34 protein-coding genes and 2 pseudogenes (1 of these 36 running past the window's edge) are annotated in these 57,671 nt (G+C 69.9%); 23 read left to right on the top strand and 13 right to left on the bottom strand.

Translation table 11 applies throughout. The features are described 5' to 3' along the window. The 3 genes from ACLIYP_RS05225 to ACLIYP_RS05215 form a co-directional block, all read right to left on the bottom strand. Positions 1-1,098, bottom strand: the 5' portion of a protein-coding gene (locus ACLIYP_RS05225; protein ID WP_412711963.1) for a hypothetical protein. 414 nt of this gene lie to the left of the window's left edge; 1,098 of the gene's 1,512 nt are visible here — the first part of the coding sequence; its start codon is at positions 1,096-1,098; its stop codon lies off the left edge, out of view. Next, positions 1,095-2,213 (bottom strand): hypothetical protein, encoded by a 1,119-nt coding sequence (locus ACLIYP_RS05220; RefSeq protein ID WP_412711962.1) that lies wholly within the window; start codon positions 2,211-2,213, stop codon positions 1,095-1,097. Before ACLIYP_RS05220 ends, ACLIYP_RS05225 begins: the two co-directional genes overlap by 4 nt. Before the next feature lie 77 nt (positions 2,214-2,290). Next, positions 2,291-3,166: a hypothetical protein gene (locus ACLIYP_RS05215; protein WP_412711961.1), complete on the bottom strand. Its 876-nt coding sequence runs from the start codon at positions 3,164-3,166 to the stop codon at positions 2,291-2,293. Positions 3,167-3,301: 135 nt separating this feature from the next. Here ACLIYP_RS05215 and ACLIYP_RS05210 point away from each other — a divergent pair, with 135 nt between their 5' ends. From ACLIYP_RS05210 to ACLIYP_RS05190, 5 genes and pseudogenes are all read left to right on the top strand, one after another. Beyond that, the gene (locus ACLIYP_RS05210) at positions 3,302-4,942 is read left to right on the top strand and encodes a PD-(D/E)XK nuclease family protein (RefSeq protein ID WP_412711960.1); all 1,641 of its coding nucleotides are present in this window, start codon (positions 3,302-3,304) and stop codon (positions 4,940-4,942) included. Further along, positions 4,939-6,114 carry a pPIWI_RE_Y domain-containing protein gene (locus tag ACLIYP_RS05205; protein WP_412711959.1) on the top strand — a complete coding sequence of 392 codons (1,176 nt, stop codon included), beginning with the start codon at positions 4,939-4,941 and terminating at the stop codon, positions 6,112-6,114. The genes ACLIYP_RS05210 and ACLIYP_RS05205 overlap by 4 nt, the downstream gene beginning before the upstream one ends. Further along, positions 6,107-9,541 (top strand): pPIWI_RE_Z domain-containing protein, encoded by a 3,435-nt coding sequence (locus ACLIYP_RS05200; protein WP_412711958.1) that lies wholly within the window; start codon positions 6,107-6,109, stop codon positions 9,539-9,541. Before ACLIYP_RS05205 ends, ACLIYP_RS05200 begins: the two co-directional genes overlap by 8 nt. An 83-nt stretch (positions 9,542-9,624) precedes the next feature. Then, positions 9,625-12,444 carry a pPIWI_RE module domain-containing protein gene (locus ACLIYP_RS05195; protein ID WP_412711957.1) on the top strand — a complete coding sequence of 940 codons (2,820 nt, stop codon included), beginning with the start codon at positions 9,625-9,627 and terminating at the stop codon, positions 12,442-12,444. 54 nt (positions 12,445-12,498) lie between these two features. Continuing rightward, a pseudogene (locus ACLIYP_RS05190) lies at positions 12,499-14,024 on the top strand (ISL3 family transposase). Positions 14,025-14,175: 151 nt separating this feature from the next. On the opposite strand, the gene ACLIYP_RS05185 reads toward ACLIYP_RS05190, so the two are convergent. Next, positions 14,176-15,645, bottom strand: coding sequence for a hypothetical protein (locus ACLIYP_RS05185; RefSeq protein WP_412711956.1), 1,470 nt, complete (start codon positions 15,643-15,645; stop codon positions 14,176-14,178). Continuing rightward, positions 15,642-21,422, bottom strand: coding sequence for a hypothetical protein (locus tag ACLIYP_RS05180; RefSeq protein ID WP_412711955.1), 5,781 nt, complete (start codon positions 21,420-21,422; stop codon positions 15,642-15,644). Before ACLIYP_RS05180 ends, ACLIYP_RS05185 begins: the two co-directional genes overlap by 4 nt. 953 nt (positions 21,423-22,375) lie before the next feature. Between ACLIYP_RS05180 and ACLIYP_RS05175 the strand changes: the two genes are divergently transcribed. The 3 genes from ACLIYP_RS05175 (at position 22,376) to ACLIYP_RS05165 (ending at position 27,487) form a co-directional block, all read left to right on the top strand. Next, a complete protein-coding gene (locus tag ACLIYP_RS05175) occupies positions 22,376-22,837 on the top strand; it encodes a hypothetical protein (protein WP_412711954.1) in 462 nt (153 codons plus the stop codon). 505 nt (positions 22,838-23,342) lie between these two features. Further along, positions 23,343-24,803 (top strand): hypothetical protein, encoded by a 1,461-nt coding sequence (locus ACLIYP_RS05170; protein ID WP_412711953.1) that lies wholly within the window; start codon positions 23,343-23,345, stop codon positions 24,801-24,803. Beyond that, positions 24,800-27,487, top strand: a complete 2,688-nt coding sequence (locus tag ACLIYP_RS05165) for a phospholipase D-like domain-containing protein (protein ID WP_412711952.1) — start codon at positions 24,800-24,802, stop codon at positions 27,485-27,487. Before ACLIYP_RS05170 ends, ACLIYP_RS05165 begins: the two co-directional genes overlap by 4 nt. 131 nt (positions 27,488-27,618) lie before the next feature. Here ACLIYP_RS05165 and ACLIYP_RS05160 read toward each other — a convergent pair whose 3' ends face one another. Then, positions 27,619-27,831 carry a DUF397 domain-containing protein gene (locus tag ACLIYP_RS05160; RefSeq protein ID WP_412711973.1) on the bottom strand — a complete coding sequence of 71 codons (213 nt, stop codon included), beginning with the start codon at positions 27,829-27,831 and terminating at the stop codon, positions 27,619-27,621. A gap of 420 nt (positions 27,832-28,251) precedes the next feature. Between ACLIYP_RS05160 and ACLIYP_RS05155 the strand changes: the two are divergent. The 5 genes and pseudogenes from ACLIYP_RS05155 (at position 28,252) to ACLIYP_RS05135 (ending at position 30,882) form a co-directional block, all read left to right on the top strand. Then, a pseudogene (locus tag ACLIYP_RS05155) lies at positions 28,252-28,657 on the top strand (ATP-binding protein). A gap of 30 nt (positions 28,658-28,687) precedes the next feature. Further along, positions 28,688-28,969, top strand: a complete 282-nt coding sequence (locus ACLIYP_RS05150; RefSeq protein WP_412711951.1) for a type II toxin-antitoxin system Phd/YefM family antitoxin — start codon at positions 28,688-28,690, stop codon at positions 28,967-28,969. Between the two features lie 3 nt (positions 28,970-28,972). Then, positions 28,973-29,254, top strand: a complete 282-nt coding sequence (locus ACLIYP_RS05145) for a type II toxin-antitoxin system RelE family toxin (protein WP_412711950.1) — start codon at positions 28,973-28,975, stop codon at positions 29,252-29,254. 258 nt (positions 29,255-29,512) lie between these two features. Then, positions 29,513-29,842, top strand: coding sequence for a hypothetical protein (locus tag ACLIYP_RS05140; RefSeq protein WP_412711949.1), 330 nt, complete (start codon positions 29,513-29,515; stop codon positions 29,840-29,842). Between the two features lie 308 nt (positions 29,843-30,150). Then, complete coding sequence (locus tag ACLIYP_RS05135) at positions 30,151-30,882, top strand: DUF7873 family protein (protein WP_412711948.1); 732 nt, start codon at positions 30,151-30,153, stop codon at positions 30,880-30,882. A 598-nt stretch (positions 30,883-31,480) separates the two neighbouring features. On the opposite strand, the gene ACLIYP_RS05130 is transcribed toward ACLIYP_RS05135, so the two are convergent. From ACLIYP_RS05130 to ACLIYP_RS05120, 3 genes are all read right to left on the bottom strand, one after another. Next, a complete protein-coding gene (locus ACLIYP_RS05130) occupies positions 31,481-31,804 on the bottom strand; it encodes a hypothetical protein (RefSeq protein WP_412711947.1) in 324 nt (107 codons plus the stop codon). A 279-nt stretch (positions 31,805-32,083) separates the two neighbouring features. Further along, positions 32,084-35,422, bottom strand: a complete 3,339-nt coding sequence (locus tag ACLIYP_RS05125; RefSeq protein WP_412711946.1) for a glycosyl hydrolase — start codon at positions 35,420-35,422, stop codon at positions 32,084-32,086. 526 nt (positions 35,423-35,948) lie between these two features. Then, positions 35,949-36,587 (bottom strand): HD domain-containing protein, encoded by a 639-nt coding sequence (locus ACLIYP_RS05120; RefSeq protein WP_412711945.1) that lies wholly within the window; start codon positions 36,585-36,587, stop codon positions 35,949-35,951. Positions 36,588-36,904: 317 nt separating this feature from the next. Between ACLIYP_RS05120 and ACLIYP_RS05115 the strand changes: the two genes are divergently transcribed. Continuing rightward, positions 36,905-37,612, top strand: a complete 708-nt coding sequence (locus tag ACLIYP_RS05115) for a restriction endonuclease (protein ID WP_412711944.1) — start codon at positions 36,905-36,907, stop codon at positions 37,610-37,612. Between the two features lie 25 nt (positions 37,613-37,637). On the opposite strand, the gene ACLIYP_RS05110 is transcribed toward ACLIYP_RS05115, so the two are convergent. Beyond that, complete coding sequence (locus tag ACLIYP_RS05110; RefSeq protein WP_412711943.1) at positions 37,638-39,293, bottom strand: glycoside hydrolase family 27 protein; 1,656 nt, start codon at positions 39,291-39,293, stop codon at positions 37,638-37,640. Positions 39,294-39,777: 484 nt separating this feature from the next. Between ACLIYP_RS05110 and ACLIYP_RS05105 the strand changes: the two genes are divergently transcribed. Next, a complete protein-coding gene (locus tag ACLIYP_RS05105; RefSeq protein ID WP_412711942.1) occupies positions 39,778-40,338 on the top strand; it encodes a DinB family protein in 561 nt (186 codons plus the stop codon). Between the two features lie 59 nt (positions 40,339-40,397). On the opposite strand, the gene ACLIYP_RS05100 is transcribed toward ACLIYP_RS05105, so the two are convergent. Together ACLIYP_RS05100 and ACLIYP_RS05095 are read right to left on the bottom strand one after the other, a co-directional pair. Then, positions 40,398-40,598: a DUF397 domain-containing protein gene (locus ACLIYP_RS05100; protein ID WP_412711941.1), complete on the bottom strand. Its 201-nt coding sequence runs from the start codon at positions 40,596-40,598 to the stop codon at positions 40,398-40,400. Continuing rightward, complete coding sequence (locus ACLIYP_RS05095) at positions 40,595-41,422, bottom strand: helix-turn-helix domain-containing protein (RefSeq protein WP_412711940.1); 828 nt, start codon at positions 41,420-41,422, stop codon at positions 40,595-40,597. The genes ACLIYP_RS05100 and ACLIYP_RS05095 overlap by 4 nt, the downstream gene beginning before the upstream one ends. 125 nt (positions 41,423-41,547) lie before the next feature. On the opposite strand from ACLIYP_RS05095, the gene ACLIYP_RS05090 reads away from it, so the two are divergent. The 8 genes from ACLIYP_RS05090 (at position 41,548) to ACLIYP_RS05055 (ending at position 55,379) form a co-directional block, all read left to right on the top strand. Further along, a complete protein-coding gene (locus tag ACLIYP_RS05090; protein WP_093656222.1) occupies positions 41,548-41,751 on the top strand; it encodes a hypothetical protein in 204 nt (67 codons plus the stop codon). Further along, on the top strand, positions 41,748-41,942 hold the full coding sequence (locus ACLIYP_RS05085) for a hypothetical protein (protein ID WP_412711939.1): 195 nt from the start codon (positions 41,748-41,750) through the stop codon (positions 41,940-41,942). Before ACLIYP_RS05090 ends, ACLIYP_RS05085 begins: the two co-directional genes overlap by 4 nt. A gap of 57 nt (positions 41,943-41,999) precedes the next feature. Then, positions 42,000-42,161, top strand: coding sequence for a hypothetical protein (locus ACLIYP_RS05080; RefSeq protein ID WP_412711938.1), 162 nt, complete (start codon positions 42,000-42,002; stop codon positions 42,159-42,161). 89 nt (positions 42,162-42,250) lie between these two features. After that, entirely contained in the window at positions 42,251-43,369 is a 1,119-nt protein-coding gene (locus ACLIYP_RS05075; protein ID WP_412711972.1) for a methyltransferase domain-containing protein, read from the top strand. Between the two features lie 148 nt (positions 43,370-43,517). Then, entirely contained in the window at positions 43,518-45,473 is a 1,956-nt protein-coding gene (gene htpG, locus ACLIYP_RS05070) for a molecular chaperone HtpG (RefSeq protein WP_412711937.1), read from the top strand. A 306-nt stretch (positions 45,474-45,779) separates the two neighbouring features. Continuing rightward, positions 45,780-47,465 (top strand): golvesin C-terminal-like domain-containing protein, encoded by a 1,686-nt coding sequence (locus tag ACLIYP_RS05065; protein WP_412711936.1) that lies wholly within the window; start codon positions 45,780-45,782, stop codon positions 47,463-47,465. A gap of 183 nt (positions 47,466-47,648) precedes the next feature. Further along, entirely contained in the window at positions 47,649-54,866 is a 7,218-nt protein-coding gene (locus ACLIYP_RS05060; protein ID WP_412711935.1) for a golvesin C-terminal-like domain-containing protein, read from the top strand. Positions 54,867-54,956: 90 nt separating this feature from the next. Further along, the gene (locus ACLIYP_RS05055) at positions 54,957-55,379 is read left to right on the top strand and encodes a hypothetical protein (RefSeq protein WP_412711934.1); all 423 of its coding nucleotides are present in this window, start codon (positions 54,957-54,959) and stop codon (positions 55,377-55,379) included. A gap of 233 nt (positions 55,380-55,612) precedes the next feature. Here ACLIYP_RS05055 and ACLIYP_RS05050 read toward each other — a convergent pair. Beyond that, positions 55,613-57,671, bottom strand: a 2,059-nt coding sequence (locus ACLIYP_RS05050; RefSeq protein WP_412711933.1) for an AAA family ATPase, incomplete at its 5' end; no start/stop codon positions are given.

The following is a 57,671-nucleotide window of genomic DNA, read 5'->3' as shown; positions in this document are numbered from 1 at the left end:
CCCCGTGAACGCCTCGCCGGTCAGCTCGTACTCCGCCATCACCAGCGGGTCATCGTATGCGCGCTCCGCCTCGTAGCGGGCGACCGCGTCCTCCAGCTGGGCCAGGCGGCGGGCGGCTCGGACGGCCCGATCGCGTCGGGCCTGCGGGCGGCCGTCGGCGTCCAGGTACTCGGCGTACTCGGAGAACCAGCGTCGGTCGAGGGCCCAGCGGTCGGGGACGTGGGCGCCCTCCGGCAAAGTGCGGAGCAGCTCCACGCCGCGCCACATCAGCCGCCAGGTGGGCAGCACCTGGCCGTGCAGCTCACGGTCGATCTGGCGGCCGACCGCCTCGCGTCCGCGGTCTTCGGATGTCTCGTCGTAGCGCGTCATCAGTTCGTGCAGGGTCCGGTCGAAGACCGGGTCGGTGGACGGGCCGGCCGGCGGCCACACGGTGGGGTCCTCCGTCTCCCGCGCCGCCTGCGCACCGTCGCTGCCCTCCGGCGGATCGATCCAGGCCAGCAGGGAGGCGAGGTGGGAGTCCTCGGAGGGGCTCTGGCCCGTGGCCCAGTGCGCGGCGAGCAGCCGGGTCATCGCGAGCAGCACGCTGGAGTTCGGGAACTCGGCCAGTTCCGCGAACCAGGTCAGCCACTTGCCGAGGGCGGGCACGGACGGGTCGACCGCGTACGGTCCCTCGGTGGCGCGCAGTCGGGTCAGCCGGCCGAGCAGGCCCACGTACGCAATGCCCTCGCCGTTCGGTACGAGGAGCTGCGGGGCCCGCAGAAAGCGCAGGCGTTCCTCTTTCTCCTTGCCGCGGCCGACGGTGTAGGGCTCCGTCTCCGTCCGGCACTCGTTGATGTACGTGAGCAGCAGTGCGGCGAGGCGCTCGGCGAACCGGAAACGTTCGGCGCGATTGCGCGGCTGGCGGACGGTGAGGAGCACCGGGTGCTCGGGGTCCGTACCCGCCAGCGCGGCCAGGGGCGCGCATGCCTCGCCGGCGAGGGTGAGCGGCACCAGGACGAACGGTTTCTCGTCCAGGTGCTGGTGGCGGACGGTCGTCAGCGGTTCGGCGCGGCCGGTGTGGGACGCCGTGAGCGCCGCGACGGTGGACAGGACGCTCATGAGGCCCTCCGGCGGAGTCGGCGCAGCAGGTCGGCTGCGCGCAGCAGGTCGGCGGCTTCCGCCTCCGCCTCTCCCGGAGCGGCGACACCGTTCAGGTAGTCGAGCGCAGTGCGGGTGGAGTCGATGCCCGGCAGGTCGTTGCGCACGCCGCTGCCCAGGCGGCCCGGCGAGGCACACCCGTCCGCCTCGTCGCGGCAGTAGCGCGCCATCTCGCAGAAGGACAGACAGGAGGGCGTGTACGAGGCGTCCAACGCCTCTATGGACGAGGAGAGTTCGTCCGTGCTTCGGGTCGTGTCCAGGGTCGCCGTCTCGGGGAGCCGAGCCGCGAGGTCCTCGGCGCGCCGCAGCCGTGAGAGCTGGAACTGCAGGGCGTCGAGTTCCTGCCGGAGATCGATCAGGCGGCCGTAGGGGCGGTTGGAGAAGTCCTTGGGGCAGACGAGCAGGAACTCGTGGGAGATCTGTTCGGTGGGCAGGCCGGCGGTGTCGAAGGCACGGCGCAGGGCGAGGACGTACACTGCGGCCTGCTTGGCCGCCTCGGCTACAGCGGTCGGGTTGGCCTGGCCGTCGATTGCCGCGAACGAGCGGATCAGGACGACGTAGAACTTCCCTCCGATGCGGTGGGTGAGTGCATCCGGCTCCAAGTAGGCCGTCTGGCCAGCGACTTCGAGGGTGAGTACGGGACGGTCGAGGATGAGCCGTACGTCCTGGCCGGAGGTCACGTGCGTGATGAGGCGACGGGTCTCCCGCTCGCGCACGTGCAGGGCCGTGTTGCCCCCTACTTCGTTGAGGTCGGTGACATGGGCCTCTGCCACGGGGACGGAGAGCTGCTCGCGCAGCAGCCGGATGAGTTCGGCGTAGCCGCCCCACTTCACGAGGCCGTGGAACGCCTGTTCGCGGGCGAGGGCGAAGGGTGACTGGCCGAAGCGTGGTTCGTATCCGACCTGCTGGGCGAGTAGTGCCTTGTCCACCCCGGCGGCATCGAGGACGGCGCGACGGGCACAGGCAGGATTGGCGGTCAGGGCGGTGATCTTGCGGGCGGTGTACGGCTGAGGGGGCTGCGGTCCACGCAGCCGCGCGAGCCGGCCGTCGGGAGGTTTGGACTGCTGGGAGGGCATCGTCTCTACTTCGGGAACGTCTTCGGGAGCTCACCGGCGTGCGAGGCGTCTGACGTCATCGCCGTCGGGGAAGGGCGTCAGGACAGAGTCCCACCCGCGTCGCGCAGAGCGTCACGCATTGGCGCCGCACCGAACAGTTGCTGTACGTCCGCGAGTTGGGTACGGGCGCGCTGCGCGGCCGCTTGCCGCTGCTGCTCGTCCTCCTGCTGGTGGACGGCTGCTTCGGCGTGGGCGGCTGCGATCACGCGCGCGGGGTCGGGTTCCGGGGCCGCGGCGTCGTAGGCGCCCGGGATCGTGAGGGCGAAACGGCGCAGTAGCCGCCAGGCCGCGTCCGGGGCCGGGTGCCCCGCGGTGATGAGTCGTTGGATCTGCTCGGCGGTCCCTACCGCGTGGGTGAGGAAGTCGGCGCGTGGGCTGAGCGGGCCGATGATCCGCCGTTCCACGGGCCAGGTGGACAAGGCCAGGAGTCCGCGCGCGGGGACAAGGCGGTCGTGGGTCAGCGCCGCACAGATGTAGTACGGACGGGCGTAACCCTGTGCGGTGAAGGAGCGTTCTTCATCCCGGCGGAGCGACGCGAGTTTGGTGGCCACCAGCGGCTCGGTGAAGAACGCCTCGTACGTGGACGAGATGAGCTTCGGTGAGGCGGGGGCCCTCAGCAGGGTGAGCGCCTGATGAACTTGTTCGCGGATCGGGATGGAGCCGTGCTTCGGGCGCTCTTTGCGGCGTGGTGCGCCTGTGGTTGCCGACGCCTGCGGAGCCGAGGGCTCGGTCGGAAGTGCCGCACCGTCCGGTTCGGCCTCGGACTCGAGGGCGTGCTCCCAAGCGGCCTCGGCCTCACGCAGCGCGCGACGGATGCGCGCGGTTTCGGCCTTGTCCCGGGCGCGCACAGCGCCGCGCAGTTCGGTGCGCAGGTGGGACAGGCGCTGCTCGAGCTCCTCCAGTGATGCCGCCATGCGGGGCAGCTTAGCGCAGTAACCAATCTGTGCCAATAATTTCCAATGAGTTCCAAGATTCCTGCTACGGTCGAATGCAGCAGCGCATCCGGTCGGCCCGAAGGATGCCGCCTGTTTTGAAACAAAGGGGAGGAAATGAGTCACAACACGACGGCATGGCACAGGCCGCCCTGGCTGACCGGGGACGACGGCCTCGTTCGCGTGGGGCCCGGTACGGGCGGGAGCGAGGAGCACACCTGCCCCTCGCACGCCGCGGCCAAGGCCCGGCCCGGTCTCTGGCCTGCACGGCGTCTCCGGTTGCCGAAGCCGGAGCTCGAGACGTTCACCCTCGGGCCGGTCATGGACGCCGTCGACCGGGTCGAGTTCCACGGTGAGACACCCGACCAGGCCCTGGCGGGGCTGCGCTCCCGCACCCCCGCCCTCCACCCCGGTCACCTGACGTACGCCGAGCACGCCCTCCGTACGTACCTGGGAGCGTGCGCCGGCGACGGTGGACAACGGATCCAGCCGGTCCGTCCGTACTGGGTGGCCCAGCGGGAGAACGGCAAGTTCTGGGAGATGTACGCCTGGTGGCGCAGGTACGAGTCGGCCGACGGAAGGCTGCGCGAGTACCGGCGGCTGCGGCACGGCGAGGCCAAGAACTCCGAGCCCGGCGAGATCGCCATCGCCGTGTACGTCGCTGTTCACGGACGCCGGGCGGCCTGGCCCCGGAAGTGGGCACGCGCGTTCCAGCCGTACGGACCCGCCGTCCGGCCCGAGCGGGTGCGTGTCGTCGAAGTCGGGCTTACCGACGGACGGCCGCGCGTGCAGTTCGACGGGACAGCCGAGGAGGCCGAGGCGTACTACGCCGAGCACGGGCACGCGCACGTGGCCCGTGTCGTGGCGGGCGACAGGCCGATACCCGGCTCGTCCTGCGTCGACTGCAAGCAGTTCACGGGCTGCGAGGCCGTGCCGCGCAGGCCCGGCATCCTCGGACTTCCCTCACGGGCGGCACCGCTGAGGAAGGTGTCGGTCAGCGATCTGCGCTACCACGCGGCTTGCCCCGCACAGGGGTTCCTCCGCGCCCTGCACCTGCCCAAGTCCGACGAGTACGGCAGCGCGGCCAGGCTCGGCCAAGCGGTGCACGGCTGGGTCGAGAAACTGCACCGGCGCCCGGGACGGCCGCCGTGCACGGCCGGCGACATGCCCTCGGAGGGCGAGAACTGGACGGAGGGACGCTGGCGGGTCTCCAACGAGGACGCCGCGACCGGTCGGGACATGCTGCTCCACCACGTCGACGCCTGCCCCTTCCAGGACGCCGCCCTCATCCAGCGGGTCGAGCCCGAAGCCCTCCGAGTCGTCCACGACACCGCGGCGCAGGCCGTCGTCATCGCCAAACCCGACCTGCTCTACCAGGAGGACGGCTCGTGGGTGTGGCGGGAGCTCAAGACGACACGGAAGCGGCGCCGCCACCGTGAAGACCTTCTCGACACCTACCCCCAACTCGCCCTGGCAGTCACGCTCCTGGCGCAGGGCGCGCTGGGCGGCGATCCGGACGGTTCGCGCGTCGAGGTGGAGATCCTCCGGCCGGACAGTTCCGATCCGCACGTAATCGACCCGACGGACCCTGGCCGGCAACGGAAGGCGCTGTCGGTACTGCGGCGGTACGCCGACCCCTGGCGGGAGGACGAGACCTGGGACGCACGCCCCGGGCCGCAGTGCCGGTCCTGCCCGGTGTCCCGGTGGTGTCCGAGCGCCGCGCACAACGGCGCTGTCGCGGCAGAGGGGGAGGCGTGACCACAACCGACATGAGGGACGCACGGTCCGGGAACGCCGCCGGCACGGACGAGGCGCTGCTCCGCCAGATCGCCAGCGCCCTGGCGTGCCTGTCCCGGCAGAGGACCGTACCCAATCCGGTCTACCCGGCGAAGGTGCAGAACGCGTACAACCGACTCGTCCTGCACTGCCTGCGCCTGGGCGAGGAACCGCCGGGCAGTGTGCCGCAGATGGTCCGCTGGGCTTGCGAGCGGCCTCTGGCCGAGTGGCCACTGGAGCTGCCGCCCGAGAACTTTCCTGGAGCGGCCCTGCTCGTCGATCCGGAGACCCGGCTGCCGCACCAGCTGTGCCTGGAGTGGGAGGTGAGCGCGGCCGACCCGGCTGCCGAGCTCTTCGAGAACGAGCGCATCCGGGAAGCACTCGCCGTGTGCCGCGCGGCCAAGGCGCCGCAGGCATACACCGCGTTCCGGGCACTGCTCACCTCCAGGCCCTTGCTGACCGGTGCCGAGCTGGCGCTGCTTGGCGGCGATCCGAACTGCGGGATGCTGCTGCATGACGTGATCAAGCGCTGCTACGAACCCGTGCCCGCCTCCTATCTGCGGCGCGGCACGTACCGGCAGTGCGCTCGCTGCCGCTGCCTGATGGTGCCGCTGCTGAACGGCGGCCACCGGTGCGAACTGGACCGGTGCCGCCGCGACGGCACCTCGGACGAAGGCACGCCGCTTCGTGCCGACAACGGCGGAGTCTTCCAGCTCAGCCGCCCCCTGCGGATGTTCGTCACCAGCCCCGGGCTCGCGGAGACCGATCTGCAAGCCGCCCTGGAGGAGAAGTTCGGAATCACCGCCGAGATGTGGCCCAACTTCGACGCGTACGACCTGCGCGTTCCCCTGCCGGGGCGACGGCATTGGGCGGTGGACGTCAAGGACCGGGTGAACCCCGTTCTGCTGGCACGTTCCCTCACACCATTCAGGAACGAGCCGCCGTACGACCGGGCGTTCCTCGTCGTGCCCCGCTATCGCTTCCGCGACAACGAAGCGTATGGGCGGCAGTTTCGCCGCAATCTGCCGGAGGACCTAGCCGACCGGGTCACCCTCCTGGACGACCAGGCCTTCCTGCGGCTGGTCGCCGATGAGATCTCCACCCCGCATGGCAAGGCGGGGGAGCCGCGTACCGAAGGAGGACACCGTGCGTGACCGCAGAGGATGGCACCGGCGCTGTTCACCGCAACAGCTCAACGAAGTGTGGCCGGCGAACCTCGGCAGTTTCCGCTCCGGCGACCTTCTCGATGTCGAACTGGGCCTGTACCTCCTGCAGAACGTGACGCCCACCCGCACGGCCGCCGATGTCTGGCCGCTGCTGGGCGGTTACCCGTACAGCGAGGTGTTCGGGGACGTCCGCACCGACGAACAGCGGCTGCGCGTTCTGCGCGCCCGCCACTACCTGTGGGACATGCGGCGACGGCACGCCTGGTCGGAGGCGCTGGCCGACTACCTCAAGGCTCCTCAGCACCTACGCGGATACGACATCGACGGACCCGGCTCGGTCCCGCGCCGTCGCGAGACATCGCGTGCCACACGCCGTTTCGAGATCTTCGAAGAACTGCTCAGCACCCCTCCGCCGTTCGCGACACGGTCCATCCCGCTCGCCGAGGAGGGAGAGCACACCTTCCGGGTACAGGACCGTACCCATGCTGTGGTGTTCGACGAGGAACTGCTGACGGACACGCTGCCGCGTGCCCACGCGCTCGACGCACCACTGGCCGGCCTCGGGGAGCCCATCGATGTCACCTGGGAAGAGCTCGAAAAAGCCGCCGACGAGATGGACACCATCGAGACGGCGGTGCCGGAGGGGCCGCGCAATGGCTGGGCCGGGCGACTTCAGCGGGTGAAGCTGCTCGTGCGCGACGCCGAACTCGGCCGCTTCACCGAGCAGGGACGGCTGAGGATCGACCGGCTGCTGCACCTCGTGGGGATGGTGGGGGCCGGTAAATCCACCCTCCGGGACATCCTGACCTACCACCTGGTGACCCGGACACCCCGCCGGGTCACCATCGTCGTCGGCGACGTGGCCGAGACGCTCGCCGTGGTGGAACAGTTCGATCGGCTCGGTGTACGGGCGGCGCCGATCCTCGGGCACTCCACCCGGGAGCGCAACATCAACCGACTGCACCGCCGCACCGCCACGGCCGGCGCCGTCACCATGCTCGGGCACGACCACGCGGGCTTCGCCTACCTCAGCAGCGCCTGCCCCGTCGACGTACTGCGCGGCCTGGAAGCCCGCCGCCCACTCGGTGTCCGTGAAGCACCGTGCATCACGCTGTACACCGTCCCCGAGCAGGAGGCCACGGACGGCGATCCACTCCTCGACGAGGAGAGCGGCACGCAGCACGACGCACCAGGTCCGAAGCCGCAGCGGAGACTGTGTCCGTTGTGGAACCGCTGTCCGCGCCACCGCGGGGCTCGTGATCTGGTCGACGCACAGGTGTGGGTCGCCACCCCGGCTGGCCTGGTGCACAGCTCCGTCCCGCTGCACCAGCACCAGGAACAGCTCCGATACCTGGAACTCGCGTGTCGGCTTAGCGATCTGGTCATCGTTGACGAGGCGGACCGGGTCCAGATGCAACTCGACACGGCCTTCGCGCCAGCCAGCACTCTGGTGGGCAAGGCCCCGAACTCCTGGTTCGACGAGGTGGCCGTTCACAAGTTCCAGCAGATGGCCCGGGACGGGCGACTCCAGCTGTCCGCCCGTGACGTCGACGACTGGACCAATGCCGTCAACACGGTCAGCGCCGCCACCGACCGCCTCTTCGCCCTGCTCGTCAAGGACGACAAGCTCAGGCGGTGGATCAGCGTCGACTACTTCAGCGCCTTCACCCTCCACAACCTGTTGTTGGACAGTTGGTTCCCGGGGCGGAAGGAGGGTGAACGTCCGCCTGTGGCGGCCCGGACACTGGACGGTGCGCTTGGCCGGTTCCGTGACGACCCGCTGCACGAACAGCAGAGCATGGGCGACGATGAAGTGACACCCTTGGTGAACACCCTCGTCCACCTCACCCTGGAACTCCTGCACGCGCCCCAAGGAGCACGGACGCGCGAGAGGCTGCGCGACACACTCACCGACATCGTCGGAGGCGACAGCACGGTCCTCGCGGACGCCGATCTCCAGGCCCGGCGCTTTGAATTCACCCTGCTCCTTTCCGCCCTGCACAGCCGCCTCGACTTCATGACCACGCTGTGGCCGCGCGTCGAGGCCGCCCTCAATCTCGAGAGTGCCTCGAACGTGCTCTCCCGCAGGCCCCCCAAGGACTACGAGGCGGTCATCCCCGAGTCGCCCATGGGCAACGTGCTCGGCTTCCAGTTTCGCCACGACGACCGTGAGCGTGACGGTGACCGCAGCGGTGAACTCCGCTTCTTCCACTGCAACGGTGTGGGACGCGAACTGCTCATGCGGCTCGGCGACCTGTGCGCCGTGGACGGCCGCCCGGGCCCGCACGTCCTGCTCATGTCCGCAACGAGCTGGGCGGGCACGTCAAGCAGATACCACGTGCACGCCGAGGTCGGTGCCGTGCTGCGTCCTCACGACGAGGAAGTCGAAGCCGTCCTGGGCAGCGAGTTCCGCAAGGAGTTCCTGTACTGGCCCGGGAACGACCGGCCCAAGCCGCTGCGCCTGTCCGGCTGCGACCCCGAAGAGCGACCGCAGGCCCTTCTCCACATGCTGCACCAGCTCGCGGTACCCGACCGGAGCCTGCCCGACGCCGAGAGCATGCTGGACACCGAACTGAAGGAGATCGACGATCCCGACCGCCGCCGCATCCTATTGCTCGTCGGCAGCTACGACGAGGCACGCCGGGCCGCCGAGTACCTCAATCAGATCCCCGAGTGGAACGGCCGCGTCACCCGACTCGTGTCCGACGACGCGGACTCCGACACCGCCTGGACCCGGCTGCCGGAGGATTCCGCCGCACGGACCCTGCCCCGCGGTGACGTGAAGGCCTTCCCCTCGGTCGGCGGCGACATTCTCGTCGCGCCACTGCTCGCCGTGGAGCGGGGACACAACATCGTGTTGCACGGTGGCAAGGCGGCCATCGGCACGGTCTACTTCCTGGCACGCCCTCACCCTCGGCCCGACGACATTTCACTCGCCATCCAGTCCATCAACGACTGGGCCGTACGCCAACTCCGCGATGTGGACGGGTCCTTCCGGCAGAACGCGCTCGCTGCCGCCACACCCGACCAGGCGGCTGTGGCGTTCCGCAGCCGCGCACGCCGCCAGTGGAACCGCTTCCTCACCCGACGGCTGGCCTGGTCCAGCCTGCGGGACGAGGAGAAGGCAGCGTTCACCTGGGATCAGCTCGTCGTCATGTGGCAGGTCATCGGTCGCCTGGTGCGCGGCGGCGTGCCGGCCCGGGTGGTCTTCGTCGACGCGGCCTTCTCCCCCCGAGAAGCCGGGTTCCAGGACGCGGACACCTCCGACACCAGCCTGCTGGCGAGCATGCGTGAGGTGCTCGCCCCCTACTTCGAGGACGGGAGCGCGGTGGAACGGAGCCCTGCCCCGATCGACAAGTCCCTCGTCCGTGAGCTGTACGAACCGCTGTACAGCGCCTTGGTGGACATGGGCTGACGGCTTCGTCGCCGCACCACACCAGCGACGTGTCCGCGTCGTGTCCGAACCCTTCCCACCTTGTCCTGAGGAGAACCGGCACCATGGCCTACCAGTACAACCGCCCGGCGGCGTACCTGCCCGACCCGGCACAGGGACCCTTCGTCGTCCCGATGCACACGCTCTCTCTGCCCGCCCACTGGGAGGAACCGCTCCTGCGCCTCTACCACGGCGGAACGGCCGAGGGGCAGGCCGAGCGACGGCGCCGCGTGCCCACAGCGGCGGTCAACCAGCTGATGCGCGCCACCGCACCGGACATCGTCACGGTCGACTCCACGGCGCGATTCGGCTCGGACGATGCCTGGCTGTACTGCCAGAACGCGTACCCGACGGCCGTGACAAACCTCTACATCGCCACCTGGCTCAAGAACCTCCCGCGCGACGCCAATGATCCCGAGACCGCAGCCCTGCTGATGGACTGCTTCCGTGACCTCGACACCGCGGCACTCAGCTGGCGACCCGGCAGAGTCGACCTCCTCGAGCAGGAGATGTCGCCCGGGGGGACCGCTCTGCCCGCGCCCCACGTGTACCGGTTGCTTCCCGATGTCCTCGCCGAACGGATCGCGCGCCAGGGAGCGTACGAACACCACGGACAGCAGCTGGTGTTCCGGCAGGTCGCCGGCCGCGCGGGTGCCAGAGGGCAGGGAAGCGGGGGCGCCGAACTGATGTCGAACGTGATCGAATACGTACCCAGGCGGCGTGGTGGCGCCGACGGCAAGCCGGCCTACTACGCGGCGACCCTCCGCATCACCGTGCGCACCGTTCCCTTCTCACCCGTCCCGCGCGTCCACGTGGCCGCCGGCGTGCGCCGGTTCGTCACCGGCAAGATCTACATGCCGTACGGCAAGGGTGTGTCCGCGTACCTCCTACCGGACGACTCCCTCGTCCACGACGGACCACAGCCGCAGCGCTTCGCGGTCGCCATGCTGGAGTGGAAGAACGGCACCACCGATTGGCGTCAGGGCGGAGCAGAGGGCATGCTCACCCGGGTCAGCGCACTCGACGCACTGCCGTCTCCGGACCGGCTGGTGAAGGAGGCCGACCACTGGATCCACGGCCGGGACGGCATTCGGATCGCGATCGGGCACCAGGCCGCCATGGGCAGGCACACGATCGGCACCGGACTGATGCCCAGTGAACGCCGACGGTTGATCGAATGGGCGGAGCAGGCCATCGCTCCCGAGTTCGTGCCCGTTCCGAAGCTCGAGCGCAGTGCGTACGCGCGGCCGCCCAAGAAGCAACTCAAGACGCTGCCGCCCATTCCCAGGAACAAAGAGGAAAAGGATCCCGGAGACCTCGCGGCCATCCTGGACAAGCGTGAGACGAACACGGCCCACAACGCTCAGGTGCTGCGGGCCCGCCTGGCCGAAGCCCTCGACGGAGAAGACCTCATCGCAGTCGTGCTCCACCAGAACGACATCATCCGCGATCAGATGATCGCCGCGGCGGAGACGGGGTTGGGACTGGCCGGGTACCGGCGTACGCAGGGCCCCGATACCTGGGTGTGGGAGGCGGAGGAGCTGACCGTCCGGCTGCATGTGCAGCCTCTCGGGGCTTTGGGCGCACCGCTGGGTAGTGACGGAGCTCCGCGCCGGGGGCAGGAACACGACAAGGCCATCGAGGAACGCCGTACCGGTGCCGCGCGGGCCATGGCCGCCCTGCGGGAAGCCATCCCCGGGGCGCAGCTGGCCTTCGTGGAGCTCGACGGGCAGGACGCCTTCCGCCATGCCAAGCGACGGAGCGACCCCAAGCACGCGATCCGTCTCGGCTGCGCGGACGCAGGCCTGGTGACCCAGTTCATCCGCCCGCCGGACCCGGATACGGAAAAGGAGAAGGTTCTCGCCGATGCAGAGCTGCGTGCAGCCTCGGCCTGGTCGGACGGCCTGCGCCAAACTGGTATGCGGCTGGTGCCCCAGCACACGCTCGGCGACACGCTCATCCCCGCGAACCTGAACCAGGTGGCCTTCCATCTGGTGGAACGCCGCCTTGACGGGCCCACGGGCAAGCAGCAGTTCACGCCGATCGCGGTGCTCATCCGGCCGGGCGCGAAATGCGTGCTGGGAAAGTCGGCCGACATGCACGCATGGGTGCCGTACCCCGAGCTTCTCAAGTCATTGACGGGAAGGGTCGAAAGCCGGAAGAGCAGCACGGAGCAGTCAGCCCTCACAGCGGCCTTCGTCAAGAAGACACTGGCGCAGTTGCGCAGCACCCCGACGCTCGTCCTGGTCCACGCTCAGGACCTCCGGAAGCGCTGGCCGTGGTTGAGGAACGACGGTCTGGAACGGGACAGGCTCAGCCTCGACGGAGGTCCTGTTCAGCGGATCGGTCTGTACGGCAAGCAGCTTCGTGTCGTCCGGATCGCCGATGGCAGCCGGGATGAGACGGCACAGTGCTGGGCCGAGGCGGAGGAAGTGTCTCCCAAGTTGGAGGGAAAGCAGCGCGGGGGCATTGCGATGGGGCTGTGGCGGCCCGGAGTGCGGGGTGACTCCGATCGCGTCTTCTACAGCACGATCGGCAAGTCCGGCACACAGACGAAGCTCACCAACGACGACGCCAAACTGACTCCGGACACCAACACCGCCGGTAAAAACGTTTACCGGCCGACGGCGAACGCCTGGAACCCGGATCTCCTCGAGCTGACTGTTGCGTGCCTTCAGCCCGGCGATGACGCGGAGGCATGGGCTGCGTTCGTCCACCAGCAGCGTTTCAGCGAGGACTACCGGGCAGGTCGCGAGGGGCTGGCTCTGCCGCTGATCTTGCATCTTGCACAACTCGCGGACGACTACGCTCTGCCTCACGAGATCGAAGACGCACTGGACCCGACTGTTCCTTGGACCGCTGCCACGACGGGTGTGTCAATCTAACGGCCCTGTCTCACTTCCAGTGGTGACGGAGAGTAACGAGGGGCGTTGACACTGATGCGGATGTCAACGAATCTTGCGTGGATGGTGTTCTCGGGTTTGTTCCCCCTGGTCATCGAGGACGTGGTCGATGAGGGTGAGTGGATAGTGGTATGGGCACGGACGCCGCTGGACACTGCGGTCTGCCCAGTATGCGGAGCCTTGCCGGGACGCGTGCACGGGTATCACTGGCGGACTGTGGCCGACATGCCGGTCGATGGGCGCCGGGTGGTGGTCCGTGTGCGGGTGCGGCGTCTGGTGCGTCTAACGTTCGGTTGCTGCCAGACCTTCCGGGGGCAGGTGCCCGGAGTGCTGGAGCGGTATCAGCGATGTACGGCCCGCCTGACCAGGCACGTCAAGGCCGTGGGCAAGGAGTTAGCAGGCCGGGCCGGGGCGCGGTTGCTGACGATACTCGCAGTGGACCTTTCACATCACACAACCCTGCGCACTTTGTTGTGGATCGCTCTTCCCCCCAGTCGGGTACCCCGCGTAATCGGCGTCGACGACTTCGCTCTGCGTCGGCGCCACCGCTATGCCACCGTGGTGATCCACACCGAGACCCATGAGCGGATCGACGTGCTGCCCGATCGCACCGCCTACACCCTGAAGGTGTGGCTGCGCGAGCATCCGGGCGTCGAGGTCGTGTGCCGCGACGGCTTCGCGACCTACGCCGAGGCTATCCGCCGGGCCTTGCCCGACGCGGTGCAGGTCGCTGACCGGTGGTATCTGTGGAACCACCTGTGCGAAGCCGCCCTGAGCGAGGTCAAGGCCCACAGCAGCAGCTGGGCCACCGTGCTGGACGCGCCCATCTACGACGGGCCCCGTGCCCAGACGACCCTGGAACGCCGACACCAGGTCCACAGCCTGCTCGACCAGGACGTGGGCCTGCTCGAATGCGCCCGCCGACTACAACCGGCCCTGAACACCGTCAAACGCTACGCCCGCGCCGACCGGCCCGAGCGCATGCTCCGCGTCCCCAAATACCGCGCTGGCCTCGTTGATCCCTACCGCGAGCACCTGCGCAAACGCCGGGCCGAAGACCCGGCTGTCCCTACTGCGCACCTCTTCGAAGAGATCAAAGCCCTCGGCTTACCGGCTGTCTGAACCTCCTGCAGAAGTACATCAACCAAGGCTGCGCGGACGCCGACCGCAGCCACATCTCCCCGCGCAGGCTCGCCCGGATGCTCCTGACCAGACCCGACAACCTCAAGACCGAGCAACATGAGGTTCTGGCCAAGCTCACCGCCGCCTGCCCCGAAGTGACCCACCTGGCCGCAGCTATCAGAGACCTCGCCCCGCTCTTGAAGCCTCAGCCGGGAAACGCCGACGCACTCACGCGCTGGGCCGCCCAAGTCCGAGCAGCCGACCTGCCTCATCTGCACGCCTTCACCCGCGGTCTAGAACGAGACCGCAATACCGTGATCGCCGCGCTCACACTGCCGTACAGCAACGGCCCCGCCAAGGGTGTCAACGCCAGGACCAAGCGGATCGCGCGCCAGATGCACGGACGAGCAGGCTTCACCCTCCTGCGCCACCGGAAGTGAAACAGGGCCGTTGACTGTACAGTCCCTTCGCCGTCGATGACGCCGAGCAGGTCGTGCGGCACCGGGCCCTCAGGAGCGACACCCGGAACCGGAACCACTCGTCAGGAGCGAGGAGGCGATGTCGGCGACCTGAGGCCGCTCAGAGTCTGGATCACCGGCACAGCTCCATGATCAACCGGTGCAGTTGGTCGCCGTCGAGCGGGGTACGGTGGGCGAGCAGGTTGCGGGCCTCGCGCAGGGTGCGCAGGTGGCGGCGCTCCCTGAAGGTGAGGGCGATGGCGCCGTCGCGGTGGGCACCCCACATGGCGCCGAGCTCCATGGTCTCGATGAGAGCGCCGGGAGACTCGGTGATGGCATCGGGGCCGCGTCTGGGGCAGTATTCCTCGGCGAGCCTCTGCAACGAGATGCGAGCCCTCGACCGCACGGTGGCGGCGAAGCGCTCCCTGGCGTCGTCGAGCAGCGGGAGGAGCACCTGGTTCTGGGCCAGCCAGATCCGGGATGCCACCGCATGCTCACGCTGGAGGTCGTGGCCGGGGTGGTGGCGGAGCCGACCCTCCCAACTGTCCACGATGGCCGCGTTCCAGGCGGGGAGCAGACTCTCGTCGGGATGCCTCGCGGGTTTGCGGGTTCCTTCCGCCGCCCCGAGCAGGTCGCCGTCCGGAACAGGGCTGTCCGCGAGCACGTCACGGAGCGCGTCCGGCAGTGTCTCGGGGCGGCCGTCCTGCCAGCGGGTGGCCAGGGCCGCCGCCACGTCGAGGAAGGGGCCGCAGACCTCTGTGATGGTGGCCTGGGTGACGGACTCGTAGAGGTGATGGCGGTCCAGCGCCGACTTCAGGGGAGGGCGCGCCAGGGCTACGACGGTGGCGGCGTCCAGGCGTCCGGTCGCTCCCCACCACCAGTGGACTGCGATGTCCTCCCGCGCCAGCTGACCTGGCAGGCCGGGAGGCAAATCCTCGGTGGAGGCGACCATCAGAGCCCGCGGCCCTCGGGCGGGCGGGATACCGGCCTCCTTGCCCGTCGCCACTAGGCGGCGCAGCAGATGGCCGACTGCGGAGGGCACGGCTTCACGCCAAGCCCGCACGATCACAGGTCTGGTCTCGGCCGGTCCGTTTCGGCCGCCCGTGAGACAGGCGAGCACATCACCGGCCATGTCGTCGTCGGTTTCCTCCGTCCCGTCGGCCTGGAGGCCCAGCTCCTTCGCCAGCCGTTCCAGCAGATCCGCCAACGCCCCCGCCTCGGTGGGAAGGGAGGTCGCCGTCTCCGGTTCGGCAGGTCCGGACACCGGGGCGGCGGAAAAGAGGTCCGCCAGCCCGTCGTCGTAGTCGAGGACCGGAGCTAGCCCGGACCACAGCCCGGAGTGCGGTGCCGTGGCCTGCGCGGGCACCCGGGGCCGGACGGGTGACGGGCCGCCGAGGTCGTCCGACGGCAGCAGCACGAAGTCGTAGAGCTCGTTCAACAGCTCGCCGAACAGATGCTCCGCCGGGGAGTCGGGCCCCTCCAGCATCTTTCTCGGCAACAGCCACAGGCAGCTGCGCCCGCTGTTCAGGTCCGTCAGCAGGCGGCCCAGCCAGATCCTGACCCCCGGCAGCGATACCGTTCCGAGGACCGCCGAGGCGGTCATCCTTCCTGCCTGACGGTGTTGAGTGCCTGGAAGGTAACCAGGTCCAGCGCGTAGCCCTCCTCGCTGTCGTCCAGCACGCCGTAGTCGGCGAGCCGGTCGGTGAAGTGACGGACCTCCTCCAAGGTAAGCCCCGTGACCGCGGCGATGTCACCGTGGTTGCAGCACTCCCCTGGCGCGACGTACTCAACCCACGTGGTCAGCAGCTCCCGTGTGCGCGGGTCGAGCTTGACCCGCTCCAGGTGGTCGTGGGCGACTTCCTTCCGGCCATGCTGGGCCTTGACGGTCTCGAGAGCCGCCTCCAGGGTGGAGCCCCCACGGGTCGCGAGATCGACGGTGCGCTCGACCAGTCCGGGCCAGCCGCCGGTCGCCGCGATCAGACGCCGCCGCTTGTCCGGTGTGTCGAACGGGCACTCTGGCCAAGCCCTCAGACTGTCGGCGTTCCACCGTTCGGGGCGCAGCACCCGGGTGACCCGCTCGTCCTGGAGTACCTCCTGCGCCCGCGGGTCGACCAGAGCGATCGCCGAGTGGCTCTGCGTCCCCTTGGCGCCCGCGACGTGCTGGTACAGCCGCTCCAGTGCCTGGCTGAGCGTGTCTAGGCCGCTGTAGCGCAGGTCGGCGACGACTACGCTGGACTCCCGGTTCCGGGTGGCCTTGGTCAGCACGCTGACCAGGGTGTCTGGGGTGGCGGTGTGCACAGTCAGGCCGCGCGCGTCACCGTAGAGCCGGACGGCATGCTCGGCCAGTTTCGGCGCGTGCGCCTTCGTGAGGCAGACCAGGCTCAGGCCAGGGCTGGTCGCTTCGTGCAGTTGCTGCTCGGTGAGTGGGCTGTACCGGTTTATGCCCTCACGGTCCGTACCCACCAGCCGACGTGAGAACCGTGGGTTGTAGTCGTAGGGCAGGCTGAACTCGGTCTGCCTGAGTTCCAGTTCGAGGTCCTCGCGGGTACCTAGCATGTGTACGACGTTGGGGCTCCGTACCGCGTAGCTACGACGGTCGGCCTGCTGGATCAGGAGGCCAAGGCCCACCATCTCCTCCAGGTAGATTTTCACGTCGCTGGCGGTCAGGCGGCGGAACCCCTCCGGCCAGTTCTGCTTGGCCTCGTGGAGGAGTTCGTCGGCGTCGTAGCCGCGCTGGAAGCCGTCGGCCTGGCTGCGGAGGGCGATCACCAGTGTGAGAACCCGATAGCGGTCCTCCAAGTTGATGGTCAGCCGCAGCCGCTCGGCGATGTGCCGATGCACGTCGGCCGAGCTCGTGACGGCTCGGATGTCCTCCTCCATGACGATGATCGGCCAGTGCGCGGATCCCGCCGGCTTCTCCCGCAACGCGGTGACCAGACGCTCGCAGAAGATCTGCACGAGGCACGCCTGGTAGTTGGTAGCCGCCAGCACCCGCCACACCAGCTCCGGACGCTCGAACCGGTAACCGAACGCCGCCATCGGCTCCACGACCAGACGCTGTGCCTCGGCCGGCTTCAGCGGACCGATCAGCACCTCTCCGCCGTGTGCCAGCGGGACGTTCGACAGCTTGCTGAACCGCTGCACCTGGTGCAGACCGGCGAAGACCACCTTGAAATGGCGGTCGGTGCTGTCCATCAGCCCTTTCAGTTTCGCCACGTTGGCGAAGGTGCCCTCCCCGCCGGTGCCGCGCACGGCCTTGGAATCGGCGGTCAGGAAGGCGTCGGCCTCGTCAGCGAGGACCAGGACCCGCCGTTCACGGTCATCCTCCAGCCAGCGCCGGACCTGCTCCAGGAGTACGTCTGGCGACACCGCCGTCGACACCTTCGGCCCCAGCACGCCGACCCGCTTCAGCTCGGCGGCGAGCACCGGCCAGATGCGGTCGGCGGGCTCGGCCTCACCCACACCGCGCGCCTTGAGGTCCAGGTAGACGGCCTTGCGGTCCGGGGTGGACGGAAAGTCCGCCTCGACCTTCCGCAGCAGGGCGGACTTGCCCAGCTGGCGCCCGCCGTACAGAAAGAGGGCTCCCAACGGGTCGGTGACCTCGGCCATCTCGCGGATCCGGCCATAGAAGACTTCCGGCGGCACCAGCCCGGCCACGAACGGCGTGTAGGGGTTAAACCCCGTCCAGGGCAGTGTCACCCGCTGCAGAGCACGGAACGAACGCGGTGAGCGCGCCGCGACCCAGCCGAACACGGCGGGGTCTACCACCAGCGCCTGCTGCGCGGATGTTCGTGCGTGCATGACCATCTTGCGGCGGCCCGCCAGCCCCAGCGGGTACAGGTAGAGGATGATGCACGCCCCGGTGTCGCTCCGGTCGAGCAGCTCCAGGGGACTGCGTCCGCGCTGCTCGTCGGAGACCACCAGGACCGTGTAGGTGGTGGCTGCGGAACCGAGCTCCGCGACATAGCCGGGAACACTCTCACTGGCACGGAGCCTGGCGCTCAGCCGAAGGGTGCCACGGACCTGGCGGTTGTCGTCACGGGCTGGCGGCCGGCCCTCCAGTCCCAGCAGGCGCAGCACGGTCGGCACGTGTTTCTGCCACTCCGCGCCGCGGGTGGTCGGCCTGCTGAGCGCGTCCCAGGACTCCAAGCCCGCCAGCGCGCCCTCGGTCAGCGGCTGACCGTCGGCGTAGGACTCCGCCCACGGAAGCGCCGAGAAGCCCTGCGGACCCGCCTTGGCCGGGGTGACACTCTTCAGTCCGGCGACGAAGCGCTCCAGGTCCTCGCCCGGGTCCTCGCCGCTCCATTCTGGCAGCGCGTCCCCCTTGCGCAGCAGCGCTAGGCACTCCTCCGCCGTGACGGTGTCCCCGGTCTCCAGCAAGCCCGTGATCCGTTTGCGATCCTCCTCGGAGAGCGTCAGAGACTCCAGCTGGTCGCGCAGACGCTGTACGTACGCTTGGACGCGGCCCCGCAGGTCGTCCTGGAGGCGGCGGATTTCCTCCACGGTGCTGCGAAACGCCCCCTCCGGGACGGGCTGCTCCAGCCGCTCGAGGTGCCCGACCAGGTCACGCTCCGTCAGCTCGTCCAGGCTCTGCTGGGTACGGAGCTCGGCGAGCAGGGCGGAGGCAGTCCGATGCGTCTCGGATCTGATGTTGGACCAGCGCGCCCACTGGGCGTCCCGCCGTGTCCGCCAGTCGGAGGGCAGCGCCTCTGTACCGGCGGCGGCCGCCGGGACCAGTCCCTGCTCCAGTGCCTCGACTAGAGCGTCGACCAGATGCAGGTCGCCTCGCTCGGCATAGGCCGTCACCACGGCTGGAATGTCCACCGGCTCGAGCAGTGACGCCACCTCCTGCGCAAAACCGGGAACGGCAGGGTCGGGAGCACCGCTCGGGGTGCGCGGCAGGCCCGGAGCGGCCAGCAGCGCCTCGGCGCCGGGCAGGAAACCGGAGACGCTGAGCGGAACGGAGTTGGTGCCAGCATCGCTGTCACCGGTGCCGACGGCGCCACGCTCAGGTGTGGAGACGGGCGTACGGTCCTCGCCTTCCAGCCAGCGTCGCAGACAGAGCAGGGCCGCGCCCTCCACACCGGGCAGGGCATCCCTCCCTCGTGTCTGGACCAGGGCGTGGCTCAGCGCGATCACCGTGTCGCTGCGCTCCTCCGTCTCGGGCGCGGCCAGCGCCCGGGCCTGGGAGAGCAGAGTGACCACCTGCTCGATCCGGTTGAGCAGCGAACGTCGGGCCTTGGCCTCGATGGGCTCCTTGGCCTGTTTGGGGGTACGGATCGCCGCGTCGGCCTCTTCGATGATCCGCTCCGCCGAGTCACGCTTACGGAAGACCTTCCACGCCTCGTCCAGCACGGTGGCCTCTACCGTCCCGGAGGCCCAGTCCTGCACGGCCTCCAAAGCACGTCCTAGCGGCTGATCGGGACGTATCAGGAGGTTCTGCACCTGGGTGGCCCGCGCGTAGCCGATCCTGAGCTTCGGCAGGTCGGCCTTGAGCCGTGCGGCCTCCTCGGCGACGCGGTCCCGGGTGAGGGTCGGACCCGTTTCATCGGAAGCCTGCACGGCGGCCGGGTCCACCCGCTGGTAGTGCCTCAGAACGTCGATTGCGCACTCCAGCAGCCGGCGCCAGGGGCCGGAGAGGGAGGCGCAGGGGTCGGTCTGCAGCAGCAGGTCGTTGGGCCAACCCACCACCAGCCCGGCGCGGACGGAGGCCACTGCGGCTAGGACCAGCGCTGGCCGGTCGCTCTGCACGCGCTCCAGGTCCGGGGCGAAACGGGTCATCACCGGGGTGGCATCCTCGGGCATGACACAGGAAAAGGCCGCGTCGGCAAACGCCAGACACTCTGCGCGGTGGTCCGGCTCGCCGGACCCGACGGTCAACCAGTACGCCTCCTGGAAGCGGCTCTCACCCACCAGGCGCTCCACAGGGGAAGCCTCGGTGCCGGACGGGTCGTCCTCGGAGACGGAGGACTGCCAGGGGAGAAACTTTCCTTCGGCAGGGTGGTTCTCCGCGGTTCCCTCCGCCTTCACGACGGGAGCCACCGCCGTTCCGGGCTCTGCTGGAGTCGTGGCTTCTGTGGTTTCCACGGACGCCTCGGCCTTGGATGGTCCGGCCCCGGATGACTCGGCGGGCAACTCGCTCACCTGGGCCTCACTGGGCGGGACTTTCTGCACGCCGTCGCCCTGCTGCGGCATGTCCTGTTGGGGGGAGCCGCCGACGGCTTCTTCGATGAACGGCACGGCGGCCGGGGTGACCGGCTCGCCCGCCTCCGTGGGACTCTCCGTTTCCGGATGCGGCTCCAGAGCCTCGTCGGTGCCACCTGGACGGGGGGCTGTAACGGCGATGTCGTGGGTCCGGGGCGGAGCCCCGGCGATGGGATTCAGGCCCGCAATCTGCTCGTCCAGACCCCGCAGTGCCTCTTGGAGGGACTCAAGATGGGTGCCGCCGCCTCCCTGCTCGGCCATCTCAAGCACGGACAGCAGCGACTGCCGCTGCTCCAGAAGCGCGGCAAGACGCTGGGCTTGAGCCGCCTCCTGCTTCTCCATGGCCAGCAACTCATCGACAATTTCCTGGAGTTCGCCGAACCCCCCCTCGGCAGACCACACCCGGCCCACTTCCTGAACCATGTCCGCCACGGCCGAGCGTTCCGCAGCCCAGTCGGCTGCATGTTCCAGCAGTCCCTGCGGCAGAGCGAATCCGTCGGCCACCCGCCCGGCTGCCCGATCCAAGGCCTCGGCAAGCTTCGTGGCTCGCGAGCGGAGCGCCTCCAGAGCCTTTGCCGGGCCGGAAGTGACCATCAGGTCCGAGGCATCCTTCTCTGCCCCAGCCTTTCCCGTGCTGTCCTGCCGCTGCTGCGGGTCGGCACTCGCTTCTCTGGCCTGCCCGGCAGCTTCTGTATCAGCCTCGTGCATGTGAGCGTCGCCGCCCTGACCGCATTCGCGGTCAGGGGCCGGCTGTGCGGCAGCCTCCAGCAACCGCGCCCAGTGTTGTTCCACCAGGTTCCGCCGGGAAGTGCCGCCCTCCATGAGGATGGAGTGAAGAGTCAGCCGTGCCAGTACCGGCGGCAAGGAAACGATCATCGACTCAAGCGTGTCAAGATCCGGTTCTTGGAGGGTATCCTCCCGGTAGTCATGATGCGCCAACAGATGGCGAGCGAAGTCGGCTGACGCATCAGCGATCGTCCTGAGATCACGGATCTGAGCGCGGCTCAGCCAGGCACGGACGGAGAGTAGTTCACGCCGCCCGGGTCGGGGCGCGGCGCCACGGAAGGGTATTTTCGCCCAGTGGGGCAAGGGCCCCGGTATGGCGATGAGTTCACGAAGCTGCACATCGTCAAGCCCGGTCAGCCAGGCTTTCAGGTCCCCACCCGCTCTTGCCATGATGGGATTCTGCCAGATCGCCCCCCGGCGTCCAACCACATTGGACGAGTCCACGTAGGCGAGGGCAGTTCTCCGGAAATGCATGCCCTCCGGATACGGCAAGGGCGCCGATCCCGGGCCACCTCAAGTGGGGTTCCATTCACCGGCCGCAGATGCCGCAGCGCAGCGGTCTGGCCAGTAGGTATGTGCGGTCGAGGCCGTCTCCCAGTGGGTGCGGGGGTTGGCGAGGGCGGCCCGCACGGTGGGCAGCACTCATCGCTCTCCCTTCTTTTGTGGGTTACGGGCGGGGTCGGTGGCGGCCAGGCAGGGGATGGTTTCGTCGAGGAAAGCGGTGCTCGAATGCACGGTGTGCTTCACTCCGCAGAACGGAGCCATTAGGTTCGTGAGGTGCGCGCCCAGTCGACAGCGGTTCGTCCCTGTGTCAGAGGACCTCGAGTCGAGGGTCACCCCTGGCCCAAGCGTTGACGAGTCCGGGCGTACCGCCGAGATTCGATACATGCTGGCCCGCCTCACCGACCAGGTCTTCCTGGTCTGTGCCGCTGCGCTGGCCGAGCCCTGGGCGGTCGATGCTACCGAAGGAGCCTTCGGTGTCTCGGTGATCTGGTGGGGGAGAGGGACGTGGCACGGGCTGACACAGCGGAGTGATCCCTGTGCGGAGTGCACGGTAAGTACAGGACCCTGCTGGCCTCGCCGCCGGGGCGAGGCCTCACGGAGCCTGAACGCCGACGGCCAGGGCAGGCGGGAATCGAACCCGCCTGCCCCGGCCGGGGTGAGTCCTCACCTCTTCGGCGTCTATGCCGTTGGTGGTCTTCCAGATGCTCCGGGACCTGGACGCGCGGCCGGGCGACCGGGTGCTGGAGATAGGCACCGGGACGGGGCGGAACGCGCGCTCCTGGACCACTGCCTCGGCACGGTGAACGTGATGACGGTGGAGGTGAACGGGACGGTGGCCGGTGCCGCGCGGAAGGTGCTGGACGCCTTCGAGCTCCCCCCTCCGGGCCGTCCACGGCGACGGCTCGCGGGGCTTCCCCGACGGCGCGCCCCACGACCAGGTCATCGCCACGTGCGGGCTGTCCGTTCCGTACGCCTGGCCCGGGCAGAGCCGCCCCGGCGGCCGCATCGTGGCCCCGTGGGGGGACGCAGTAAGGCAACGGCGACGCCGTGGTCCGGCTGGTCGTCTCCCGCGACGGCCGGAGCGCGTCGGGGACTTTCACAGGGCCGGTGAAGTTCATGAGGCTGCGGGCTCAGCGCCTGCCGCAGTGGTCCACTCCGCGTACGTCGCGGCAGCGTGGCCGACGGTGGCGAGTCGTGCACACAGGCCCCGGAGGAGGAGATCGCCGGGAAGCGGTTCGGCCCGCGGTGGTTTGCGCTCGGGCTCCGCGTCCCGGACCGTCTGTGTCGTGCGCCGTGGCTGATAAGTGCGACGGGGCCCGGCCGGTGTGGCAGTACGAGCTCACCGACCGCGCCTGGGCCTGTGCGATGTTCCGCGACGGGGAGGCGGCGCGCGTCTGACAGTCCGGGTCCCACGGTTTGTCTCCGGAGCTATGCTGCATCCAGTGCCAGTTCGGCGCTGACTGGTGTAATTCGTGGGGTATCAGTCCAATTCACCCCTCGGACACAGCACAGAACCCCACAGCCTCATCAAGGCTGTGGGGTTTTTGCGCTTGGGTGACGTCGAGTTCGAGGCTGGTCGCCATCCGTACCGTCTGACGGTTCGGGAGCCGGACGAATCCGGCCTCACGTTTGCGATTTCGCACCTACTGTGACGCATGGACTGCTGAGTGCTGCGCGATCTGCTACTAGGAGCTCGTCGGGAAGGGAAACGGCATAGTGACCGCGGATGTTCAGGGACCGGCATGGGCTCTGGAAGGGCTGGGCGTGCGCTCCGGAAAGTATCCGTTAGCAGTGGAGGGCCCGGTGATGCGGGCGGTCGACCGGCTGGTGCCGGGAGTCTCCACGGTGACTCGCTACATCCGTTACCACTCGCTTTACGCAGCGATCGCCGCGCATGCCGAGAGGAAGTCCCTGGATCTGACCGCTTGCCGTCGGTTGGTACGTCGCTGCGAGGTGTTGATGGCTGCGCTCCGGCACGATGCGGGGACTGCCGACGGGGCATGGTCTCCCCACGGAGCCGATCGGGTGCGGCGTTTCTGCGCGCATGAGCTGGACTTGGCCCGTGCGGCTGACGAGGAAAACCTGAGCCAGTCGTACTCGCCTCGCCGCTGGGGTTTCTGGGACCAGTACGGAGGGTCGGCCACGGTTCTCGGCATCGTGGAGGTCCAGGACGGGGCGCTCCGTCCCGGGCGACACGCCTGCCCTGCTGCCTTGCGGGAACTGTTCGCCCCACTGCTCTCGCTCGCCGAGCAGGGCGGCGACGTGGTGTGCCTCGCGGAGCTGGAGCAGGCTGCGCGGGCCGCCGCCCTCGGCACCCCGTCCCCGGTCGAGCAGGACTGGCTGACGCAAGTGCTGACGGCCACCGATGCCAGAGGCGCCCACACACCTCAGGACTGGGAGGCGTCCGACCGCACCCGCAGGGCCACCTTCCGAATTCTCGGCCGGGCGATCGACTTGCACGGCCAGGAAGGGCAGGGGTACGAGGAGACGTTGCGCTCCGCCGTGGTCTTCGGCGAGGACATGACCACCGATCCGGTCCTTGCCGTCATTCCGGAGACAGCGGGCTGGCAGGGATTGTTGCTGCGCCACTACTCCGTGGGTGCCTGGCGCAGGCTGTGGGCAGCTCTCGTGGCCGGCATCGGGTCCGCGTCGGGCGAGGCCGACCGGACGGCGCAGGAGCTGCGCGACTGGCTGGCCCAGCAGGCCCCCGCAAGGCAGGTACGGGAGATCGTGGAGGAACTGCCGCCGCTAAGGAGTCCGGACGGGCTGCTGCTGCCGGCCGAACGGAAACTCCTCGCGGAAGGCGGTGACGTTCCCATGGTCAACGTGCGGTTGCTGCTCGTGGGCGCTTTGCGGTCTCGGGAGGGCCATCTGCCCGACGACGTGCGATCCGTCTTTCTCGGCCGACGCCGGCAGTCCGGGGAGTTCCTGGATCCGACATGGGTCGACGGCCTTGTCCGTGATTACCACCACCGACCGGCCCGTGACTTGGCGGCCCGGTTGGTGGACGACATGTTGTCCCAGTCCCGCCGAGTGGCGCTCGGCAAGCTGCGCACCGACCCGGCGACCGGCGGACTGAAGGTCTTCTCACGTCTGCACGTGCGCAACGAGCGTTACTTCAAGACCGGAGACGAGGGGGACTCCGACATCGGTACGCGCATTCCTCAACTGGGTGTCTTCGGTCAGCAACTCGGGCTCTTCGCCGTTCAGGACGGCTACCACGTCGTCACGGAAGCCGGCCGTAGGATCCTGGAGACGGTGCGATGAGCGCGGCGATGCACACGCGGTTCGCGTCCCCGGTCACCCTGTTGCGAGAGTGGGCCGAGCGCAGCGACAGGCAGGCGCTGCACGAAGTGCTCCTTCTCGGATTTACCGTCGACCTTCCGTTTCTGGAGCGTGTCGCGATCCCGGTCGCACGCGGCCTGGGCGCCCGCACCGCCGTGATCGGCGATGCGGCTCAGGGCCTGTATGACCCGGTTGATGTACGAATGGCCGGCCGTAACTATCTGCACGGTCTCGCCCGCTGTCGAGGCGCCTTCCACCCCAAAGCGGTCCTGCTGTTCGGAGAACACGCCTGCCGGCTGGCCGTGGGATCGGGAAACCCGACGCTGTCCGGTTGGGGAGCCAACGACGAGCTGTGGACTGTGCTGGAAACCGAGGACGGTGCCTCACACCCTCTGCTCGCCGATCTTGCAGACTGGCTGGAGGCGCTGCCCGACGTCGTCGGCATGGCCCCTTGGGCGGCCGACCACCTCGGAGAACTGGCAGGCCTCCTGGCCGAACGACACGTCAATGCCCCCGTCGGCAGGGAAAGCGGCCCGCGGTTGCTGCACAACCTCCACCGGAGTCTGCTGGAACAGCTGACACCGGGCCCCGTCGACGAGGTCCAGATGTACGCCCCGTTCATCGACCCGAAGGCTCAGGCCCTGCGAGAACTGGTCGACCACCTGGCTCCGGGCCGGGTCACTCTGGGGCTTCAGCCCCGCTGGTCGAGCTATGACGCCGAGACGGTCAAGAGGGCGCTCAGCGGCTGCTCCACGCGGATCCGGCTTCTCGACGAGACGCGGATGCGGCACGGCAAGTTCATCGAGTGGCGCGTCGGTGAGCGCAGGCATGCGCTAACCGGTAGTCCCAACCTCACTCGCGCAGCTCTGTGCAGAAGCACCGGGGAAGGGGGCAACTGTGAACTCGCCGTGCTCTCCGCCGACACCTCGCCCCTGCTTCCCGAAGAAGGACCCACCACTCCACTCGCCGGTCTCAAGGGCCGCACGCTCAGGTCTTTCACCACCACCGGCGACGATCGTGGGCTCATTCTGCTGGGCGCCAAGACGGACAGCGAGGGCCTCCACGTCTCCATGGCCCGCAGCGAGCCGGTTCCCGTCCGGATCGGCACCTCCCCGGACGGCTCACCGGGCTCCTGGACCGACATCGGGTCCATACCCGCCGGAAGGTCGGTGTTCTCCTTTCCGGTACCCGAAGTGCCCGGCGCGGCAGTGCGCGCGGCCTGTCTCCGGCCGGACGGCAGCAGCGTCGAATCACCCGCCGTCTTCGTCTACAACCCTGTGCAGTGCGCACGTCGCGACACCCACGCCGAAGGGCCTCGCCTGAGGTGCGACTACACGACGCAGGCGCTGTTCACCGACGAACGTGCCGCGCGGCGCTTCGAGGCGGACCTGCTGCGTCTGCGTGAGCTCACCGCCGCCAGGTCCGCCTCCCGGGTGAGCCCGGCGACGGCAGGCCCGGTCAGCCCAGCGGTCAGGAGCGACGTCGACCGCTGGGACGCCTACCTCGCCGACTGCCGTCGGATGATCGGGCTCCCGCTGACCGATCTGGCGTTCGGAACCGCGCGGATCGACCTGCCCCAGCCAACGACCTCCGGGTGGGTCCTGTCGGCGGTCACCTCTGCCATGACCGCGGAGGGGGACGGTGAGCACACCGAAGAAACAGCGGACGAGGAAGACAGCATCGACGGCGCTGCTCGCGTCCCCTACGTTCCTCCCGCGCAGCGAGCCCGCTGCCGCGTCTGGGTGCGGCGCTGGACTGACACGCTTGTCGGCTCCGGCACCCCTGGCGGTGCGGCCGGTCGGCCGGTACAACCGCTCCCGGTGCGGTTGCTGGTGGCCGGCCTGTACGTCCAGCTCCTGGCCGCAGGAGTCTGGGACGAGGACGACCACAGTTGGCGTGAAGGCCTGAGCCGCCTCCTTCAGGCCCTCGGTGCCCAGGCCGGACCGGACGGCAGCACGGCGGAACAACAGGCTCCACCTGAGACCGGACGACGAGTGGACGCGGTGGCGGCGGTACTGATGACACTGCTGAGCCAGGACGCCACCCTCACCGGCGGTGGTGAGCGCGATGTGCTGGCCGCCCGCGCATGGCAGAAGCACAAGGACATGATCGCGCGCGCCGACCCCGCCGAGGCCCGGGACTTGATGCTGCCGCCGGAGCAGGCACTCGCCCGCGTTGCTTCCTGGAGTGAGGTGGAACGGCTCGCGGCTCTGGCCAAGGAGGACGACCCGTACGCCGAGGTAATCGAGGAGCTGTCCAAAGCGGGATGGTCCGTCGGGTACGAGGACGGAATCTGGGACATCGCAGGCTCCTTCGGAAACCCGGTCCCGGTCGTGGCCAGGGCAGCCGACCGACTCGGCCGGCACCGCACCGAGGGTGTGCTGGTCCGCGCCCGCGGCAGCAGGCGCTGGGCTTTCGCAGCCTGGGCGAGTCCCTGGCTTGTCCTGCTGAACCCCCCGGCGCGCGCGTGGCGCACCTACCAGGTGCACTCTCCGGCCACACCGGAGTCGCGGTTCAGCAGTGGTGATCTTTCCGCTGTTCCGGGGCTTGTCGGTGCTCCAGTCCCGTTCGCATCGGGCCCGCCCGAAGCTCTGAGGGCGGTTCTGGCCGAGGTGGGGTTACCGTACCCGGAGCTGATGTGGCGATTGTTCGAGGACACAACCTGAGACCTGTGCCAGGGGCAAGGGCTTGACCGTCCGGCTCCAGGACGGGAAGCCCGCGGGCGGCTTTCGCCACGGCACGCCGGAGCCCTGCCGTCCGGGGAGGGGCGGCAGGGCTCCGGTGGGCCTGTCGGGTGTCAGACGTCCCGCTGCGAGGAGGCCAGCCCGACGAACTCCGCCCAGGCCCCGCGCGACACCGTGACGACCGGCCCGGCAACGGCCTTGGAGTCCCGGACGTGCACAGCGGCCGTGCCGGCCGCGACCTCCACGCACTGACCGCCCTCGGCTCCGCTGTAGTTGCTCTTGAACCAGACGAGGCCGGAGGCGACGGTCGAGGCCGAGTACCCGATCCGTCTGCCGAACTCCTCGCGCTCCAGGCTCTGCCGCGGCCGCAGGGCCTTCATGGTCCGCCCGAACGAGGTGACGACACCGCGCCCGCTCTCGTCCTCCGGCCGCCGCCCGGCCCCGTCGTCGCCTTCCCAGCTGTCACCGAAGTTCACGACCGCCCCGCCATCCGAGGCGGCCTCCTCGTCCGTACGCTCCGACATCGAACATCACCTCACCGGGCCAGCGCGCCTGCCCGGAAGGCGGTCACGCCGCACGCCTCGTACTCGCACGCGTACCGCGCGTACAACAGGCCCGCGAGGTGCGTGACCACTGGTCGCGCCGCGCCACCACGGGGACCGTGGTGGCCATGACGAGCAAGCGGCAGCCCCGTTGACGCCACCCGTCCCACCCGCCTCACCAACCCCGGCGACCGCGTCTTCGGGATGCGTTTCACCTCCATGCCCAGAGGGGCCCGTCTCGCCCGGCGGCTGGTCGCCGTCCGCCTCGACGCCTGGGGGATCCCGTACGGCACCACCGCGCACGACGAGATCGTGCTGATCGCCGCCGAACTCACCGCGAACGCCGTACGGCACGGGCACGTACCCGGCCGGGACTTCCACCTCCGCCTGCACGCACCGGCCGGCGGCCGGTGCGTGCGCGTCGAGGTCACCGACACCCGCGCCGAACGCCTGCCCCGGCGTCCCGCAGCCTCGGACGCCGAGCACCCGGAGGAATCGGGCCGGGTCCTGCTCCTGGTGGTCGGAGCCGGCCGCGCGCTGGGACTGGCACACGCGCCGGGACGGGCCGGGCAAGACGGTCTGGGCGGAGTACGCGCCGGGGGAGCGGTAATCCTTCATGTACATCTGCTACATTCGTTACATGATTGATCCGGTAGTCGAGTCCATGGCCGAGGTGCGTGGCCACCTCGCCGACGTCATCGACCGCGCCCGACGGGAGGAGACCCCGACGATCATCACCCGGCGCGGCAAGCAGGAAGCCGTCGTGATCGACATCGAGGAGTATCAGCGCCTGCGCCGGATTGCCGAAGACGCCGAGGAGGCGTGGCTCAACCGGCTGGCTGACGAGGCCGAGTCCGAAGGCCTGGAAGGGTCGGTCTCCCTTCAGGAAATGGCGGCGCTGCTCCGTGCCGACGAGGACTGATCCATGGGGTACGTAACGCGCTTCACCCCGCACGCACAGCGGGACATGCTGAAGATCCCGCGCACCGACGCCGTGCGTCTTCTGCACCGCCTCGCCGAACTGCAGAAGGCGATGGACTCGGGTGACACCACGGCGTTCGACATCAAAGCACTGCAAGGCCACAGTGCCAGGTGGCGGCTCAGGATCGGTGACTACCGCGTCGTGTACACCGTGGAGGACGGCCAGTTGATCGTGTGGGTCCTGGCCGTCGGTAGCCGTCGCGACGTCTATCGCAGGATTTCCTGAACTCCTGTTTCACCGGGCCGCGCGAGGAGCGGGCGAGTGCTCGTCCACCCGGTTCGTTGCTTCGTTTCCCCGGCCCCGTGCTCAGTCTCCTCCTCGGCTCGGCCCGCAGGGTGTCGCCGCGCAGGGCCTTGTCCGCGGCCCGTCCCACGACAGCGGTGGCTGCCGCGTCCACAGGCGGACAACAGCTCCGGAGCGGTTCTCTTCCCGTCCGCAGGGCCGTGGCACGGTACAGGTGGTACGGCTCGTGAGGGGATCGGGATGACACGCAGGCGAGTATCGGCCTTGGCTCTGGTGGCGTTCGTGGCGGGTGGCGCCCTGGTGTTCGCGGCGGCGTCCGTCCAGAAGGGCGAGGCGCCTCCGGTGACGGCCGGCGCGGCCCGTCCGACGGACTCGCAAGTGCCGACGACCCGGGCGGAACTCGTCGAGGCGTGGACGGCCGAGCTCGAACAGGCGGGTAAGGAGCTGCCGGAGGGCTGGGAGGTGCTGACCACGGACGAGATCCGCGGCCGCTACCTGCACCAGCGGATGGTCAACGCCCCGCGCGCCGAGGACATCGACCCGGGCATGGGCCGCCGCGTGGACGAGTGACGGGGCGGCCGGCCCCCGGCCGGTGTGCGGGACCGGCCCCGGGGTCCGCCGTTGTGCGTCGGGTGGTCCATAGGGCGGAGGCGGTCGCGGGCGCGAGGACCACGCCCGCCCCGGCCCAGCGCGGCGCACGCCAGGGGAGAGCCGTCGCCTGGGCGCCCGTACCTGTGCCCAGCACCCACCAGCGCTGGTGCCGTGCGGGGCGGTGCCGGCGGTTCCGGGCGGCGGCCGGAGCCCGGGGCGCGGCGATAAAGGCGTGCGGGCGTCCGAGCCGGTGGGGTACGTTCCCGTCTGTTCGAAGGGGGCCCGACGTGGCGAAGCTGAACCAGATCATCGCGGTCGAGAAGGGTGTCAAGAGCAAGGCGCTCCAGGACATCACCGCGGCGCACCACAAGGTGCAGAAGCCGGCGCTGCTGGCGGGCATCTCGCGCACGTACCAGCCCAAGGACGAGGAGGGCGAGCAGCTGCCGCCCGAGTCCACGCGGGTGCAGGTGCAGGCCGAGGACGTGCTGCGGGAGATGTCCGCGTCGCTGACCCGGCTGTTCGACGTGACCGCCACCAAGGACCGGGCGAACTGCACGGCCCGCGCCGACGTCACCGTCGACGGGCGCACGATCGTCGCCGACGCACCCGTCAGCTACCTGCTGTTCCTGGAGAAGCAGCTCACCGACCTGCACACCTTCGTCAGGAAGCTCCCCACGCTCGACGCCGCCGAGTCCTGGTCGCGGGACCCGTCCACGGACTGGTGGAAGACGGACCCGGTCCGCACGATCCGCACCAAGAAGGTCCCCCGCAACCACGTCAAGGCGGAGGCGACGGACAAGCACCCGGCGCAGGTCGAGGTGTACTACGAGGACGTGCCCATCGGGTACTGGACGACCGTGAAGTTCTCCGGAGCCCTTCCGGCGCGGCGGGTCAACGAACTGGTGGAGCGGGTCGAGAAGCTCCAGCAGGCCGTGAAGTTCGCCCGCGAGGAGGCCAACGGCGCCGAGGTCACCGACCAGCGGATCGGCGACGCGGTGTTCGGCTACCTGTTCGGCTGACGCCGGCCGCGGGTAGCATCCACGATCGCCCCCGCGTGCGAGCGCGGGGGTGCGCGACCAGGCGCGGGCCGGGATGAGGACCGGTTCGCGCGATGAGCGCAAGCTGATACTGAAGTTCAGCCTGAAGCAGCGGTGACAGTGAAGGTTCGAGTCCTTCCCCCGGCACAGCACCACCACCGACGGGCCGGGGTAGCCCAACTCGGCAGAGGCAGCCGCCGTCAATCTCAGACTCTCGCTCCAGTCTCAGCATCGCCGCCGATCGCCGGATCGACCGGGGACGGACGAACGCCGTCGGGTGCGAGTTCGACTCTCGCCTGCACCTCTTGCGCGGTGCGGTAGTTCAAAGGCAGAACACGACGGCATGATGACTGATCCGTCCTCTTAAACGCCGCCGGCGTGCGCAATTGGGTGGCATCCCCAGGGGCCCGGGAGCTGGATACGACTCCCGGGCCCCGCCACGTCGTCCGGCCGACCGGGTCCCCCTTGCCGGATCGCCCGATCGCGGTGAACCCTCCGCATGTCCCACCGATCCTCCCGCTGCCGGCCGGCACCGCCTTGCCTGTCCTGGGCCCGGAACCTGTGGAGCGCGTGGCCCGGCTCACGAACCGGACCGGGCCATCACCCGGTCGTCGCCCGGGGGCCGTGGCGCCACGCGGTGGCGACGGACACCGAACGGGCTGAGCTCGAAGGCCAACCGCCCCAGCGCGACGAGGGCGCCCTGCCCGAAGACGAGAATCAGCCACCATCCGGAATCCCAGTACCAGTTCTCGGTCCAGGGCCGTGTGATCGCCAGCGTCCCGAGGAGATGCGAGGCGGCGATGACGATGCCCGTCCGCCGCCGCCGGGGGCAGAGGAGGGGCGGCACCGCCCAGAGCACGGAGACCAGCACCAGCCAGGGGGCGAGGAACGGCAGACCGGACATGGCGGGCCTCCGATGTCGGTGGGGAGCACGGTCCGGCCACCGTCGCACCGGCGGGCCCGCGGTACCAGCTCGGCCGGATACCGTAAGGATCACGATGCGCCCCCGGCAGCGGAGCGGTGGACGCCGGCCGCCTCCGTATCCGGCGCGCCGGATACGGAGGCGGCCGGGCTCCGGCGGCAGGTGAGGCGGGAGGGCCGTAAGCCGATACCGGAAGCCGCCCGGTGGCGCGGCGCGTGAGGGACGCGCCGCGCCACCGGGCGTTCGGTCAGCGGCCGGTGGTCAGCCGAAGGGGATGGTCAGGACGGAGCCCGAGCCCACCTGGATGGTGGACGAGCCGTTGCCCAGGGCGCTCCAGACCTCGACGCGGACGGTCCCGCCGTCCAAGTCGCCCAGCTCGCCCGATGCGGAGTGCAGACCCTGCCGGGCCGAGGAGTACTCCTCCCAGCCGGGGATCGGGTCGGTGGCGAAGTAGCGGAACGTCTCGACGCGGTCGAACGTGCCGTCGCCGGTCAGGTCGTAGGAGACCCTGGCCTGCTGGGCGTGTCCGACGGAGCCGCCGGCGTCCACGTTGAACTTGAAGGCCGTGGCCGAGCCCGACTTCAGGGTGCCCTTGACGTTCTCCACCTCGTATACGAGCGGGTTCTTCGGCGTGCCGTCGTTGTTGGTGCCGCCGGCCGACTCGATGGTGTCGGCGGAGGACGACGAGGCCGCCTCGGTGGCCAGCTCACCGCCCGACCGCAGGTGGAAGGTGTTGGCCGTCACCGGCGGTTTGCCGGTGGTGGCGACGGTCATGGCGCCGCTGGCCGGGCCGGCCTGGCCGACGCTGTCGCGGGCCCTGACGGTGTAGGTGTACTCGGTGCCGGGGGTCAGCCCGGTGTCGGTGTACGTGGTCTCGGTGACCGTGGCGACCTTGGTGTCGCCGCGGAAGACGTCGTAGTCCTTGACGCCCTTGTCGTCGGTCGCCGCCTCCCAGGTCATCTCAACGGAGGTGCTGGTGACTTCGCCGGCGACCGGGGTGCCGGGCCGGCCGGGCGGCTGGTCGCGCTCACCGGTGGTGAGGAGGGTCACGGACTCGCTGGCCGGGCCGACCTGGTTGGAGGTGTCGCGGGCCCTGACGGTGTAGGTGTACTCGGTGCCGGAGGCCAGTCCGGTGTCGGTGTACGTGGTCTCGGTGACCGTGGCGACCTTGGTGTCGCCGCGGAAGACGTCGTAGTCCTTGACACCGAGGTCGTCGGTCGCCGGCTCCCAGGTCAGCTTGGCGGAGGTGTCGGTGATGTCACTGGCCACCGGGGTGCCGGGCGCGCTGGGCTTTTCGTCGCCGGGGGCGCCGCAGAGGGTGCCGAGTTCGTTGTCGTCGCCGGCCCCGGACGCGGTGGACTTCGCCGGGACGTTCAGGACGCCGCCGTCGGAGAACAGCACCGAGCACTCCTGCTCGCCGTGGTTGTGCGCGGCGTACGTCCGGGTGCCGTTCTTCTCGAAGGCCACGGCGGTGGGCGTGTTGGCGGTGACGGTCATGTCCGGCGCGCCGATGGAGTTCATCGTGGCGACCCAGTGGTAGGTGTGCGCCTTGGTCTCGCCGGCCTCGGGGACGTAGCCGCCGTTCCACTGGTTCCAGTACTGCATGGCCTTGGCCGGGTCGTAGAGCGCCTGGACCTCCCAGAAGATGTCCCGCCACTCCACGGCCGGGCCGCCGTTCTCCTCCTCCATCTCGGCCACGCTGCGGCGCAGCATCTCCTTCTCACGCGCCAGGTGCAGCGAACCACCGGTCACGGGAAGGAAGTTGATGCCGTGGATCTCCTCGGGGTTGGCCGTCCACCAGGTGGCGTAGGCGCCGCCGCTGCTCCAGACCATGCCCACGATGTCGTGGGTGAAGTCCTCGGGGTAGACCTCCTGGTCGGCGTCGAACCAGTACTGCGCGATCGACTCCGACTCGGTCATCATCATGTAGACGCCCTGGTCGCGCAGCGCCTTGTCGCCCATGGCCGAGCCCCACAGGATCAGGCCCGCGCTGAGGTTGATCGACTCCGAGGACGACTCCTGGTTGTTGCCCGCGGCGAATGCCGAGTGCCCGGCGGCCCAGCTGTGGCCGGCGTAGACGTCGAAGCCGCGCAGGAACGGGTACTTCTCGTCGTCCCTGGCCGGGTTGGCGGCGTCCCCGATGAGTTCCTTGACCATGCCGCCCCACTCGGAGTCGGCGGCCCACCGCGGGTCGTACTGGGCCACGATCGCCGCGGCCATCACGTAGTACGAGTAGTGGAAGTGGTGGTCGTTGAGCTCCTGGTCGCTGCCGTAGGAGGCGGGGTAGCCGATGAGGGTGCGCCAGTCCTTGTCATAGGAGAACTCCGACGGGCCGCCGACGGTGAACCACTCCTCCATGCGTCCCTTGATCAGGTCGAGGAGCTTGTCGCGGTTGGCGGTCTCGCCGATCTGGTCGGCGATCGGCACCAGCTGGGCGAGCTTGCCCAGGGCCTTGCCGGTCCAGTAGGTGTCGATGGCGCCGCTGAACGGGTCGCCCTGCGTCAGCACGTCGTTGATGTACGTCTTCAGCCTGGCCTTGTCGACGCCCGGCGCGGCGGGCAGCCCCGGCAGGACGCCGTTGACCTTCTGGACGGTGGTGAAGGACTTCCCCTCGCGGACCTTCATCTCACCGCGTGAGGACACGTAGCTGTGGGCGGTGAGGTCGTCGGTGGTGTGCAGCCACTGGTGGCGGTAGAGGGCCTGGAGGGTGCCGGTCTCGTCGCCCTCCTGCGGCTCGGTGGTCAGGGTGTAGGTGGCCTTCACCTCGCCGGCGCCCTCGTCGTAGCTCCAGTCCACCTTCGAGCCGGTGACGAAGCTGAAGGCGTACTTCTCGTACGCCGCCAGCGCGTCCTTGTCGGGCAGGACGGCGAGCGAGAAGTAGTCCTTGGAGCCCAGGTCGGCGCGGATCTGGTTGCCGGAGACGCTCCAGTCGCTGCCGCTGGGGGCGAACAGCGCGTAGTGGTGGCCGGAGATGGTCACGCCGAGCACGTTGCCGTCGTCGGCGAATACGGTCGGCGCGTCCGCCGCGGTGATCTGCGCGGCGCCGCCGCTGCCCTGGGCGTACACGTAGGGCAGGCCGTGGCCGATGGTGGTGCGCAGGGTGCGGGAGCCGTCGTTCCAGTAGGGGGTGACGGTCCAGTCGCTCCACCCGTCCGCCTTGGCGTCGGGGGAGTTGAGGCCGGCCAGGCCGAGGGTCAGGTCCGCCTCGTGCGGGAACTCGTACTGGCGCCCGCCGCCCACGATCTCGTGGGTGGTGGGGTAGCCGACCTCCAGGCCGCCGGAGACGGCCTTGTAGGTGAGGGGGTGGCCGTACATGTTCTCCGACCACGGGTTGGCGGAGAACCGCTGGAAGGCCAGCGAGGACCACCAGTCGTTGGTCGGCACCGGCTTGTCCGCCATGGCCGGGGTGACCTTCGGCTTGACGGCCTGGCCGCCGCTGTTGGAGGGCCCCTGCCTCCCCGCCGGGCGGACGTCGCTGTAACTGCCCTTGCCCACCTCGATGGTGGCGGCATGGGCGACGCCGGCACCGGTGGTCGCAGCCAGGCCAGTGGCGGCCAGGGCGACCGCCGGAAGCAGGGCGATGCGTCTGTGGAATCTCATGGACAGCCCTTCTCTGAGAGCGCTCTCAAGGAGTGGCGACAACGTAGATTCCTGACAGTGCGCGGTCAATACTTGAAACCATGGAACTTCGAAAAAGGTGCATGTGGTTCAAACGTCGATCACTTGTCGACGACTCCGGGCGCAAGCATCCGCCCAGACCGCCGCACGCGCGTGACCGGCGCGTTCGTGCGGTGAACCGGCTCCGGGGATCAGGAGGGCCGTGGTCGGCACCGGGATCGACCACGGTCCGGCCGCGGCGGCCCGGAGGGCGTTGACGCGGCTCCCGTACTCGCGGCGGAACCGTGCCGGGACGGGGCAGCCCTGGGCGCCGCCCGGGAGCCGGTGGCGGGCGCGGAGCCGGCGGTGCGACCGGGGTGCGATCGGCGAGCAGGGCGGTCAGGGCACGATCGGTCGCCCCCGGCGGCCGCGACGGGACTGAGCCCGACGGGGCCGGCCCTGACCCTGCACTCCGGGCAGGTCCAGGACCGGCGGGCCCGCCGGTCCCCGTCGGCCGAGGGGGCGGAGGCTACTCGGGCCAGGCGGAGTCCTTGATGACCTCGACGAAGTCGCCGCGGACGAATCCGGGCACGTAGTGGGCGAGCACATCGGCCTTGACGTTGCCGAACGTCGTCTCGGGGCGGTCCTTGAGGCCCTCGGTGAACGCGGCCAGGATCCGGTTCTTGAAGTCCGGGCGGGGGTGGGCCTCCACCACGGCCGCACGCTCCTCGTCGGAGACCGCATGGTAGCCGATGCCCAGCACGTCCAGTTCCACTCCCCGCGTGACCAGGGCGATCTCGGGGGCCATGTGCAGCGGGATCTCCGGCGTGGTGTGCAGGGCGATCGCCGTCCAGACCCGGTCGGCCTCCTCGTCGGTGACGCCGTGGGAGCGCAGGAACCGCCGGGCCTCGTCGGCGCCGTCGATCTCGAAGCGCTGGTCGGTGCGACGGAACCGTTCGGTCAGCCCCAGGTCGTGGAACATCGCCCCGACGTACAGCAGCTCCGGATCGAACCGCAGCCCCTGTTCGCGTCCGCGCAGCGCTCCCCAGAGGAACACGCGCCGGGAGTGGTCGAACAGCAGCGGCGAAGCCGCCTCACGGACCAGTTCGGTCGCCTCCCGCGCCATGGCGCTGTCCGGGATGCGCACGCCCGCGATCGTCTCGCTCATGATCCCTCTCCACTCCTCGTCCCGGCGGTCCGGCCTCCCCCCAGGGTCGCAGGGCGCCCACCGCGGCGCCACGGCCCGCTGGGCCGAGCGGGTCCGTCCCGACCGCGCCCGGCAACTCCTCCTCGACAAACGCAGTGCCCCCGCGTCCGCCCGGACGCCGCATGGTTTCCGGTACTTGGTTTCCGGCCATGGCCGAAGGGCGCCCTACCGCCCCCGCCCCCCGCTGCCCAGACTGCTGCGCGGATCGCGGGGGAGAGGGGGCCGGGATGGCTGCTCGTCGCGGAGGCAGCGGAGGCAGCGGAGGCCGCGGAGGCCGTATGGGGCGCGGGGGCCGCGGACGCGGCTCGGCGGCACGGCGCAGGCGCGAGGCCGGGCAGAGGGCGGCGGTCGTCGGCGGCGTGGCGGTGCTGCTCCTGCTCACCGCCTCCTGGTCGGCCGTATGGCCGTACCTCCTGGGGGCCGCGGTCGCCGCGGGCCTCGGCGGCCTGGTGTGGTGGCTGTGGCGTACCGACCGGATCGTCCGGGGCGGGGACCGGGAGTGGCGGCAGGCGGACGCGGTGGCGGCCGGACGCCGCACGCTGGCCGAGGTGGACGCGATGTCCGGCACCGAGTTCGAGGAGCTGGTGGCCGAACTGTGCCGCCGAGACGGCTGCACGGAAGTGCGGCGCGTGGGCGGATCCCACGACAACGGCGCGGACGTGGTCGGACGGCTGCCGGACGGCCGCACGATGGTCGTCCAGTGCAAGCGGTACGCGCCGCACCGCACCGTCGCCGGCCGCGAGATGCGCGATCTGATGGGAGCGAAGGTGCACTTCGGGGCCGACGTGGCCGTCTTCGTGACGACCTCGCGCTTCAGCGCCCCGTCCCAGGCGCTGGCGGTGGAGCACGGCATCCTCGCCGTGCACCGCGACCACCTGGGCCTGTGGAACAACGGCACCTCCCTGCCCGCCCTGGCCGGCGTCAACGGCGCCGGCCAGGGCGACCGGGAGCACCGCGCGCGCTGGAGGAACACCTACGGCACGTAGCGCGTGCGAGGGGCCCGGCGGCGGGTTACGGGAGCGTGGTCCACTTCTGGTTGTTCTGGCCGTTGCAGGTCCACAGGATGACCGGGGTCCCGTTGGCGGTTCCCGCCTGTTCGGCGTCCAGGCACAGCCCGGCGTGGACGTTGCGGATCGACCCGTCGGCCTGCGTGGTCCACTTCTGGTTGTCCTGGCCGTTGCAGGGCCAGACGATGACCGGCGTGCCGTTGGAGGTGCCCCGGTCGGAGGCGTCCAGGCACTTGTCGCCGTAGACGCGGATCTCGCCTCCGGCCCAGGTGGTCCACAGCTGGTTGGCGGCGGTGTGGCAGTCCCAGATCAGCGTCGCCGTCCCGGCCGCGGTGGAAGCGTCTTCCACGTCGAGGCAGCGGCCGGATCCGGTACCGCGCAGGCGTGCGGTGGTGGAGTCCAGCGGGCTGCCGCCGGTCATCCTGAACACGGCGACGCCGTGTGCGGGGACGTCGGCCGAGATCCGGCCGGATGTGCTCGACGTGGTGCCGGTCCACAGATCGGTGAGGGTGAACGACCCTCCGGACAGGCCGACTTGTGCGGCCGTGGTGGTGATGGTCGTGGTGCTGCCGCCGCGGTTGAGCAGGCCGACCGCGACGGAGCCGTCGGACAGGGGCTTGGCGAACACCTCGGTGGCGCCGTCGTCACGGACTCGGCGTCCGCCCGCGCCCAGCGAGTCCTGGTTCACCGCGAGCAGGCGCGGGTTGCGCAGGATGGCGCTCACGTCGGCGGACATGGTGCGGATGTCGTTGCCGGCCATGAGCGGGGCGCTCATGAGTGCCCACAGGGCGAAGTGGGAGCGGGACTCGGTCAGGGACAGGCCGGGGCGGCCGACGACCAGCATGTCGGGGTCGTTCCAGTGCCCCGGGCCCGACTGCGCGGCGAGCGGGGCGGTGACGTCGAGGACGTTGCCGACGCCCATCGGGTAGCTGTTGGTGTTGTTGTTCTGCCAGATGTCGAGCAGGTCCTCGGTCGTCCGCCACAGGTCGGCGACCTCGCCCCAGTCGTACCTGTCGCCGGTGGGGGCGTGGAAGCTGTTGGGGTTGATGCTGTAGACGATCGGGCGGCCGGTGGCGCGCAGGGCGTCACGCATGATGGTGAACCGCGCGATCTGCTCGCTGAGGGTGCCGCTGCCGGAGCACCAGTCGTACTTGAGGTAGTCCACGCCCCATGAGGCGAACGTGGCGGCGTCCTGGGCCTCGTGGCCCCTGCTGCCCGTGGAACCGGGGTAGGTGCCCACGCCCTGGGCGCACGTTTTCTCGTTGGGGGCCTGGTAGATGCCGAACTTCAGGCCCTTGCCGTGGATGTAGTCCCCGAGCGCCTTCATCCCGCTGGGGAACTTGGTCGGGTTGGCCCGCAGGTTGCCGTTCCTGTCACGCTGCGGGTCGAACCAGCAGTCGTCGACCACCACGTACTCGTAGCCGGCGTCGCGCATGCCCGAGGACACCATCGCGTCGGCGGCCTCGCGGACCTGTGTCTCGGTGATCCCGCATCCGAAGCTGTTCCAGCTGTTCCAGCCCAGCGGCGGAGTGAGCGCCGGGCTGCCCGGTGCGGCCTCGGCGGCCGTGCCGGCGGAGGCGGCGGAGGCGGTGACGCAGGCGGTGACCGTCAGTACGGTGGCCGCGAGGAGACGCGGTAATCGACTGCGTATGGAAACCATGGGGGATTCCTTCCTGGGGGTCTGAGTGGAAACCGCTCGTCGGCGGGTCCGGCGGGCATGGTCGCGGGCCCGTGATCAGGCGCGGGTCGGCGCTGCGGGGCGAGAACGCCCGGCCGGTACGGCCACGCTCGTGATCGCCGTCCGTGACCACGTCTGCGCATGGGGACCTCGTCATCCTTGGACAAGCGACCCCGGCCTGCCCCGTCAGAGGCTGTCCGGATGCCGGAGTGGTGCGGTCCTGGATTGTTCGTAATGTCGAACAAGGGTCGAAGTGCCGGGCAACTGGATCGTACGGATCCGGTGAGCGGCGTCAATACCTCTCGCGCAACTCGGTCCCCACGGTTCTGTGGGTCTTCGGCGTGAGGGACGAACGCAGCATCGGAATTGGGCCGGAGCCGAGCCGGAACCCGCGGGCAGGCCACGACGCCACCACCCCAGGAGAACTCGGTGGCGGGCGCGTGCTGTTGCGGACGAGCATGGGCGCATGAGCGACCAACCCGCGCGATGGACCCAGGCGACCGTCCACCCCGACATGTGGGCCGACCCGGACGACGACCCCCGCGACAGAGAAGGCCCCGGCCCGGAAGGCGAACTCGCGACACTGCGGGAGTTCCTGGAGGACTACCGCACCACCCTGCGGATGAAGTGCGAGGGGCTGAACGCGGAGCAACTGGCCCGCCGCTCGGTCCCGCCGTCGACGATGTCGCTGCTCGGCCTGCTCCGGCACCTCGCCGAGGTGGAACGCGACTGGCGCAACTGGATCGGCGACGGCGAGCCGCTGCCGAAGCTGTACGGCGAGAAGGACGCGGACTTCGACGGAGCCGTCGCCGACCAGGCGGTGGTCGACGCCGCGTACGCCGATCTGGAGCGCGAACAGGCCGCCACCGACGCAGTGCTGGCCCGGTACCCGGACCTGGGCGCGCGCGTGGGAAAGGACGGGGTCACGATCCGGGAGCTGATGGTGCACGGGATCGAGGAGTACGCCCGCCACTGCGGACACGCCGACCTGCTGCGCGAGTGCGTCGACGGCCGGGTGGGGCAGTGAAGAACGCCGGGGGCGGGCCGTATCGGCCCGCCCCCGGCGTTTCTCCATCGACGCTGGAGTCAGGAACGTGCGCGTCCGTTTATCTCCGCTGTGAACGCACTCCACGCCCGCGCCGGAAAGACCAGTGCCGGGCCGCCCGGATTCTTGCTGTCCCGCACGGGGACCGCGCCGGGAAGCCCGTCGGCGACCTCGACGCAGTCGCCGTTGCTCGCCCCGCTGTAGCTGGACTTGCGCCATATCAGGCTGTGCTCGTTGATCATCGCTTGTACTCCTCCGACACGGCCTCTAGCAGGGCCAGTGACTCCTCCGACGACAAGGCATCGCCCAGGGCGAGGTCGTAGGCCGACTGGCAGGCCTCGACCATGTCCGGGTCATCCATGACACGCCCGGTGCGCAGGCCTTCAACGTAGGCCACAGGAGGGGCGTCGGTGAACCGCATAAGGGTGACCATGCTCTCCAGCAGTGCGTGCGCGCCTGTGGAGAAGGGGAGCACATGGACCCGCACCCGTCCGCTGCGCCCCATCTCGGCGACGTGCTCCAACTGCTCCGCGATCACGCCGCGTCCGCCGATGGGACGCCGGAGGATCGACTCGTCCAGCAGGGTCCACAGAACCGGGGAGTTGGGGTCGTCGAGGATGCGGGCACGCTCCATCCGGTTGGTGACCCGTCGCTCTACATCCTTGTGTGTATAGACCGGGGTGCCAGCACGGAAGACGGCCCGCGCGTACGCCTCGGTCTGGAGGATGCCGGGGACGAGCGACGCTCCGTAGGTCTTGATCACGCAGGCCAGCTTCTCCATCTCGGCGGCAGCCGCGAAGTGATCGGCGAAGCGCCCCTCGTCCAGTGAGCGGCGCATGCGTTCGAAGAAGCCGTCCGTGCCCAGTGCCTGGTCGATCCGGCAGGCGTCCTCCGGCCGGGGCTTGCGCCTGCCGGCCTCGAAGTGGGCGATCATCTGCGGCGAGATGACGACCATCTCGCCGAGTTGGGCCTGCGTGAGGCCCTTGTTCTCGCGCTTGCGCTGAAGCTCCGCACCGTAGAACTCCTGTGGCGAGTAAGGACGGTCGATCCCGCCGCCGCGTCGCATGTGCTCAACACCCCTTCTCTCCAGCTCTCTCTGGAGAGCTGGAAGCCCTGTTGAGCGTACCGTCGCGGGAGCAATCTGTGAGTGGGTGGATACGGAAAGCCACCACGCACAGCGCAGGAGCAGACATGGCGACGTACCTCGTGGACACCACGCGCGACCGGATCGGCGAGCTGATGGGCAGGAGCGGCGGGCGGTACTTCCTCCGCCCGCCCGGCGGGGGCCGGGAGTGGGAGTGCCTGCCGGAGAACACCCGCCTGCCCACGCCCGAGGAGCAGTTGAGCGCGGGGGTGCGGGCGGCGAACCGGCACAGCGAGCAGCGCTGCCGGTGAGACCCCGCACCTGGACCACCGGGCGGTGCCGGCTCTACTGCCTCCGGCCGCAGGTGCCGGTGGTGTGGCTCGGGCCGGTGCAGACCCAGGGGCAGCAGGCCGAGCTGTACGCCTGCGAGGACTGCGTACAGACGCTCAACGTCCTGGTGTGGGAGGCCCTGCGGCAGCGGGACCGCGCTCCCGCCCGATAGACCCCCGGCCTCGTTCGGGGCCGGACCCGGAAACACGCGACAGCGAGGAGAGAGAACATGACGAACCGGATGTGGCGCAACGGCGACGGCAACGCCGTCATCGGTGCCGACGGCGGCGACAAGCTGCCGGGGGAGCCGTATCCCGGCCCGCACCAGCCGCCCACCCCGGACGGCGGCCCCGGCGTCCCCAACCCGCCCAAGGCGGTCACCGGCCGATGAGCACCGAGCACACCGAAAGCGCGCAGAGCGCGGAAAGCACCGGCACGGCCGGGCAGCGACCCGGCCGCCTGGAGTTGGCACGCGCCCTCATGGCGGGCGGCGTCCTCTCCCCGGACTGGACGCCCGCCTTCGCGGCCGTGCCCAGGTCGGCGTTCCTGCCGGAGCTGATCTGGCCCTACGACATGGAAGCGGGCCGCAGCGTCGCCGTGTCGATGGCACAGGACCCGGACGCCTGGGCCCGGTACGCCGACGCCGACGTGCCCGTCGTCACCCAGTGGGACGACGGCCGGCACACCGGCACGGCGCCGGGGCGGGAGCCCACCTCATCGGCGTCCATGCCGTCCGTGGTCTTCAGGATGCTCCGGGACCTGGAGGTACGGCCGGGCCACCGGGTGCTGGAGATCGGCGCGGGCACGGGCTGGAACGCGGCGCTCCTGGCCCACCGCCTCGGCACGGTGAACGTGGTGACGGTGGAGGTGGACGAGGCGGTGGCCGCCGCCGCGCGCAGGGCGCTGGAGATCTTCGGCCTGCCCGTCCGCGTCGTCCACGGCGACGGTGCGCGGGGCTTTCCCGACGGGGCGCCCTACGACCGGATCATCGCCACGTGCGGGCTGCGGTCCGTCCCCCGCGCCTGGGTGGAGCAGTGCCGTCCCGGCGGCCTTATCGTCGCCCCGTGGGGGACGCACTACGGCAACGGCGACGCGGTGGTACGGCTGACCGTCTCCCACGACGGGGAGAGCGCGTCGGGTCTCTTCACCGGGCCGGTGGAGTTCATGAAGCTGCGCTCCCAGCGTCCGCCGTCCGTAGCCCACTCCGAGTACGTCACGGGCGGCGTGGCCGACGGCGAGGAGTCGTCCACCGCGCTGCCGGAGGGAGAGTTCGCCGGGGAGCGGTTCGAGCCGGGGCACTTCGCGCTCGGGCTCCGGGTGCCGGACTGCCGGTGCGTCGTCGCCGACAAGCGCGACGGGGCCCGGCCGGTGTGGTGGTACGGGCTTACCGACCGCTCCTGGGCCTGCGCGATGTTCCGCGACGGAGGGGCTGCGCGCGTGTGGCAGTCCGGGCCCCGCCGGTTGTGGGACGAGGTCGAGGCAGCCCACCGCTGGTGGCGGGAGCGGGGCAGGCCGGGGTACGAGCGGTTCGGCCTGACCGTCACGCCGCAGGGACAGCGGGCCTGGCTGGACGACCCGGCCGACTCCTGGCCGGTGTGAGCCGGCCGTACCCGGGTGTGTGCGCCGGGACGGAGGCCCGTCCGGCATAACATCGCGGGGAAAGGCATTTCCCGGCAGGGCCCCGCGCCGTCCGGCGGCTCGGGGCCCTGCCGGGCACGGACGACGACTGGTGGGGGAATCCACGACCATGACGGCCGAGACGTTCGAGTTCCAGGTGGAGGCCAGCCGCCTCCTGCGGATGATGGTTCACTCGATCTACTCGAACAAGGACGTGTTCCTGAGGGAGCTGGTCTCCAACGCCTCCGACGCGCTCGACAAGCTCCGCATCGAGGCGCTGCGCGACGACTCGCTGGGGGCCGATGTCTCCGACCTGCACATCGAGATCGAGACCGACAAGGACGCCCGCACGCTGACCGTGCGCGACAACGGCATCGGGATGTCGCGCGAGGAGGTCGTCGGGCTGATCGGGACGATCGCCAAGTCCGGCACCGCGGAGTTCGTCCGCAAGCTGGAGGAGGCCCAGAAGGCCGGGGACGCGGGTAACCCGGCTTCGGCGGAGGCGCTGATCGGGCAGTTCGGCGTCGGCTTCTACTCCGCCTTCATGGTGGCCGACGAGGTCACGCTGCTGACCCGCCGCGCCGGGGAGTCCGCGGGCACCCGCTGGACGTCCACCGGCGAGGGCACCTACACGATCGAGACGGTCGACGACGCGCCCCAGGGCACCTCCGTCATCCTGAGGCTCAAGCCCGAGGACACCGACGACCGCCTCTTCGACTACACGGCCTCCTGGAAGATCAGGGAGATCGTCAAGCGCTACTCCGACTTCATCACCTGGCCCATCCGCCTGGTCGAGGCGGGCGCCGAAGAGGGCGCGAAGAGCGAGGACGGGGACAAGGAGAGCGAGGACGGCGGGAAGTCCGGGCCGGAGGCGATCAACTCCCGCAAGGCCCTGTGGGCCCGGCCCCGCGGCGAGGTCTCCGACGAGGAGTACCACGAGCTCTACAGGCACATCAGCCACGACTGGACCGACCCGCTGGAGACCATCCGAGTCCAGGCGGAGGGCACCTTCGAGTACCAGGCGCTGCTCTTCCTGCCCGCGCGGCCGCCGCAGGGCGTCCTCTCCCATGACCGGCGCGGCGTGCAGCTCTACGTCAAGCGCGTCCTGATCATGGAGGAGTGCGAGGAGCTGGTCCCGGCCTACCTGCGCTTCGTCAAGGGTGTGGTCGACGCCCAGGACCTGTCGCTGAACATCTCCCGCGAGATCCTCCAGCAGGACCGCCACATCCAGCTGATGCGCCGGCGGCTGGCGAAGAAGGTGCTGTCCACCCTCAAGGAGATGAGGACGGCGCGGCCCGAGAAGTACGCGGACTTCTGGCGGGAGTTCGGCGCGGTCGTCAAGGAGGGTCTGATCAACGACCCCGACAACCGCGACGCGATCCTGGCGGTCTCCTCCTTCGCCTCCACCCACGACGCGGAGAAGGCGACGACGCTCCAGGAGTACGTGGAGCGGATGAAGGAGGGCCAGGAGCACATCTACTACCTCACCGGCCCGTCCCGGAGCGCGGTGGAGAGCTCGCCGCACATGGAGGCCTTCCGGGACAAGGGACTCGAGGTGCTCGTCCTGACCGACCCGGTCGACGAGGTGTGGGTCGACGCGGTGCCCGACTTCCAGGGGAGGAAGCTGCTCTCCATCGCCAAGGGCGAGGCCGAGCTCGGCACCCCGGAGGAGAAGGAGCGGGCCCAGGAGGAGCGGGAGCGGCAGCGCGAGGAGTACGCCGGGCTGCTGGGGTGGATGACCGAGCGGCTCGGCGACGAGGTCAAGGAGGTGCGGCTGTCCTCCCGGCTGACCACCTCGCCGGCCTGCGTCGTCTCGGACGCCGACGACATGACGCCCGGCCTGCGCAGCATGCTCCGCGCCATGGGGCAGGAGATGCCCGAGAGCAAGCGCATCCTGGAGATCAACCCCGGCCATCCGCTGATCACGGGCCTGCGCAGGGCGCACGCGGAGAACGCCTCCGCGCCGGACCTGGAGGGCATGGCCGAGCTCGTCCACGGCATGGCGCTGCTGGCGGAGGGCGGCCTGCCCGGCGACCCGGCCCGCTTCACCCGGCTGATGGCCGAGCGCCTGGAGCGGTCCCTGTGACCCGCCGCTGAAGGTCTGACCGCCGCGGGGTCCGGAGCCATCGGCTCCGGACCCCGCGGCGCGTTCTGGAGGTGGCCGGAAACCTCCTGTTTGAAAGGGAGTTGGTGTCACCTGAAGAGGCTATGGCCGATATCGGCGTGATGTCCTCACGCTTGACACGCACATGGACACACTCTGTAGAACTCGCTGCCGGCGACCGCCGTCAGGCTGCCGTCGAACCCTGTCCGCTCGCGAGAGGATCCGGGGCAAGCAGCGATGTTCGGACTCAGACCACGCGCAAGACGCACACTGGCGACGGCCGGCATCATGGCTGTCCTCGCCACGGCCTTTCCGCAACCGGCCTTCGCGGCGCCCGCCGACGGCCGGTCGCCGTTCGGCGGCATCCGGGACTGGTTCGCCGGCGACGACGGGCAGGAGCCGGCGAAACCGCCCGAGCTCTCCGAGACGGGGGTGCCCAGCAACGAGCACCTGCCCCCGGGCGGCGTCCGATCCAGACCCGAACGGATCGGGGAGCTGAAGGACAGGCGCACGCCCACCGCCCGCCACTGGCGGCTCTCGGACGGCCGCGTCCAGTCGGAGGTCTCCGCAACGCCCACCCACTACGAGGCGGGCAAGAAGTGGAAGCCCATCGACACCGCGGTCCGCGGCACAGGACGCGACGGCTACCGGTACGCCAACACCACCAACCTCGCCCGGACCTACTTCGGCGAACGGCCCGGTGAACTCGTCCGGTTCGAACTGGCCGAGGGCCGCTGGGCGGCCATCGGCCTCAAGAACGCCGAAGCCGGGAAGCTCACCCCCGAGGCCGACGGCGACACCGTCACCTACGAGGACGCGCTCGGGAGGGGCGCCGACCTGAGGTACACCGTCGGGCACGGCACCCTGAAGGAGGACATCGTCCTCGACGGGCCCCCCGAGGGCACGCCGTCCTACGAGTTCACCCTCACCACCGGGGGCCTGACCGCCCGGAAGCTCAAGGGCGGCGCCATCGCCCTCCACACCGAAGCCTCCGGCCCGAAGCGTCCGGAGCTCGTCATCCCCGCGCCGTTCATGACGGACGCGAAGAAGGACGCCGAGTCCCCGTACGGCGCGGCGGGCACCGACGCCGTCCGGCAGACGCTGAGGAAGACCGGCCGCGACGGGCACTACGAACTCACCCTCCGCCCCGACGCGAAGTGGCTGGCCTCCGGGAAGCGGGTCTACCCCGTCGTCATCGACCCGACCATCTCGATCTCGCCGACGGTCACCCAGTCGCAGGACGTGATGATCTCCTCGGACGGGCCGGCCAGCAACTACGACGGCCTGTGGCGGCTCTCCGTCGGCAACACGTCCACGGGCACCTCCCGGGCCCTGCTGAGGTTCCCGCTGGGCAGCGTGCCTGCCGGAACCAGACTGGACTCCGCCGACCTGCGCCTGTACTACGACCAGACCCACACCACGGGCGACACCGAGGTGCTCCTCGAGGCTCACCGGGCCACCGAGGCCTGGGACGAGACCACCGCCACCTGGGACAACGCCAGTGGCATCACCGGTGAACTGTCCGGCACCTCGGTCCTGGTCGACGACCGGGACCCGGGCACCACCGCGGCCAAGGGCTCCTGGCCGGCCTCGGGCAACACGGCCTACACCCGGTACGCGGTGAACCAGGACTACCTGTACAACAAGGACTCCGTCGCCGGTGACACCTACACCTGGCAGCCCGACCTCCCCGAGGACGGCGACTACCGGGTCGACGTGCACTACGTCCCCGCCTCCGACCGGGCCGTGAACGCCCCCTACACCGTGACCCACGGCGACGGCAGCAAGACGTACACGGTCGACCAGAGCGAGGGCACCGGCGGCCGGTGGAGGACGCTCGGCACCCACCCGTTCAAGGCCGGCACCGCGGGCAAGGTCGTCCTCGGCGACGGCCCGGTATCCACCTCCACCGCCGTCATCGCCGACGCGGTCCGCTTCACCAAGGGCGGGGTCGCGGTCAAGGAACCGCAGTAGAGCAACACCTGGCACTCCTTCAGCGTCACCAGGACCGTCCAGTCCTGGATCGACGGCGCCAACCCCAACCACGGCTTCGTCGTCAAGGCCGCCGACGAGAGCGACTCGGCCCCCAAGGGCGGACCACGCTACGAGGCCGCCGAGTACGCCTACAAGGGCGAGGTCGCCAACCACCCGAGGTTGGTGCTCACCTGGGGCCGCCCCGGCGTCGAACTGGACGCGCCCGAGGTGATCCACGCGACCGGCGCCGAACTGGACTGGTCCGCGTACCAGGACCCGTCGGCCGACCCCGGTGACGACATCGTCGAGTACCAGGTGCACCGCAGCGTCTTCCAGACGTTCACGCCGTCCCCGCAGACGCTGGTCGCCCCCGTGGCCAAGGACGCCACGTCCTTCACGGACACCACGGCGACGCCGACGCCCGCGGACTCGGCCGAGGCCTTCGGCAACGTCTTCTACTACATGGTCGCGGTCAAGACCCGCGACGGAACGGTCGTTCCGGCGCCCACGCGGATCGCCAGGCTCCCCAAGGCGGGCCGCACGACGGTGGTGCTGCAGGGCGACGCCGCCGACACCACCCTGTCCTCCGCCCAGCCCGACAGCGGCCACGACAAGCTCACCGACTCCGGCGTCGACCACCCCTGGCTGTCCGTCGGCAACAACTCGGGCACCTACGGCAGGACCCGCGCCCTGCTGAGGTTCCCGGCGCTGAGCACCGTCCCGGCCACCTCGCGGGTGCTGCACGCCCAGCTCGACCTGTGGGGCTTCACCACCACCACGGGCACCCCGGGCGCGGTCTACGAACTGAGCGCACTGCGGCGCGGGTTCGAAGAATCCACCGCCACCTGGAACAAGGCGGACTCCGCGACCGCGTGGACCACCCCCGGCGGCGACCTCGACGCCTCGGTCGCCGACACCGTCTCCACGATCACCAACGACCCCGCCCGCCAGTCGTGGTACCTCACCTCGCTCGCCCAGTCCTGGGTCGGCGACCCGGAGAGCAACGAGGGCGTGGCGATCAAGCTGCGGGACGAGTCGGCGACCGGCCCGCAGGAGCGCACGGTCTTCCTGTCCAGCGAGGCCGAGGAGCCCCAGCTGCGACCGCAGCTGGTCGTCACCTACATCGACAAGAGCACCGAGTCGACGTACCACGCGCCCGACACCCCGGCGCGGATGACCCCCGGCGACCAGTACACGGTCGACGTCACGCTGACCAACACCACCACCTCCACCTGGAAGGCCGCCGACCAGGCACTGTCCTACCGGTGGACGCTGCCGGACGGCACCGACGCCACCACCGGCGGCAACCGGCTGGAGACGGCGCTGCCCGAGGACGTCGCCCCGGGCGAGACGGTCACCGTCGAGGCGGCCCTGAAGTCCCCGGTCAACTCCGACTCGGGCAACAAGCGCCTCGACCACGTCCTCGGATGGGACCTGCGCGACAGGACGGCCGGCACCTGGCTCTCGGCCACCGAGGACATCCCCGCGCTCACGCAGAACGTCCGGGTCGAGGACCCCACCTCCAACCAGCTGGGCCTGGAGAAGTTCTACTCCTACGCGGGCAAGAACACCGGCGCCGGCTCGACGGTGATGACCAACCTGTACGCCGGCAACACCGTCTGGTCCTACAACGCCTTCTCCAACCCCGGCCGCGGCCTGTCCACCTTCGCCCGGTTCTCCTACAACTCCCAGGACACCTCCGACACCGTCCTCGGCCACGGCTGGTCCGCCCAGCTCGCGGCCCCGATCCGCTCGGGCGCGGCGCTGGACTTCCACCCCAACCCCGACCCGACCACCGTCACCCTCCCCGACGGTGACGGCACCGCGCACACCTTCCGCAAGCAGGACGACGGCACCTGGAAGGCCCCGGCCGGGGTGCACTACCTGCTCCAGCAGAAGGCGGGAGTGGACTGCAGGCCGTCGGCCGACGGTGACCCGCGCGCCTGGTCGATGACGCGGCCGGACCGCACGGTGTTCTCCTTCGACTGCGACGGCTACCTGTCGGCGATCACCGACAAGAACGGCAACACCCAGACCTACACCTACGAGGAACGCCGCTCCAACAACAAGCCGGTCAAGTTCCTCAAATACATCACCGACCCGGCCGGCCGGCAGACCCTGACGGTCGACTACTACGGCAAGGGCCAGGACTACCCCTACATCGACGACACCGGTGTGAAGCGGTCCGGCACCAACCTGACCAGCCCGAAGATCATCGACCACATCGCGTCGATCACGGACGTCTCCGGACGGAAGCTGACCTTCGTCTACAGCGACAAGGGCCTGCTCGGTGAGCTGACCGACGGCGCCGGCAGCACGCAGCCGAAGGTCTTCCGCTTCACCTACGACGCCACCCAGGGCAACAAGAACGTCAAGCTCGTCAAGGTCACCGACCCGCGCGGCAACGCCACCTCCTTCGACTACTACGACCCCAGCGAGGGCGACGACCCGAAGTTCCACTGGGCGGCGCAGACCATCACCGACCGCCTCGGGCACAACACCGGCTTCGTCTACACCGACCCCGACGGCACCGCCGGCTCTTTCATCGAAGCCAGGGTGACTGACGCGGAGAACCACACCACCACGCAGTCGCTCGACGGCTACGGCCGCGCCGTGTCCATCACCAACGCCAAGTCCGAGACGACGAAGTTCGGCTGGGACGCCGACAACAACGTCACGCGCCTGGAGGAGGCCAACGGAGCCGTATCCACCTGGGCGTACGACCCGAAGACGGGCTACCCGCTGGAACAGAGGGACGCCGAGGCGAACAAGAACGGCACCGAGGCGCAGACCTTCACCTACTCCTACGGGCTGAACGGCCACATCGCGGACCTCTTCCGGAAGAAGTCCCCGGAGGGCCGGACCTGGCAGTTCGGCTACGACACCTTCGGCAACCTGACCTCGGTCACCGACCCCAAGGGCGTGGCCACCCCGGAGCCCGACGACTACACGGCGAAGACCGAGTACAACGCTTTCGGCCAGGTCACCAAGGAGACCGACGCCAACGGCCACGCGACCAGCTACAGCGGCTACACGGCCGTCGGCTACCCGGCGACGATCACCGACGCGCTGGAGAACCCCTCCACCTTCGTCTACGACGTCCGCGGCAACGTCACCGAGGTCACCAACGCCAAGGGAGCCGAGGTCACCCAGACCTACGACACCTTCGGCCGCCCCCTGGTGAAGAAGGAACCCAAGGACCAGGAGTCGGGCGTCTTCATCACGACCCCGGCGCCTGCCTACGACGCCAACGACAACCTGACGGAGGTGACGGCGCCCAACGGGTCGGTGTCCACCTCGGTGTACGACGAGGCCGACCAGGTGGTCGAGTCGACATCACCGGGCGACGAGGCCGGGGATCCGCCCCGGAAGACGACATCCACCTACGACAGGACCGGTCACGTCCTCACCGTCACCACGCCCAAGGGCAACGAGACGACCGCCGACGGCGACTTCACCGTGACAACCCGGTACGACCGGATCTACCAGCCGGTGGAGATCACGGATGCCATGGGGTACACGGCCACGTCGGCCTACGACTCGGTCGGCAACCTCGTGAAGGTCGTCGACGCACGGAAGAAGGCGACCGCCGACCCGGACGACTTCACCACGAAGTACGAGTACGACCTGAACCACCGAGTGGTGAAGACGACCGACGCACTCGGGGAGTCCACCTCCGCCCGCTACGACAAGGACGGCCTGGCCATCGGCCGGACCGACGCCGAGGGCAACGAGGCGCTCGCCGTGTACGACGAGCGCGGTGCCCTGATCGAGTCGAAAGCGCCCTTCGACAAGGACGGATCCGGCAACACCGTCCACCGGACGACGAGGTACGAATACGACCAGGTCGGCAACCGGACCAGGACGATCACCCCGCGCGGTGTCGCCACCACCGACGACACCACCGACTTCGCTGCGGAGACCGTCTACGACGAGCTGAACAGGGTCAAGGAGGAGCGCTCACCGTTCGACAAGGACGACGCCCGCTACTCGACGCCCGACTCGACGTTCTACTCCTACGACTCGGTCGGCAACCTGAGCTCCGTCTCGGCACCACCCTCCGACGGCCAGACGGTCCGCAACGTCACCGAGTACACGTACTACGACAACGGCTGGACCAGGACCTCGAAGGACCCGTGGGACATCACCACGTCCTACGACTACAACGAGCTCGGCCAGCAGACGAGGAGCACCCTCACCTCCGCCGGCGGGTCCCAGCAGCGGACGCTGACGTGGGACTACTACCTGTCGGGCAACCAGAAGGCCCGTTCGGACGACGGCGTCCCCGTCGGCAACCAGGTCGTGCTGGTCGACAGTTCGGACTTCAACAACACCGCGACCCAGGGCAACTGGTCACGTACACAGGCTGAGGGGCAGCACGGCTACGACACGTACTCGCACGCGGCCGGTACGGGCACGGCGCGGTTCGCGTGGCAGCTCAACATCCCGCAGAACGGCACCTACGAGGTCTTCGTCCGCCATCCGCGGATGACCGGGGCCGCGAGCGACGCGGAATTCACGGTTGACCACGAAGGCGGCAGCGCCACCAAGACCGTGGACCAGACCCAGCGTGTGGGCGAATGGGTCTCACTGGGGTCCTACCCGTTCGTGGAGGAAGGCCCGCAGAAGGTCACGCTGACCGATGATGCCGACGGTACGGTCCTCGCCGACGCGGTGAAACTGGTCCGCTCCAACACGGGCGAGACGGACAACGAGAAGAAGGACTTCACCTACAAGTACGACGCCAACGGCAACAAGGTCGAGGTCAAGGACAACTCGCCGGGCGCCGAGATCGACACCTACCGGATCGCCTATGACGACCTGAGCCGGATCGGCAAGGTCGAGGAGATCGCCGACGGCTCGGTCGAGAACACGACGGCGCTGACCTACGACGAGGTGGGCAACCCGGTCACGGTCACCCACGACCTGACCTGGTCGGAGATCGAGTACGACGCCCGGGACATGGTCGCCAGGGTCACCAACGCGGACTCGCCGACCGCGGGCAACCAGCAGATCTCCACGATGACCTACACCGCTCGTGGCCAGCTGCTCAAGCAGACCAAGCCCAACGGCAACACGCTGGAGATGGCCTACTACCTCGACGGGTCGGTCAAGCAGTCCGTCGAGAAGAAGCGGAACGGCACGGTCGTCGCCCGGCACGACCTGGAGTACTCGCCCAACGGACACCGCTCCAAGGACGTGCTGAAACTGATGAACGCCGACGACAACTCGGCGTACATCGACAACACGTACACCTTCGACTACGACCCGCAGGACCGGATCACCGAGGTCACCAAGAGCGGCGACGACCCGGCCACCGAGTCGTACGCCTACGACCGCAACAGCAACGTCGTCGAGCAGACGGTGGGCGGGGTCACCACGACCAACCGCTTCGACCGGAACCGCCTGCTGTCGTCGACGGCGAACGGGATCTCGTCCACCTACAACTACGATCCACTCGGCCGGCTGGACACCGTCAGCGCCGGCGGCCAGACCGTCGAGAAGTACTACTACGACGGCTTCGACCGCACGGTGAAGACGCGAGTCGGAGCCGGTCCGTCCGCGGTGACGACGACGTACGTCTTCGACCCGTTCGACCGGACGGTCTCCCGGGCGACCTCCGGGGCCGAGGCCAGGACCACCGCCTTCACCTACCTCGGCATGGACGACCAGGTCCTGCGGGAGGAGGTGGACGCAGAGGCCGACAAGTCCTACCAGTACCTGCCGTCCGGCCGGCAGGCCACCCAGATCAAGCACAAGGACGACGGGACCGAGGAGTACTCGCACTACGTCACCAGCCCGCGCGGCGACATCGAGGCCATCACCAAGGAGGACGGCAACACCCGCGCCACCTACGGTTACACCGCGTACGGCTCGGACGACGAGACCCAGATGACCGGCGCGGACAAGCCGGACGCGAACGATCCCGGCAAGGAGTCGTACAACGCCTTCCGCTACAACGCTTCGCGCCGGGACGGTGCGTCGGGCACGTACGACATGGGTTTCCGCAACTACGACCCGGGCCTGAACCGCTTCCTCACCCGCGACTGGTACGGCGGCGCGCTCGCCGACATGTCCCTGGCCACCGACCCGTTCACCGGCAACCGCTACGCCTTCGCCGGCGGCAACCCGATCAGTTTCGTCGAGATCGACGGGCACCTCTTCGGGCTCTCGCTGTCCGACATCGGCCACGCGACGCTGGACGTGGTCGGTCTGGTCCCCGTGGTCGGCGAGGTCGCCGACGTCGCCAACGGCATCTGGTACGCAGCCGAGGGCAACTACGTCGACGCCGCACTGTCGATGAGCTCGGCCATCCCGCTGGCCGGCTACGGCGCAACGGCGATCAAGGCGGGCCGCTACGTCGACAAGGGCCTCGACGCGGCGGACGCGGCCAACGACGCCCGCAAGGCGGGGGACAAGGTCGACGCGGCAGGCGCTGCGACTCCGCCGAAGCCCAAACCCGATGGGCCGGACGGCCCTCCGGCGAAGCCCAAGCAGAACGAACCGGACGCGCCCAGCTGCCCCGTACGCAACAGCTTCGTCCCCGGGACACCGGTTCTCATGGCCGACGGCTCCACCAAGGCCATCGAAGACATCGAGGCGGGCGACCAGGTCCGGGCCACCGATGTGGAAAGCGGCCACACGCGGGTGCGTACGGTCAGCGATCCCCGCAGCAGTGAGGGCGACAAACGGCTCGTCACCCTCACCGTGAGGACCGTCGGTATGGACGCGGAGGCCGAAGGAGAGGTCACGTCGACCGCCGATCACCTCTACTGGCTGCCGGACGCGGGCCGCTGGGTCAAGGCGGGAGAACTCGACCCCGGCAGCTGGCTGCGGACCTCTTCGGGCATCTGGGTCCAGATCAGCGCGGTCGAGCGGACCGACCGCCATCAGCGCGTACACAACCTCACCGTCGAGGGCGATCACAACTACTACGTGATGGCGGGCGGTATCCCGCTCCTCGTCCACAACCAGTGCGGTGAACCGGTCCCCTACGGATCGGAGGGCCTGCCGAGGGCGGCGGCCGAGCGCAGACTGGCCCCCAACTCCGGTGTGATCCGGGGGAGCAACGTCGCCGCGGCCAGGCTGAGGGACGGCCGTGTCCTCACCGGTGTCAGCAACCCCAGGACCGGCAAGCATGCCGAGGAGGACATCCTCGGCCAGCTCAAGGACGGGGACATCGTGGACGAGCTGTACACCGAACGGCAGCCCTGCGGCCCCAACCAGAACAACTGCATCGGTCAGTTGCTGGACAACAATCCGGACGTGCGGATCACCTACTCGGTGCCGTGGTCCGACCACCCCGACCCGGAGACCGCCAAGCTGCTCAACGGCGGCTCCAAGGAACTCCTGATGGGGATGATCGCGAACTACGCGAGGAACACCGGCCGGGGAAGGTAACCTGACCGGCCTCAGCCCGACCGCCCACCGGTTCGAGCCGGTGGGCGGTCGTCATGGATTCGGCGGCGATGGGATGTGCGAACACGGGTGATGGTGAGTGCAGATGTCGTCGCGGCCCGGGTGAGGGACGAACTCGCGGCCGCGGGGCTGCCGCTGGCGCCGCAGTTCACGACCGTCGACGAGCGGTTCCGCACCGGGGTGTGCGTCGTGGTCGAGGACGAAGGGGACGGCGTGGAGCGGGTGTTCGTCTCCTGGCGCACGCACCACACACTGGTCGGCGCATCGTCGCGGGCGCTGCTCCGCGGCGATGCGGCCCATCCCGCGGTGATGCACCACGGCCGGGTCTGCCGGGCCGTGCGGGACGCCATGTCGGAGATCCTCTCGTCCGCGGGATTCGTCGTCGAGCACGCGGACGAGTACAACGAGTACAGGCCGCTGGAGCTACGCGTGTCGGCGGGGCCGGAACCGTACAGCCCGGCCTGGGGGGACGCCGGTGACGGCACCGGCGGCTGAGTGCGAGCCCCGGTAAGCCGCCGGGCCGACTCCGGTGGCTTCCGAACCGTGTGAACCGTGCGGTGCTTCCCGGGGCGCGGCCGGCTCGGTGCGGCGGCGTTCGCCGGCGGCACCCGGCGGTCGCGGATGTACGAGGAGGCCGGGTTCGACGCCGTCTGACGCCGGGCGGGCCGTGCAGGGCCACGGCGTCGAAGGGTGCTCCCGGCGGTGGCCCACCGCCGGGAGCACCCTTTTCACATCCCTTCCCGACGGTCGGCGACCTCGCAGGTCAGGCCGTGCTCGTCGATGCCCACCAGCACCGTGTCGCCCGCGCGCAGAGCCCCGTCGAGGATCAGGTCGGTGAGGCGGTCGTCCAGATGGGTGCGGACGGTGCGGCGCAGCGGGTGGGCGCCGGAGTCGGGCTGGTAGCCCTGGTTGATCAGCCACTCGCGGCCACTGCGGTCGACCTCCAGGCCGACGCCCTGGGCCGCCAGCAGCCGGCGGCTGTCCTCCAGCAGCAGCCCGACGACGCGCAGCAGGTCCTCGCGGGCCAGGGGGCGGAGGAAGACGGTCTCGTCGACCCGCTCCAGCAGTTCCGGCCGCACCCGGTCGCGCAGATGCGCCATGGTCTCCGTGCGGAGCGCGCCGGGGTCGCCGGAGTGGGCCAGCACGCTGCGCGGATCGACGGTGACGGTCAGGACGACCACGGTCTCGCGGAAGCCGGCGGCAGGGCCCCGTGCGCCGGCCGGCCCGCCGCCCTCCAGCAGCCGCGTCAGCGAGTCCAGGACGTCCGGGTGGGCCCGGTCGATCCCGTCGAGCAGGACGACGGAGTGCGGCCTGCGCCGTACGGCCTCGTCCAGCCGGCCCGCCTCTCCCCGCCCCTCCCTCAGGGCGCCCGTGCCGAAGCGCACCAACCGGTCGGCGTCGCCCAGGAGTTCGGCGGCCAGGGCCCTGGCCAGCTCGGTCTTGCCCACCCCGGGCGGCCCCGCGAACAGCAGGACCGGGGCGGGCCGCTCGGGGGCGCTCATCCCCGCCCGCGCCCGCCGCACGGCCCGGGCCACCGCGGAGACGGCCTCGTCCTGGCCCACCACCCGTTCGCGCAGCCTCTCCTCCAGGCGCCGCAGGTGCTCGCGCTCGTCGCGGGCCAGGCGGCCGGAGGGGATGCCGGTGCGCCGGGAGACGGCTTCGGCGATGTCCGCCACGGTCACCCGGGCGGCACTCTCGCGCTTCTCGGCGACGGCGGCCCGCTCCAGGTCCAGCTCCCTCATGGCCTCCCGCAGCGTCGAGGCCCGCACCAGGTCCTCCCGGGCCAGGGCCTGGTCGAGGTCGCGCCGCAGCCGGTCGCGGCGGTCCTCGACCTCCAGGACCTCGCCGCTGTGCCCGAGGCCGCGCAGCCGCACCCTGGCGCCGGCCTGGTCGAGCAGGGAGACGGCCTTGGCGGGCAGGAAGCTCTCGGTCAGATGGCGGGCGGAGAGCTCGGCGGCGGCCCGCAGCGCCTCGTCGGAGAAGCGGACCTGGTGGTGGGCCTCGTAGGAGCCGCGCAGGCCCTCCAGGATGCGCACGGTCTCCTCGACGGTGGGCTCGGGCACCAGCACCGGCTGGAAGCGGTGGTGCAGGGCGATGTCCCGCTCCACGTGGCGGCGGTACTCGTCGATGGTGGTGGCGCCCACGACGCGCAGCCCGCCGCGGGCGAGCGCGGCCCGCAGGACACCGCCGAGGTCGGGGAAGCCCTCCGTGCCCGCGCCCGCGCCGACGAGGGTGTGCAACTCGTCGAGGAAGAGGACGATCCGGTCGTCGGAGGCGACCTCCCCGACGATCGCGCGCAGCCTCTCCTCGATCTCCTCCCGGTAGCGGGCGCCGGCCACCAGCGCGGCCAGGTCCAGCCCGACGATCCTGCGGCCCCGCAGGTCCGGCGGCACCTCGCCGGCCGCGATCCGCCGGGCCAGGCCCTCGACGACCACGGTCTTGCCGACACCCGGCTCACCGATCAGGGCGGGGTTGTTCCGGGTCCGCCGGGAGAGCACCTCGATGACCTGGTCGATCTCCTCCGCGCGCCCCACCACCGGATCCAGCCGGCCCTCGCGGGCATGTGCGGTCAGGTCGCGGCCGTAGTGGTCCAGTACGGGGGTGGGGCCGGACGGGCGGGACGGACCGGAGAGGCGGGGCGGGCCGGACAGACCGGCGAAAGCCCTGCGCACCGGCTCGGGCGCGGCGCCCGCGGCGCGCAGCGCCCGTCCGGCGCCGCTTCGGGGGTCCTCCAGCAGGGCGGCCAGGACGTGCTCGGGGCCGAACCGGGACGCGCCGGCGGCGCGG

Source organism: Streptomyces nanhaiensis, assembly GCF_046614825.1.
GTDB classification, from domain to species: Bacteria; Actinomycetota; Actinomycetes; order Streptomycetales; family Streptomycetaceae; genus Streptomyces; species Streptomyces radiopugnans.
Note: the sequence above shows the minus strand (reverse complement) of the source record. Positions and strands in the feature narration are given on the sequence as shown.

Bases quoted from the DNA above. Each gene is read 5' to 3' on its own strand.
- ACLIYP_RS05100 (WP_412711941.1), bottom strand. From the start codon at position 40,598: ATGATCAACGAGCACAGCCTGATATGGCGCAAGTCCAGCTACAGCGGG.
- ACLIYP_RS05145 (WP_412711950.1), top strand. From the start codon at position 28,973: ATGGGGTACGTAACGCGCTTCACCCCGCACGCACAGCGGGACATGCTG.
- ACLIYP_RS05130 (WP_412711947.1), bottom strand. From the start codon at position 31,804: ATGTCCGGTCTGCCGTTCCTCGCCCCCTGGCTGGTGCTGGTCTCCGTG.
- ACLIYP_RS05215 (WP_412711961.1), bottom strand. From the start codon at position 3,166: ATGGCGGCATCACTGGAGGAGCTCGAGCAGCGCCTGTCCCACCTGCGC.
- ACLIYP_RS05095 (WP_412711940.1), bottom strand. From the start codon at position 41,422: ATGCGACGCGGCGGCGGGATCGACCGTCCTTACTCGCCACAGGAGTTC.
- ACLIYP_RS05110 (WP_412711943.1), bottom strand. From the start codon at position 39,293: ATGGTTTCCATACGCAGTCGATTACCGCGTCTCCTCGCGGCCACCGTA.
- ACLIYP_RS05125 (WP_412711946.1), bottom strand. From the start codon at position 35,422: ATGAGATTCCACAGACGCATCGCCCTGCTTCCGGCGGTCGCCCTGGCC.
- ACLIYP_RS05180 (WP_412711955.1), bottom strand. From the start codon at position 21,422: ATGGCAAGAGCGGGTGGGGACCTGAAAGCCTGGCTGACCGGGCTTGAC.
- ACLIYP_RS05115 (WP_412711944.1), top strand. From the start codon at position 36,905: ATGGGGCGCGGGGGCCGCGGACGCGGCTCGGCGGCACGGCGCAGGCGC.
- ACLIYP_RS05165 (WP_412711952.1), top strand. From the start codon at position 24,800: ATGAGCGCGGCGATGCACACGCGGTTCGCGTCCCCGGTCACCCTGTTG.
- ACLIYP_RS05150 (WP_412711951.1), top strand. From the start codon at position 28,688: ATGATTGATCCGGTAGTCGAGTCCATGGCCGAGGTGCGTGGCCACCTC.
- ACLIYP_RS05195 (WP_412711957.1), top strand. From the start codon at position 9,625: ATGGCCTACCAGTACAACCGCCCGGCGGCGTACCTGCCCGACCCGGCA.
- ACLIYP_RS05220 (WP_412711962.1), bottom strand. From the start codon at position 2,213: ATGCCCTCCCAGCAGTCCAAACCTCCCGACGGCCGGCTCGCGCGGCTG.
- htpG (WP_412711937.1), top strand. From the start codon at position 43,518: ATGACGGCCGAGACGTTCGAGTTCCAGGTGGAGGCCAGCCGCCTCCTG.
- ACLIYP_RS05065 (WP_412711936.1), top strand. From the start codon at position 45,780: ATGGCTGTCCTCGCCACGGCCTTTCCGCAACCGGCCTTCGCGGCGCCC.
- ACLIYP_RS05055 (WP_412711934.1), top strand. From the start codon at position 54,957: ATGGTGAGTGCAGATGTCGTCGCGGCCCGGGTGAGGGACGAACTCGCG.
- ACLIYP_RS05140 (WP_412711949.1), top strand. From the start codon at position 29,513: ATGACACGCAGGCGAGTATCGGCCTTGGCTCTGGTGGCGTTCGTGGCG.
- ACLIYP_RS05170 (WP_412711953.1), top strand. From the start codon at position 23,343: ATGCGGGCGGTCGACCGGCTGGTGCCGGGAGTCTCCACGGTGACTCGC.
- ACLIYP_RS05105 (WP_412711942.1), top strand. From the start codon at position 39,778: ATGAGCGACCAACCCGCGCGATGGACCCAGGCGACCGTCCACCCCGAC.
- ACLIYP_RS05120 (WP_412711945.1), bottom strand. From the start codon at position 36,587: ATGAGCGAGACGATCGCGGGCGTGCGCATCCCGGACAGCGCCATGGCG.
- ACLIYP_RS05090 (WP_093656222.1), top strand. From the start codon at position 41,548: ATGGCGACGTACCTCGTGGACACCACGCGCGACCGGATCGGCGAGCTG.
- ACLIYP_RS05185 (WP_412711956.1), bottom strand. From the start codon at position 15,645: ATGACCGCCTCGGCGGTCCTCGGAACGGTATCGCTGCCGGGGGTCAGG.
- ACLIYP_RS05080 (WP_412711938.1), top strand. From the start codon at position 42,000: ATGACGAACCGGATGTGGCGCAACGGCGACGGCAACGCCGTCATCGGT.
- ACLIYP_RS05210 (WP_412711960.1), top strand. From the start codon at position 3,302: ATGAGTCACAACACGACGGCATGGCACAGGCCGCCCTGGCTGACCGGG.
- ACLIYP_RS05075 (WP_412711972.1), top strand. From the start codon at position 42,251: ATGGCGGGCGGCGTCCTCTCCCCGGACTGGACGCCCGCCTTCGCGGCC.